The following is a 57,671-nucleotide window of genomic DNA, read 5'->3' on the forward strand; positions in this document are numbered from 1 at the left end:
CACAGCGTCCGCCACCGCCTGAAGCTGGCTCTCGGGAAGCGCGCGAAGAGCAGACGTCTCGTCAAGCCCGTCGAGGATCGAGGTTTCTATCCGTGACAATGGCTCACTCACTTCTTTGAATCTGATATCGGATCGACAGGGCGCCCCACCTGCCGCTATCGGCTTCGGGCAGGGGCCGACGATCCTGGTGATGACAACGTTCCGCGCCGCGAGGTCGTCGCGCACTATAACGCCACTATCGGTCAATACCACGCCGACGTTGCAGAGCCGCTGACCGCTTCCCAAGCTTTTGAGCGTTCGAACGGCCACGGGAGTTAAGGATTTGCGGCCGATCGATCAATGTCGAAGAATGGCTTTTCCGCCATCGACGACTTCGCTGCGAGCCGAGATGAACTGCTTTCGCCGCCTGTCCGCACTACTGTCGATGCAGCTCCTGGCCTGTGTGACGCTTTGTCCTGAACCCTTAGTGGCCTCACCGCTCTCGATCCCGGCGCCCGTCCTCGAATTGAGGCTGCCCTGCGACAGGCTCGACGGCTGCCGGAATCCCGGCTCGTCGCAGCAACCCGACCGCCGGGTCGAGCCGTTCGGCGGCACACTCGGCCGGCCCTGCGCCTATCGCTGGCGGCCGACGCCCTCGGGCACGCGCAAGGTGCGGATCTGCCGTTGAGCATTCCGGTTCGGCGGAACGGGCGGCGCTCGGCTGCGGCATGCCTCCTCCTCGTCGGGCTGGCGTGGCCGGCGAGCGAGGGCGAGGCGGGGTTTGCCTGCGCCTCGATCTTCGCGAACGGACAGGAGCCGGTCCTCGTCAACCGTAAGCTCGCCCGCGAGACGACGAGCCTTTGCTACGAAGCCTTCGCGGTGCTGCATTCGGGCGTGTCGCGCACCCCCGTCTACGCTTCCGAACTCCTGACGCGGGCGAGCGTCGCCAAAGCGCGGACCGTCGACCGGACGGATTCCTTCCACGAGGAGGACCGCCTTCCGAAATCCGTCCGCGCCCGGCTCGACGACTACGTCCGGAGCGGTTTCGACCGAGGTCATATGGCGCCGGCCGGAGACATGCCGAGCGCGGCGGCGCAGGCCGAGTCGTTCAGCCTTGCCAACGTCGTCCCCCAGGATCGCACGCTGAATCGGGGCCTGTGGGCGGCGATCGAGGAGAGCGTCCGCCGTCTCGCGGTCGCGCGGGGGCGCCTCTTCGTGGTCACCGGGACGATCTATGCGGGCAGCACCATCGATTCCCTCGACGGTCGCGTCCTCGTGCCCTCGTCCCTGTTCAAGGCGATCTACGATCCCGGGCGGGGGGAGGCGGGAGCCTATCTCGTGGCGAACCGGGCCGATGCGGAATGGCGGTCGGTCCCCCTCGACGAGTTGGCCACCCTGTCGGGCATCGACGTCTTTCCCGGCCTCGTCGCGACGGCGATGGACCTGCCCGAGCCGCGCACCTATTCCAGAGGCGACACGGCGGGCGAGCGTCCGAAGGGGCGCATGCGCGAGGAACCGGGATTCGGCGAATGGGCGCTCGCAGCGCTTCACCGCATCGCGCGTCGCCTCCTCCGCGAGGTGCTGAGGTCGATCTTCTGACGATGCGGGGAAGACGGACATGAAGAACACGGCCGGGACCAAGGCGACTCCCCCGACCTTCACCCCCTTCGCGGACGACGCCACCGTGGAGACCATCGGGGGGCTTTCCGTGGAGAACGGGTCAGGGTCGATTGCCGTTCACGGCAGCCTCGACCTGCCGCGCGACAGGATGGGACTGGATCGCGCGCGCAAGCTCAAGGCGGTCGCCGACGCGATCGTGGCCGCACTCGAAGCCAGCGACCTGCCGGACGAGGCGCTGCGCGCCGCATCGAACTCCCGGACGGTCGAGAACCCGTTCGCGTGACCCGACGACGGGGCGGGCTCGGAAAGTCAGTCCGTCGCCCGCTCCCGCACCATACCTGTTCTTGCCGCTGACCCGCCGCCCTGATACGTCCAGCCATCGTCCGATGCGATGCGGTTTCGAGGACGGCTCGCTGCCGTCCGACGCCGCCGCACGCGGGACGGCCCGGGCAGGCCGGAGCAACGCGCGCCGCTTTTCATGGCGCGCGACCTCCGCGGCAAGGTCCACCCACGCCATTTCCGGCGGCCGATCCAGCGCCCCCGCGCCGAGCCGCCCCGCAACAGTCAAGGATACCGGACGCTCATGGCGCGCGAATTCATCTACCACATGAAGGGTCTCACCAAGACCTATACCGGCGGCAAGAAGATCCTCGATAACGTCAACCTGTCGTTCTATCCGGACGCCAAGATCGGCGTGCTCGGCATCAACGGCTCGGGCAAGTCGACCCTGCTGAAGATCATGGCCGGCATCGACACGGAATGGACCGGCGAGGGCTTCGTCGCGCAGGGCGCCCGCGTCGGCTACCTGCCGCAGGAGCCGCAGCTCGATCCGAACAAGACGGTGCGCGAGAACGTGATGGAGGGCGTCGCCGAGAAGCAGGCGCTCCTCGACCGCTACAACGAACTCGCGATGAACTATTCCGAGGAGACGGCGGACGAGATGACCGCCCTCCAGGACCAGATCGAAGCCAAGGACCTGTGGGAGCTCGACTCGAAGGTCGATCAGGCCATGGAGGCCCTGGGCTGCCCCAGCGACGAGCAGCCGGTCGCCACCCTGTCGGGCGGCGAGCGCCGCCGCGTGGCGCTGTGCAAGCTGCTACTCTGGGAGCCGGAACTGCTCCTCCTCGACGAGCCTACCAACCACCTCGACGCCGAGACAGTGAACTGGCTCGAAGGCCACCTGAAGCAATATCCGGGCGCGATCCTGATCGTGACCCACGATCGCTACTTCCTCGACAACGTCACCGGCTGGATCCTCGAACTCGACCGTACCCGGGGCTACCCCTACGAGGGCAACTACTCGGCCTGGCTGATCCAGAAGCAGAAGCGCCTCGCCCAGGAAGGCCGTGAGGACATGGCGCGCCAGCGCGCCATCAACCGCGAGCAGGAATGGATCTCGGCCTCGCCCAAGGCCCGCCAGTCGAAGTCGAAGGCCCGCATCACCCGCTACGAAGAACTCGTGGCGAAGTCGCAGGACAAGATCGACGCCTCGGCCCAGATCGTCATCCCGATCGACGAGCGCCTCGGCAACAACGTCATCGAGTTCGAGCACCTTAACAAGGCGTTCGGCGACCGCCTGCTGATCGAGGACCTGTCGTTCAAGCTGCCGCCTGGCGGCATCGTCGGCGTCATCGGGCCGAACGGCGCCGGCAAGACCACATTGTTCAAGATGATCACCGGCCAGGAGAAGCCCGACGGCGGCACCATCTCCGTCGGCGAGACCGTGCATCTCGGCTATGTCGACCAGTCGCGCGACGCCCTCGATCCCGGCGCCACGGTCTGGCAGGAAGTCTCGGGCGGCAACGACATCATCTATTTCAACAAGCGCGAGATCAATTCCCGCGCCTATTGCGCGGCCTTTGCCTTCAAGGGCTCCGACCAGCAGAAGAAGGTCGGGACGCTGTCGGGCGGTGAGCGCAACCGCGTGCATCTGGCCCGCACGCTCAAGGGCGGCGCCAACGTGCTGCTGCTCGACGAGCCCACCAACGATCTCGATATGGAAACCCTGCGGGCTCTCGAAGAGGCGCTGGAGGATTACGCCGGCTGCGCCGTCATCATCAGCCACGACCGCTGGTTCCTGAACCGCATCGCCACCCACATCCTCGCCTTCGAGGGCGAAAGCCATGTGGAATGGTTCGAGGGCAACTTCTCGGATTACGAGGAAGACAAGAAGCGCCGCCTCGGCGCCGATTCCCTGATGCCGAAGAAGATCAAGTACAAGAAGTTCTCGCGCTGACGACGCGGCCCGGTCCAGGACCGGGCCGTTTTCGTATGTCCGGCCCATGGCCGGGCGGGAGACCGAGGCGACGATGCCGCACCTTGTCGCGCAGGTAGCGGCATTGTTCTTGCTGGGCCCTACCAGAACTCGCGCCGACCTTCGCATTGACCGGCACGATTTCGGCAGGAGGCCCAGCGTTGAAGCAAAGATGATCGAAACGTTACCGATCTCGATGTCTTCGGCTTTTCGCCCCGCCGGACGAGATTTTTAAGGGGCGCCGCCGCCATATCGATGGAGATCGGCCCACCACACTCGTTTCTACGTTAGGGTGTGGCTCGCGGGTCATAGGCGAGCCGTGAGGGAGGGGCTAATTTGCCCTCAAGGTCAGCCCCCACGGACATCCTCATCATGATCGCGAAGCTTCTTCTCGCCGGCACCGCCGCCGTTCTTCTGGCCGGCGCCGCTTCCGCCGCGGATCTTCCGCGCCACGTCGCCCCCCCGGCTGTGTTCTCCCCAGTCCCGGTCTTCACCTGGACCGGCTTCTACCTCGGCACCCATAGCTCCTACGCCTGGAGCGACGATCAGACGATCCGCACCACCGGCAACAACGGCCCCGGCAGCGGGTTCACCAACACCCAGCTGAACGTCGCCCAGAACCGTCGTCCCGGGACCTTCCGCTCCGAGCAGGACGGCATCGGCAATGTCGGCGGCGGCATCGGCTACAATTACCAGCTCACCCCCGGCTCGGGCTTCGTCATCGGCGTCAATGCCGACGTGACCTGGACCGACATCAGCAAGAGCTACGCTTATTTCGGCCCGGCCCTGGCCGCCAATGCCGGCATTCCCGATCCGAGCAACCTGCGCCAGCGCCTCGACTATCTCGGCACCGTCCAGGGCCGCATCGGCTACGCTTTCGACACGGTCCTCGTCTACGGCACCGGCGGCTTCGCCTACGGCAACGTCAATTACGGCGCCAACTTCTTCAACGGTGCCGGCACCCTGGCCTATGCCGGCCGCTACAACGACATGGAGACCGGCTACGCCTATGGCGGCGGCATCGAGTGGGCGATCCCCACCGACAGCTTCCTCAACCGGTTCAACTTCATCGGCAGCTTCATCGGTGCCAGCGCCATCACCCTGAAGGCCGAGTACCTCCATTACGACCTCGGCAGCCGCAGCGTCCTCGTGAACGCCACTGGCCTCACCGCCGCAACCGGTTCCTACACCTCGCGCTTCAGCACCGAGGGCAACCTGATCAAGGCCGGCTTCAACTACAAGTTCGGCGGCCTCTGAAGTCACCGACCGCCGGAGCGCATCGCGCCGCCCGGCACGCCAGTTCGACGGTCAACGACATGGCTCGATCCTCCGGATCGGGCCATGTTCGTTTGGAAACAAGGCCGCGATGCCGCCGTGCCGGCCCGGGTGTAGCGCGATGGCGATGGCGGCCGTTCGAGACCGCTTCTCCAGCCGTTCGGTGGGTCGCGCAGCCTATCGGCCGACCTGTCCCGCGAAGCCGCCCGCGCGATCTGTTTGCGACACGTGCTCAGGCCTTCGCATTCACGCCCAGCGCGGCCCGCAAGTCGGCGCTGTCGATGAGCTTTCGCCCTTGGCTGGCCAGGCGCGCCAGCAGGGCGCGGTCCGGGAAGTGGCAATAGGGCAGGGGCTCCGGCACGGTCCCCTCGTTCAGAGTGTCGGATGCGATCTCGCCCAGCACCCGGTCGAGGAGGATGCGCCCTCGCTCATGCAGCAGGATCGTGGCACGGGTGGCGGTGGTGCCGGACGGCAGGTCCGATGCTTCCTGCGCGAGGATCGCCCCCGCGTCGATGGCGGGCGTCAGGCGATGGATCGTGACTCCGAAGGCGGGATTCTCTTCCGCCAGAGCGTGGATCGTCGGAACCGGCCCGCGATGGCGCGGCAGCAGGCCGGGATGGAGGTTGAGTCCCCCAAGCGGCGCCAGCGACAGGGTCGCGGCCGAAAAGATCTGGTCGAAATGAAACGCGACGATGAGATCCGGAGCATGGGCCTCGAAGGCCCGGGCCGCGTCCGGTCCGTTGGCGTCGTCGATCCGCAGGGTCGGAATACCGAGCGTTCGGCACAACGCCTTGAGCGGCGTCGCCGTGGTCGCGTCTCCGGCCCCGGTCAACCGCCTCAGCAGCCCCGATGCCGGAGCCAGCAGATCGGGCAGGCCGAAATTCACCGCGAGATAGGGCAGGAAAGCCGGGCCGGAGCGGGCGAGGTGTCGCCGGACCTGACCACTTAAGCCGCCGGAACTCGGACGCTCGGCATTCGACAGGCCGACGAAAGCGATATCCTCGGCGTGATCCCGCACGAACCGGCGTACGGCACGGGCATTCGGCAGGGCCTCCAGCACGAACAGGGCGATGCGCGGGCGGGTCATCGCTTGTTGCGTCCGACCTTGAACCGGAAGCCGCGCATGGAGCGGCGGCGCAGGCCCTCCGGCAGCAGGACCGATCCGCGCGCCAGGGAGGCGAGGGGTTCGGGAAAGGCGATGATGTCGCGATCGCGCTTCAGCCCGCGCGCGATGCGGGCGGCCGCCTCCTCGGCGCTCATCTCCATCGGGCGCCAGCCCTCGTAATCCCCGCCCATGGTGGTCTTCACATAGCCGGGGGTCACCACGTTCATCTTGACGCCGCGGGGGGCGAGCTTGGCGCGCAAGGCCAGGCCATGCGCGAGCAGCGCCGCTTTGGTACCGCTATAGGCCGGCGCGTCGGGCAAAGGCGCGAAGGCGGCGAGCGACGAGACCAGGGCGATCTGGCCGCTGCCGCGCGCCAGCATCAGGGTGACGCAGGGCAGGGCGACGTTCAGCGCGCCATTGAGATTCACGTCGACGGTCTCGAACGCCATCGCCTCGGTCTCGATCTCTCCGCCGGGATGGCCGCCATTGATGCCGGCATTGACGATGACGAGATCGAGGGGCGAGGCCGCGTGGGTTTCGCGCAGCCATTCGGCCACGGCCGGCCGGTCGCGCACATCGAGAGAACGGGTCGACACGGTTGCGCCGAGATCGCGGCACGCGGCGGCGACGGCATTCAGCCTGTCGATGCCGCGCGCATTGAGAACGAGGTGTGTGCCGGGCGCGGCGTAATGCCGGGCAAGGGCCGCGCCGATACCGCTCGAGGCACCGGTGATGAGGATGACGGGCATGGGCCTGTTCTAGAGCATCATTCCGGCAAACGGGAACCCGCTCTGGGAGGAGATCATACCGTGCCGATAACGGGGACGCAGCGGCCTGCCCGGAATGAACCGAGGCGCGGCGATCGCTCAGTAAACGGGAGCGAGTTCCGGGGTTCTCATCGAGCGTTCGCGGATCGCCTGTGCCGCCACCAGGGCCGGGGCCGGAAGCCTGGATTCCAGCCGCAGGACGCTGCCGGCCACAGCCCGGTCGATGGACGGGCGGGAGAAGAAGCCGCCATTCACCTGGGTCCGGTGAAGGACGACACGGCGGAAATCCGCCATCAGCGCCATGTCCGGTGCTTCGGGCTTCGTCCAGAACGTGTCGAGGCCGCCCTGATGGGTCAGGCCGGGCAGGTTGTAGATCGCCTCGCCCGCAGCGACGGTCGGACGTCCGAGTTCGAGGGACAGCATCCCGACGGTGCTGTTCACGAGCACCACGCCCCGGCTGCCGGCGATGAGCTTGGGCAGGTCGCCGCCATCGATGAAATCGAGCCGCTCGTCCACACCGTGGCGCCGGGCGGAGTTACGGGCGTGCTTGCGCCAGTTCACCAATCCGCTGTCGAGCGGGTGGAGCTTGATCAGCAGTCTCGACCGATCGGACGCATGGGCGGCAAAGGAGGCGATGACGCGATCCATGAACCCTTCCACCCCGAGGAAGGGCGAGTGGACACGGATCTGATAGTCGCTGTCGAGTTGCAGCGGCAGCAGGAAGTACTCCTCCTTGCGCGCCGCATAGATCTCGCTGAGCTCCCGTGCCTGGCGCCGCGTGCGGCTCCGGCCGGCGAACTTCTTGATCCAGCCCACATATTCGGCCGCGACATGAATCGGCCGATGGCTGCGGAAATGCGGGAAGAAGTAGGGAAACCCGATATTGGCGATGTTGTAGGCCACGTCCCACAGGCTGCGGCGGGCCATGTCGCCACTCGCCGGCATCGCGCGACCGGGCCGCGGCAGGCGGCGGGCGATGGCGCGGATCTCGTCCGCGCAGCGGGGCAGCGAAGAATGGCCGTTGACGCCGCCGAGCTCACACGTCACCCAGTTCGGCCGCAGGTAGCCCTCTTCGAACACATGGATGCGGATGCCGAGGGGCTCGGCGGCTTCGCGCGCGGCGACATGATAAGGACGGCAATCGCCGAACAGGACGATATCCGTCACGCCGTGCTGGACGATGTAGTCGGCGATGTAGGCGTCCCAGCCCTCGCGGGGGCCGCGATAATTGTCCGAGCCGAGGCGCCAGAACAACCAGTCGCCCGAGGAGAAGTTGATACGTCGTACCTGATGGCCGCGTTTGAGCAGCGCCTGGCCCAGATCGGCGAAGAACGGCGAGGCGATCCCCTGCAGAAACAGGAAGGTCGCAGGCCCCTCGCGTGTGGTGTCTACGCGTGTCGGCAACATGCGGAAGTGCTTGCTCCTGCGCCCGGGAAGGGCGTGTCGAATGGGCACGTACACCGCCCTGATCGCACGAATGGTGCAACGCGGCAATTGCGTAGCACGGCCTTGTTAACGGAATTCCTGGGGGCGTGATGTGTCGGCAACAAGGCGCCTTGTAGACCCCGTCGAAACCCGACACCGATGGTCCGTCGCGAGGCGAGATCGGATCGCATGAGGGCGCGGATCGTCGTATGGGTGCCCCCTCCCGAACCGGATCAGCGATCGCCATTGCCCCATCTTTCGACGCCCCCTGCCTCGGCCGCATCGATAGCGACAGGATCGCTGCTCGCCGCGAGCCGGCCCGTCCGGGTCCTGCGGGCGGAGATCGAATCCGTGATGGGCCTCCGTTTCGGTCGGGTCTGGGGGCCGGGGACGATCGGCGTGGTCTGGGGCCGGGGCGGCCTTGCGGCGGCGAGCCTGCGTCTTGCCGGTCGCGCGATTCTCACCGTCGAACCGGGGCCCCTGCTTAGCCCCTACGATTCGCCCGCGACGGGACTGTCGACCCTGCGTCTGACGCTCGACGGCGTTCCGTTCGGGGGAGAGGCCGGGATCTACGCATTCGACCCGTGGACGCGGCGACCGATTCCGCTCGGGGAATGCCGGGACAAGGTAGCATGGCTGGAAGGCCGGTTCCGGGACAATTCCCGCCCCACCGTCCTCGTCGGCATCTCGCGTTGGAAGCGGCCGGCCATCGATGTCTTCGTCGGCGGCCCGTCCGGCAAGCCCGTCCACGCCATGAACGCCGAGGATGCTGTGGCGAAGGCCAGGGCCGGTCGTGCCCGCATCCTCGCCTGGGCGACGCGGATGCCTGAACGACTGCCGGCGCTCTGCGCGGAACAGGGCATTCCCCTCGCACGGATAGAGGATGGATTCCTGCGCTCGGTCGGCCTCGGCGCGAGCCTGCAGCCGGGCGCCTCCATCGTGGTGGACGACAGCGGCATCTATTACGACCCGCGTACCGAGAGCCGCCTCGCCCGCATCCTCAAGACCGAGGATTTTCTGCCCGAACTCGTGGCCCGAGCATCGGCTCTGCGCCAGCTCGTCGTGGAACGGCGCCTGACCAAGTACAATGTTGGCCTTTCCGGCGACGCATCAGGTTGGCCCAAGGACCGGCGCATCGTGCTGGTGCCGGGCCAAGTCGAGGACGATGCCTCGGTGCGGCACGGCTCGCCGCATGTCCGCTCGAATCTCGAACTCCTGCGCGCTGCCCGCGCCCGCAATCCGACGGACTTCCTCCTTTACAAGCCGCACCCCGACGTGGAGGCCGGGTTCCGGCCCGGCGCGATCCCGGAGGCCGAAGCGCTGGCCCTGGCCGACCGGATCGTGGCCGGCCTCTCCATCGTCGATCTCCTCGACCGAGCGCACCATGTGGAGACGATGACCTCGCTGGCAGGGTTCGAAGCCCTGATCCGGGGCTTGAGCGTGGCGGTCCATGGCCGCCCCTTTTACGCCGGCTGGGGGCTGACCGAGGACCTCGCGCCCGGTGCCGACAGGGGGCGGCGGCTCGCTCTCGACGAACTCGTGGCAGGCGCGCTCCTCGTCTACCCGCTCTATCTCGACCCCGTGGCGATGAAGCCGTGTACGCCCGAACAGCTCCTCGACCGGCTGAGCGAGAGCCGCGAAGCGGCGGCGCCATCGAAGCTCGCCCTCAGCCGCCGGGCACAGATCGTCATGCGCCTGCGCTACGCCGTGCTGAACCCTATCGTCCGCCTGATCCGGGCACGGCGGGGGATCGGCAAAGGTGGCGACAAAGCATGACCATCCCCGCCGCTCTCGCCTTGGCACTGACCGGCTCCCTCGCCATCGAGGCGTGGGACGGTGCGGGTCGTCGGCCCATCGGCCGTCGCCCCGGCGAACTGGCCCTGCGTCTTGCCGGCTACGCGCTGCTCACGGTGTTCTGGTTCTGCTTCTCGTGGCGCCCCTGGCTTGCAGCCTTCTCCTGCCTTCTCACGGTCGCGATCCTCGTCACTGTCAGCCGGTTGAAACAGGCGGTGATCGGCGAGCCGCTGGTCTTCAGCGATTTCGCCCTGCTGCGACAGGTGCCACGCCATCCGGACCTCTACTATACGCGGCCGCTCACGGACCCGCGCATGGCCATCCCCCTGGGGGCGAGCCTCGCCTTCGTCGCCCTCTGGTACTGGATCGAGCCCACCGCGCTGCCCGAAGAGCCGAGCGTCGCCGTCCTCGCCCTCATCGGCTTGCCATGCCTCCTCGTCGGGCTGGCCTCCGCCATCGGCACCGGACGACCGGCGCAGTGGCTCGCGGCCCGGTTCCCCCGGCCCGATCTCGACGCGGATTGCGCGCGCTACGGGCTGCCGGCCACGATCATCGCCTATGCCCTGCGCTGGAGACGCGAGCCGCCGCCGCCGCCGGAGGCGGGCGACGACGGCTCGCTCCGGCAATCCGGCGCGGCGCCAGTGGTCGTCGTCGTCCAGCTCGAATCCTTCATCGACCCGACCCGGCTCGGCGGGCCGGACATTCCCTTGATGGAGATGATCCGGACCCGCGCCTCGCGCCACGGCCGGCTGACGGTCCCGGCCCACGGCGCCTATACGATGCGGACGGAACATGCGGTACTGACCGGAAGTGAGCCCGACAACCTCGGGTTCGGACGCTACGATCCCTATCTCAGCAATGGCGGCGACGAGCCGGCGAGCCTCGCCCGGCGGGCGATGGCCGCGGGATACGCCACGGTGTTCGTGCATCCCTTCCATCGCGACTTCTTCCATCGCGCCGAGGTGATGCGGCGGTTCGGCTTCGCGCGCCTGGTAATGGAGGAGGATTTCGCAGGTGCCCCGCGCATCGGCCCCTATATCGGCGACGAGGCCCTGGCAGCGCGCATCCTCGCGGAGGTGGGGGCGGCAACGACACCCGTCTTCGTCTTCGCCGTGACCATGGAGAACCATGGCCCGTGGAAGCCCGGCCGGCTCGACGGCATCGACGATCCGCTGGCGCAGTATCTCCACCACGTCGTCCATACCGGCCGGGCCGTGGAGACCCTGATCGCCGGCCTCGAGGGGCGCGATGCGATCCTCTGCGTCTACGGCGATCACGCCCCGTCCCTGCCCACCTGCCGGCCGGGCTTCGGCGACACGACCACGGACTATGCCGTTTTCGGGTTCGGGACCTTCCATGACGGTCCGCACCGGATCGATACCACCGCCCCCGAGCTCGGCCGTTTCCTCCGGTCCGTCATCGGGGGGCATCGGCGGAGCGACCGAGATCGGCTATCGCCTCACCATCGTGCTGACACGAACGTGACCGAGGCGGACCCGCGCATCGTTTCGACAATGCGATAGTGGAACGATCGTTAAACGATCGAAGAGATTTGGCGCTATCAAGGCTGGACCGTTCGTGACGACCGGCCTCTCACCGGCCGGCACGGCTGGCGACCGAGACCGGCGCTGACGGACGGTTCGTATCCGCCGACCGACACGTGATCCGACAAGACACTCGTCGTGGGGGCGGGTCTGAGGAGAGTTCGATGTTACCCAAAGCCACGCTGGCCATCGCCATCGCCGTCACGGTGTCCGGCTGCAACGCCTTCCTGCCCGCCGCCGGTCCGTCGACCTCGGCCGTGGTGGAAGGAAGCGATCAGGCGACGAGCGAGGGGACCTTCGCCCGTTATGAGTTCATCGAGGTGAACTCCGCCGTGGTGGAGGCCTTGCGCGGACGCCCCCTCGATAGCCTGCTTTCCTCTTTCGGTGACGGACGCATGCCATCGGAACCGGTGATCGGGATCGGTGACGCGGTCGCCGTTTCGGTGTTCGAAGCTGGCTCGGGGGGCCTCTATTCCGGTCCGCTCACCGTCAACTCGATGTCCGCCGGCTCGAAGGCGGCGCAGCTGCCCGAGCAGACCGTCTCGCGGGACGGGGCGATCTCGGTGCCCTATGCCGGCCGGATCAAAGTCGCGGGGCGCCGTGCCCAGGACGTCCAGGCGCTGATCGAGACCGAACTCGCCGGCAAGGCGATCCAGCCGCAGGTCATCGTCACCGTGAGCCGGCCGGTCTCGCAATCCGTCACCGTGGGGGGTGAGGCGGTGGGCGGCGCCCGCGTCCCGCTCGGCACCCAGGGCGATCGCATCCTCGATGTCATCGCCACGGCCGGCGGCGTGAAAGCCCCCGTCAGTGAGACCTTCGTGCGCCTGTCGCGCAATGGCAGAACGGCGACGGTGCCGCTGACCACAGTGGTGTCGAACCCCAAAGAGAACATCTACCTGCGTCCCAACGACAACCTCACCCTGGTGCGCGATCCCCAGACCTTCCTGGCCATCGGAGCACTGGGCACCTCCAACGAGATTCCGTTCCAGGCCGAAGGCATCACCCTGGCGCAGGCGCTAGCCAAGGCGCGCGGCCAGAGCGACGCCGATGCCGACCCCACCGGCACCTTCCTGTTCCGCTTCGAGCCTGCCCCGGTGGTACGCCGCCTGAAGCCCGGAAGCCCGCTCCTCGGCACGCCGCTCGTGCCGGTGGTCTACCGTTTCGACATGCGCGACCCGAACAGCCTGTTCCTCACCCAGGCCTTCCGCATGCGCAACCGCGACATGATCTACGTCTCGAACGCTCCGTTCACCGAGGTCAAGAAGGTCCTCTCGGTCTTCGCCGCCGCGTCCCAGCCGATCACCACCGGCGTCCGCGTGGGCGGCGCTTTCTGAAGGGGAAGCCCTGTAACCACGGGTCGGCGGATCGCTCGACCGTTACGGGCGGCCCGCGCGATGCGGCGGCGCCGGTTTAGGCCTCGCGCCATCCCGCCGATGGTGCCGGCCTCAGGATCACACCCATCGCGGGCGATGCCGCGCCGCCTGCCCGGCCGAGCCGGGCAGGATGCTCTCAGGGCTTGCCGCGCTTGGCCATGAGCTGCTCGATCAGCGAGCCGCCCTTCTCGATCTCGGCGAGTTCCTCGGCCACGGCCGCCACGGTCTCGCGGATCTGCTCGGGCGTATGCTCGGAGGTGATGAAGAAGCGCAGTCGTGACGAGCGCTCGGGCACCGCCGGGTGGATGATCGGCTGCACGTTGATGCCGCGCTTGTAGAGTCGGTCGGACAGGGTCACCGATTTCAGAGAATCGCCGACGATGACGGGAATGACGGCGAGGCCTAGACTCGTGCCGGTATCGAGCCCGTGCTTCCTGGCGCAGGACAGGAACAGGTGGCCGTTCTGGCGCAGGCGCTCGACCCGGTGCGGCTCCGCATGCATCAGGGCCAGTGAGGCTTCGGCGGCGGCGGCCAGCGGCGGGGACAAGCCGACGCTGTAGATGAAGCCGCCGGCGGTGCATTTGAGATACTCGATCAGCGCGGCCGGCCCGGCGATGTAGCCGCCGCAGGAGGACAGCGTCTTCGACAGCGTGCCCATCCAAATGTCGACGAGGCGCGGATCCACGTCGCAATGCTCGGCGAGGCCGATCCCGCTCCGGCCGAGGACGCCGAGTCCATGGGCGTCGTCCACCATCAACCAGGCGTCGTAGCGCTGCTTCAGGGCGATGAGGCCGGCGAGATCCGGCGCATCGCCGTCCATGCTGTAGAGACCCTCCACCACGATCAGCGCGCGGCGGTGCTCGTGGCGGGTGGCACCGAGCAGGGTCTCCAGGGCGTCGAGATCGTTATGAGCGAAGGAGCGGCGCTGGGCGCCCGAGAGCTGAGCCCCGGTGACGATGCTGTTGTGGCTCAAGGCGTCGTGGAAGATTACGTCGCCGGGTTCGAGCAGGGCGCCGATGGTCGTGACGTTGGTGGCGTGCCCGCTCACCATCACCACGCAGGCTTCCGTCTCGTAATGCTCAGCCAGCGCCTGTTCGAGGCTGAGATGTCCGGGCCGCTCGCCCGCGACGATCCGGCTCGCCGAGGCCGACGTGCCGTACTCGTCGATGGCGCGGCGCGCCGCCTCGCTCACATCCGGGTGCCCGTTGAGCCCGAGGTAATCGTAGGACGAGAAATTGATGAAGCCCTTGCCGGCGATACGCGTGGTGGCCCCGGCCCTGGTCTCGTGGACCCGGAAGAAGGGATTGCCGAGGCCGATCAGATCGGCGGCCGAACGCTGCAGCCGCAACTCCCGGTAGCCGGGCAGGGACTCGAACTTCTGCACCGAGGCGTCCGTCGTCTTCGCCTCCGGTCGCGGGGCGGCCTGACGGCTGGCATTGCGGCCGAGACGATTGGTGACGAAGCCCGCGAGTGCCGCGCGGCCACCGTCGGGGCGGGGTGGGTTGGACATACGGATAGGGTCTTCCGGTTGCGGATCACGGGGGCTGGCTCGGGCCAGCCCCCGCTTTACGGCAGGATTTCTTTGATCTGGAGGCTGTTCTGCTCGACGAGTTCGTGGAACGGCTCAAGGGTGCGCACGTCGACGCCCTCGCTGGCATGTCGCTGGGCCAGGCTCATCACCGCCGCCGACGCGTCGTCCACGGGGGCGGCCACGGACTGGATCAGGGTCTCCGCCAGTTCGACCACGGTCAATCCCGAGGAGATGCCCGAAGGCGGCGCGTCGAGGGCGAAGCGCTCCTGCAGGCTGGCACCCAGTTCCACGCCCATCAGCGAATCGAGGCCGATCTCGGAGAGATGGCGCACGCGGCTGATATCGTCCTTGGGCAGGCGTAGGATGCGGGCGATGTCCTCGACGATGGCGTCGGAGACGGTCTTGCGCACGGCATCGAGATCCTGGCTCTTGAGCAGGCCGCCGATATCGATGGTGGCCACCGTGCCGGCTTCCGCCTGCTGGTCCGAGCCGAGATCGCCGTAGCTCGGGGAGCGCATGGTGGCGAGGCGCTCGCGCGCCTTGCCCCAGTGCATCGACGCAATGGCGAGGACGGCGTCGTCGGGTGACGAGCCCTGTCCTTCCAGGGCCTCGGCCATGAGGTCGAGGGAGCGGCGGGCATCCATCGGCGTCACACCGACACGGCCCGCCAGGGTTTCCATCACCGCGCGGTTACGGGCGAGCACGCCGACATCGCCGATGGCGCCCCAGGCGACCGCGAGGGCGGGCAGTCCCAGCGCGCGGCGACGACGGGCGAGGCCCTCCATGAAGCCGTTGGCGGCGACATAGGCCCCTTGGCCGGGATTGCCGATGAAGGTCGTGGCCGACGAGAACAGGACAAAATAATCGAGCGACCGGCCCCGCGTCGCGGCGTCGAGATGCTCGGCCCCAACGACCTTCGGGCGGATCACCGCGTCGAGGGAAGCGGCGTCGAGATTGGCGATGAGGCCGTCCTGCAACACCATCGCCCCGTGGATCACGCCGGCGAGCTTGCGGCCGCCGCTTTCGACCTCCTTGATGAGGTCGTCCACCGCCCGGCGGCTGGTAATGTCGCAGGCCATCGCGGCGACGCTGACGCCGCGGACCGCGAGATCGGCCACCACCTGCTTGGCTTCCGGACTCGATGCACCCTTTCGCCCGACGAGCACGAGGTGACGGGCTCCCCGGTCGGCGAGCCACCGGGCCGCTTCGATGCCGAAGCCGCCGAGGCCGCCGGTGATGACGTGCACGCCCTCCGCCGAGACCCGGAAATCGGACTTGCGCTCGACCACGATGCTGCCCGGCTTCGGCGGGGCGATGACGATCTTCCCCACATGCCCGGATTGCTGCATCAGCCGGAACGCGTCCGAGACCTCGTCGGCGGTGAAGGGCTGGAACGGCAAGGGCTTGAGACCGCCTTCCGTGAACAGGGCCATCACTTCGCGGAACAGACGCGCCCCGTCCTCACCCTGGTGCTGGAGCACCTGATCGAGGTCGACGCCGAAATACGACAGGTTCCGGCGGAACGGTCGCAGGCCGATATGGGTGTTGGCGACGTAGTCGCGCTTACCCAGTTCGATGAAGCGGCCGAACGGCTTCAGGCAGTTCAGGCTGCGCTCCATCGCCTCGCCGAACAGGCTGTTCAGCACCACGCCGACGCCGTCGCCGGTGATGCGGCGGACCTCGTCGACGAAGGCCAGCGAGCGGGAATCGAGGACGTGTTCCGCACCCAGCGCCTTCACCAGGGCGCGCTTCTCGCGCGAGCCGGCGGTGGCGATGACGCGCGCGCCCTTCAACTTGGCGATCTGCAGGGCCGCGAGCCCGACGCCGCCGGCGCCGCCATGGACCAGCACCCACTCGCCGCGCCGCAAGCGAGCGCAGCTGACGAGGCTGTAATAGGCGGTGAGGAAGGCCACCGGCACCGTGGCCGCGGCCTGGGGATCGAGCCCGGGGGGGCTCGGCGCCACCACGAGTTCGGGCACGACGATATGTGTCGAGAAGCCCGACTGGGCGAAGGCGACGACAGGATCACCGACCTTGAAAGCCGCAACGCCCTTGCCGACGGAGACGACGCGGCCGGCGACTTCGAGGCCGAGGCGCGGACCGGCGAAGCCGTCCTCCAGAATCTCTTCCGGCAGCATCGACAATGCCCAGAGCACGTCGCGGAAGTTGAGGCCGGTGGCCTCCACCGCGATCTCCACTTCTCCGCGACCTGGCACACGACGCTCGGCCGGCCCCCAACGCATGTCGTTAAGGCCTCCCGTGGCGCTGCGCTCCAGCTGTGCGGCCGGCGCGGGCACCGCATCGACGGCCGGGCGGCGCGAGAGCTGCCCCGGCGAGAACCGGATCACGCGGGTGGCATCAACGTCGAGGACGATCTCCGTCTCGGGGGTGCCCGACAGGATCACGTCGCGCAGGCGCTCGGAGGCGATCTTGGTCGGCATCGCCTCGGTGAGGTCGATGCGGCGGATGTCGAGATTGGCGACCTCGTTGGCGAGGGTGCGGGTGAAGGCCCAGAGACCGGCTTCCACCGCGCCCGCCCCGTCATGGCGCGTCGCGCCGGGACAGACGACCCAGAGACGGGTCTGGCGCGTCCCGAGATGCTCGACGCAGCGTTTGAGGCCGAGGCAGCGCTCGCGCAGCCGGTCTGCGGCCTCGCCGCCGGTACCGAAGGCCCCGGCGAAGAACACCACCGTGTCGGGGGTCTCCCGTTCGAGTTCGAGCAGGGATTGCTCGGAATCGAGAATGATCGAGACGTGGACGCCGGCGGCGACGAGAAGCGTCGCCAGCGAGGAAGCGGTTTCGGCTGCGAAGGAATCCCGCGATCCGATGATGAAGGTGAAGGTCTGGCCGGTGGCGGCCTTGGCCCGCACCGGCGCCTCGGCGAGGAAGAGGAGATCGTCGCCATTGGCCGAGGCCGCCCGGTCGACGGCGATGCGCACGAGGCCGGTATCGCTGAGCGAACGCTGCCAGCCGGTGATGTCGTCGAGGCGACCCAGCGGCATGCCGTCCACGCTCTCGAACCAATCCGGCATCAGGCCGAAGACGAGGTCGCGGAACAGCGAAGCACCCGGTTCCACCGCCAGGAGGAACCCGCCGGTGGCGAGGGCATCGGCGACCTTGCCGAGGAGACCGCGCTCGGATCGGTGCAAGACGTTGCTCGCCAGGATCGCGTCGAAGCCGCCCTCCGTCAGGTCGGTCTCGTCCTCGATCACGGTGACGCCGCGGGGCAGGGCGAGGCGGGCGCGCTCGGCGAGGCGCCGATCGGTCTCGAACACGGTGAGCTGGGCGGCGATGCCGTCGGCGATGGCCGCGGCCTGCGCGGAGAGCGGGCCGAACCCGACCTGGAGAAGGCGCAGCGAGCGGTCCTTCGGCAGGTCAGCTCGTGCTCCCTCGCAGATCGCCGCGATGACGTCGGACGAGGCGCGGGCGGTGGCGCTGCGCAGGACAAAGGCGTCGAGGGCGTTCTGCGACAGGGTCGGCGGACTGGCGAGTTCACCGGCCACGAGGCGGGCGACCACGGCGCCGAGATCCGCGGTGAGCACCAGCTCGGCGGAGAGTTCGGGATGGTCGGCCGCGATCCAGCGCATGATCTCGTCGGGCGCGGGCAAGGTGACATCCTTGCGCAGGGTCCAGCGCGCTCCGTCGAGGGTGGCGAGCCCGCTGCTCTCGAGGGCGTATAGGGCGTTCAACAGCCAGGGTTGCATCGCCTCCGGAACACGCTCGTCCATGGCGACGGTGCCCGAGCGCTGCAGCCCCTCGGCCATGCGGTAGGCCAGCGAGGTGGCCCAGCCTTCGAGGAGGAGATGGCCCGGCGAGAGGGCCGCATCCGCCGGGGCGAGGGCCGCCTTGATGCCAGGCCGGACGGCATCGGCGATGCGGGCACGCCGGTCGAGGGGGATCGCGGTGGGCTCGGTGGCGAGTTCGGACCGCTGCGCGATAGCATAGGCGGCGAGATCCTGACCGGACTTGGTGCGCAGGGCCTGGAAGCGGCCTTCGCGCAGGGTGGCGATCACCTCGCCCGCCTCGTCCACCAGGGTGAAGTCGGCCAGGATGCTGCGCTCGTTGCAGCGCCGGGTGCGGATCATCGCCCGCGCGATGACGGCGCCCGGCCGGATCAGCCTGATCTCGCCGAAGCGCACCGGAACGTAGGCCTTGGTCGAGCCCTCGCCCATCAGGTCGGCGAAGAGCAGGATCAGGCCGTGGAAACAGGCATCCAACCGCGCCGGAACGAGGCCGAACCGGAGGTCGGCCTCTGCCGGCTTCAATTGGGAGACGATAGTCGTCTCGTCCACGCGTGCACTGAGGGCGACCTGCCGGAAGCTCGGCCCGAAATCGAGGCCGGAGGCGGCGGCGAGGCGATAGAGCCCGGCACCCTCGACGGCGTTCTCGGCCGGGATGTCGATGTCCTGTCGCGGCCGGGCGGCGAAGGTGCCGTCCACGACCTTTGCGGAGGCGTGCAACTGCCAGCCCGCCTGGGTCAGGCGCGGCCGGCTCAGGATCTGGATCTGGTTGCCGCTGCCGGAGAGCCGAACGGCGACCTCGCGAAGGGTCTCCTCGGCGAAGACCATCGGCGACAGGATCTCGAACTCGGCCAGCACGACGTCGTCGCTGCGCATGGCTTCGCGGGCGACGCCCAACGCCATCTCGATGAAGGCCGCACCCGGCAGGATCGCCTGGCCGTCGATGCGGTGATCGTCGAGGTCGGGCACCGTGGCGATGTCCACATGGCCGAGCCATTCGAGCCCGTCCGGCGACAATCGCGAACCGTAGAGCGGGTGATAGGCACGGGCGGTCGCCGCACCGACGCCTTCCGATGTCTCGGACAGGCGGAAGGGCCGGCGCTGCCACGGATACGAAGGCAGGGCGACGTCGCCCTTCGGGTTCTCGCCGAAGACCACCGCCTCGTCGACGGCGGCACCGTGGACGAGGGCCGAGGCCAGGGCGCGGGCGAAGGGGTCGCTGCCGACGGGCTTGTTGGTGAGAACACCCACCGTGGCGTTCTCGATGCCGAGGGGCTCGATGCAGTCGCCGATATGCGGCAGCAGGGTCGCACGCGGACCGACCTCGACGAAGATCCGGGCACCCTTGCGGGTCGCCTCCTGGACCGCATCGGAGAAGCGCACCGGCTCGCGGATGTTGCGCCACCAATAGCCGGCGTCGAACTCTCCCCCGGGGAGCACGGTGCCGGTCACGGTGGACACCATGGCGATAGCGCCGGGATGAGGCTTGAGCCCGGCGAGATCGCGAAGCAGCGGCTTCTCGGTCGGGTTCATCAGCCGTCCGTGGAAGGGATAGGCGAGGTCGAGCTTGCGGCCACGGCGGCGCTTGCGCGCCAGCGCCTTCATGGCCGCGTCGATATCGGCGACGGGGCCCGCCACAGTGACGGCTTTCGGGCTGTTGTAGGCCGCGATGTCGAGGCTCGGATAATCCTTGAGGAAGATCTCGATCTCCTCGACGGGCGCCAGCAGCACCGCCATGGTGCCCAGACCCCGCGTCGTCTCCTGATGCTGGCTGCGGTAGAAGATGACCTTCACCGCCTGTTCCAGGCTCAGGATACCGGCACCCTCGGCGGCCGCGATCTCGCCGACGCTGTGGCCGAGGACGAAGGAGGGGACGAGGCCGGCGGCCTTCAGCGCCGTGGTCGAGGCGCTGGAGATCGCGAAGATCAGGGGCTGCGAGACCCGGGTGAGGACCATGCGCTCGGCGAGGTCCTCGGCGAACAGGGCTTCTTTCAGCGACCAGCCCGAAATCTCGGCGAACAGGACGTCGATCCGGTCGAAAGCGGCTTGGAAGGCGGCGCTCCGCTCATACGCCTCGCGGCCCATCCCGACCCATTGGCTGCCGTTGCCGGAATAGACGAAGGCGACCTCCGCATTGCGGTCCACGGCAGTGCCGACGCGGGCAATGTCGGTCTCCTCTGCATCGGCCACCGCGCGCAAGGTGGCGGGCAGGTCGGCGTCGAGGGGCATGGCGAGGCGGGTGGACAGGCGCTCGCGCCGATGGGCGGCGGCGGCGGCGATGCGCACAGTCTGGGCGTCATCGGCCTGCTCGAACCGCTCGGCGTAGTCGAGGGCGAGTTCGTTGAGGGCCGCGCGGCTCTGGGCCGAAAGAAGCAATAATTCGGGCGGGCGCTCGGCATCGCTCGCAGCGGGGGCCGGCACGCCGTCGGTGAGGACGATATGGGCGTTGGTGCCGCCGAAGCCGAACGAGTTGACGCCGGCGAAACGCTCGCCGCGACCGCGTGGAAGCGTCAGCGGCGCGGTGACCACCGAGAGATTGAGCTTGGTGAAGGGGATGTCGGGATTGAGCTCGGCCGCGTGCAGCGAGGGCGGCAGCAGATCGTGCTCCAGGGCGAGGCTCGCCTTGAGCAGGCCGGCGAGGCCCGAGACCGGCTCGGTATGGCCGATATTGCTCTTGATCGAGCCGATCGGCAGGGGCTCCTTGCGAGGACGTCCGATCTTGCCGCCGATGGCGCCGGCCTCGATCGGATCGCCCACCGCCGTGCCGGTTCCGTGCGCCTCCACGAAGGCCACCGCGTCGAAATCGATCTCCGCTTCGCGATAGACCTGTTCGAGCAGGGCACCCTGTGCGTAGCCGGAGGGCAGGGAGATGCCGGTGGTCCGGCCGTCGGAATTCACGCCACTCGCCGCGATGACGCCGCGAACGGTATCGCCGTCGCGAGCCGCCTGACGCGCCGATTTCAGCACGAGAACGACACCGCCCTCGGAGCGAACATAGCCGTCGGCATTGGCCGAGAAAGCCTGGCAAAGCCCGGTGCGCGACAGCATCTGCGCGTTGGAGAAACAGATGAAGTTGAACGGGCTCGCGAGCAGGTTCACGCCTGCCACCACCGCGGTGTCGATCCGGCCGCTGGCGATCGCCGCGACGGCGGCATCGAGCGCCACCAGCGAGGAGGAACAGGCCGTATCGACGGTGAAGCTCGGCCCCTTCAGGTCATAAATATAGGAGATCCGGTTGGACAGGATCGAGAGCGTGTTGCCCGTCGCCGCATAGGCATCGCCCGACGACGTATCGAGAACGCGCAGGTTGCCATAATCGAGGGACGAGGCGCCCACGAACACGCCGATCTGCGACCCGGCCACGGCGGAGGGACGCAAACCCGCATCCTCCAGGGCCTCCCAGGTCAGTTCGAGGAGAAGCCGCTGCTGCGGGTCCATCTGCTCGGCCTCGCGCGGCGAGATGCCGAACACGCCGGGGTCGAACGACCAGATGTCGTCGAGAACGCCCGCCGACCAAGTATAGCTCTTGCCGCGCTCCTGAGCGCGCGGGTGACCGAACCGCTCCAGTGACCAGCGATCCTCAGGGATGCGGCCAACGGCGCATCGTCCTTCGCTCAGAAGCTGCCAGAGGCCGTCGACACTGGCAGCGCCGGGCAACCGGCACGAACGGCCGACGATCGCTATGTCTGTACGTTTGATCACGTTCGATTCGCACACGCTCTTGATCGAGGAAACCACCGTCTCGCACTCGCAACGGACCGGCGACCCTGTGATGCATAATATGCAGCCGGAACCGTGTCCAACCCATGGCAGCTTTGCTGCAGCACGGAGGCTAGGCAGATATCAAGATACGGACAGTCTCGAGGGCTGATATAAATCACACACTCTGCGTCAGACACGTTGACGATAGAAAATTCCAATCATCGATCCGGCTGCGAGCATACAGGCCAAACCTATTTTCGGCAAAAAACTGAGACATTACATTGATTGAAACAATCATATTCTAAAATTTGGATGGACCGATCATTTTATGAAAACAATGATAGTATCTTACAAAAATAAATCAATTTTTTCCTTTTAAACATGCACCTAAAAGAATTCAATCTATTGTATAAAAATATTGCTATGAGTATATATTGGAATTTAACAATAAAAATGGCCGCGATTGTCGTTGAATTTGCTGCAAAAATCATAATCTATCAAATATCCAGTGAATCTTGGGCCGGCCGTGAAAATCAGACTCGTGCCGAGCCTGCCGTCTACTCCACCCCTTGTCGCTGCAGCGCAACATAACAACCGCCTTCCAGGCCTCGTGGGAGGAGGCGGCGCCATCGGAGAAAGCGGGCTTGCGCTACCGGAACACGCTCTTTCCGGACGAAAGGCCCTTGACGCCCGTTCCGACCCAAAGCTATACGCCGCTCCTCGCTGCAGCGGAAACGCTTCAGCCGGGGCGCGTAGCTCAGCGGGAGAGCACTACCTTGACATGGTAGGGGTCACAGGTTCGATCCCTGTCGCGCCCACCATTCCTCTTTCAGTGGAATGGTAGAGAGAACAAAGGCCCCGGAAACGGGGCCTTTTCTCGTTCGGGCCTGGTCCCAGACCGGTTTTCACGCACTCGGCACAACCTTCACAGCATCCTGTCGAAGAGTTTGGTCCGATGCAGTCATGGCTCGATCGGCGAATGCCCACGACCGTCACGCTTGCGTGAGCCGAAGGCCCGGTCACAGAACCGCCTCAGACAGATCGTGTAAGGAGGTCGCTTTCATTCGGTGCCGGGCATCTCGGCCAGCGGTCCCGGATGCCGGAGATGACGATGAGCCGAAACTTGGCATTCTCGAATGCGGTCGGACGGTTCGGTCTCGGATGCGGCGCCATTGATCTGCCCGCCGTCGACGATCCGCGCGGCTACGTCCGTGCCCAACTCGACATGCCGTTGACGGCGCCCGACGCCAAGCTGATGTCGAGCAGCGACCAGTTGCAGGCGATGATGCATCGTCGTCAGGTTGCGCGGAAGCGCCGCGAGGCGATGGCGGATGCGGGATCCGGCAATGCCATGGTCAAGCAGGGCGGCGCCATGCAGGATGGCTCCATGGCCATGGAGCCCCGCGCCGAGCCGTCGATGGGCGGCGGCATGATGGAGAACGAGCCCGAGGCCAAGGTCACCCAGGGTCCGCTCACGAAGGGTTCCGACGAACTGATCGCCTGGCTGAGACTGGCGGCGGTGACGAAGGCGCCCTTGCACGAGCGGCTGTTCCTGCACTGGAGCAACCACTTCACCGTCGGCGTGGGGAAGGGAAAATCCAGCCTGACGGCAGGCTCGTACCAGCGCGAAGCCATTCGGCCATTCATTCTCGGCCGCTTTCACGACATGGCCAAGGCGGCGATCCTGCACGCCTCCATGCTCTATTATCTGGACAACGCATCGTCGGTCGGCCCGGATTCGAAGGTCGGGCGCATCAAGAAATCCGGCCTCAACGAGAATCTCGGGCGCGAGGTGCTCGAACTCCACACCCTCGGCGTCGACGGCGGCTACAGTCAGGCCGACGTCACGGCGCTGGCCTCCGTCCTCACGGGCTGGACCGTGGATCTCAAGCCGCAATCCGAGACTTTTGGCGAAGTGGTGTTCCGCGAGCGCCAGCATCAGCCGGGGCCGAAGACCATCCTCGGCAAGCGCTATGCGGAGGCGGGAGCCGATGAATTCCTCACCGTCCTGACCGACCTCGCCCGCCACCCCTCCACGGCGCGCTACGTGACGCGGCGGATGGCGCGCGCCTTCGTCTCGGAAAAGGTGTCGGACTTGCTGCAAAACAGCCTCGCCAAGGTCTTCAGGGAGAGCGACGGCGATTTGAAGGCCGTGACCGCCGCCCTGGTCCAGAGCGACGAGGCCTGGACCGCCGCCCCCGTGAAGCTGCGCCCGCCGATCGAATTCCTCGCCGCGACCGCGCGGATGATCGGCAGGGTGCCGCTCAGACCGTCCCCGGTGGCCTCGCTCCTGGCCATGGGCCAGCCGTTCCTGGCCGCCCCGTCGCCGAAGGGGTGGGCCGAGGAGGACGATGCCTGGGTGACGTCGGACGGCATCAAGAGCCGGATAGACTGGGCGCAGCAATGCGCGACGCTCAACGCCGATCACGTCGACATCCGCAAAGTCGTGGACGACCGGATCGGCGGCTATTTTTCGGACGAGACGCGGCGCGTGATCAGGCAGGGCGAGAGCCCCGAACAGGCTTTGGCCCTACTGATGCTCAGCCCGGAATTCCAGCGGCGCTGAGCGGGTTCGCATTGGCGAGCCAACGCTTCACCTCGCTCACGTCTTTGGAGGGCCGCAGGTTTCAAGGCGCGGAACCGGTGGCCACTGTTGCGAAACCCGCTTAGCCGGTCGAGAGGCGATGACCCCATGAACCCTCAGGAACACGCCCACCTGCCGACGCGCCGCAACTTGCTGCTCGGCGCCGGTGCGCTTTTCGCCTGGCCCTATGTGCCCAAGGTCTGGGCCGCCTCGGGCCGCGACCCGCGCTTCCTCGTGGTGGTTCTGCGCGGCGGCCTCGACGGCCTCTCGGCAGTGATGCCAGTGGGCGATCCGCAATTCGCGGCGATCCGCTCCGACTTCAAGATGTCCCCGACGCATACGCCGTTCCGGCTCGACCCGCTGTTCTCCCTCAACCCGGCAATGCCGAACCTGGCGGACCTCTATGCCAAGCGCGAGGCCACCCTGTTCCACGCGGTCGCCACCCCCTATCGCGCCCGCTCGCATTTCGACGCGCAGCAGGTCCTCGAGAACGGAATGACGAGTGCTAGTTCCAGCATCGATACCGGCTGGCTCAATCGGGCGCTCTCCCTTATTCCCAAGGCCAAGGGCATCGAGTTGCGGCCGACCAAAGCCCTCTCCGTGAGCGCGACGACGCCACTGATCCTGCGTGGCCCGGCCCAGGTGGAGACCTGGCAACCGCAGACGCTGCCCTACGCGGCGGCGGACACGCTGATGCGCCTCCAGGCGCTCTACGACGACAAGGACCAGGCCCTGGCCAATGCCCTGCGGGAGGGCGTGCAGGTCGACGACTTCATCGCCTCGGATCCGAGCATGGCGGCGATGGGCAAGCAGCCGCTGAAGGGCCCCAATAGCTTCGCCTCTGCGGCGCGCGCCGCCGCTTCGCTCATGGCCCCGGTGACCGGCCCGCGCATCGCCGTGATGAATTTCGACGGCTGGGACACCCACTCGTCTCAGGGCCCCTATGAAGGGCGCCTCGCCAAGAACCTCGCCTCCCTCGATGCCGGCATGGCGGCGATCAAGGAGGGGCTCGGCGCCTCCTGGGCCCAGACATCGGTGCTGATCATCACCGAATTCGGCCGCACGGTGCATGTGAACGGCTCCTCCGGCACGGATCACGGCACGGCCACGGTCGCCTTCCTCGTCGGTGGAGCGGTGGCGGGAGGACGGGTGATCGCCGACTGGCCGAGCCTCAAGGAGAGCGCCCTGTTCGAAGGCCGCGATCTCGCGCCGACGATGGATCTGCGCGCCGTGATGAAGGGCCTGCTGATCGACCAGTTCGGCTTCGAGGAGAAGGTTCTTTCCGAGAAGGTCTTCCCCGGCAGCGAGAAAGCGCCCGGCATGAGGGACCTGATCCGGGCCTGACGCGGTCATGGAGACCACTTCGATCCCGCGTCAGAAGGGCGATGGTTTCCGTCTGCGCGAAGGAATACCGACGCCGCCCGGTTCGTCGATCGCCTGCGGTTTGTCCAAGGAGGTCGCCACCGGCTGAGGCGGCTCGTCCCGGACGCGCGGTGGCGCCACCTTGCCGACGCGCTCGATCCTCACGCCGACATAGTCGCCGCGCCTCCAGGCGAGCTTGACCATGCAGACGAAGTCCCGGCCGATGATGCGGAGCAGGAACGAATCGGGCAGCGCGTGGTAGGCTGGAATACCAAGCTTGGCGCCGGATTTCGAAACGTCCTTCACGGTGCATGGGATTTCTCGGCCATCGGGAAGCCGGACGTTGGCTATCCAGTTCGTCGAGTTACGGTCCTCGCGCCGTGATACCGGCTCTGGAGACGTTTCCGTTTCTTTGTCCGACCGCACGTAAGACGCTCCGGCGCTTCATCGTTTCTCGCACCGCCATAGGCCAAGAACGTTTACGGACCATGCTTGCTCAAAGTTTCTTCACGGGCTCAGTAGCCGAAACGCGCAAGCAAGTCGTCGACCACTCACCTGTGCCGACTGCATCGTTTCCTCTTCCGAATACGAACGCCCTGTCTCGGGCGGATAAAACGGTTCATCCCCCCGAGGCCGCGAAAGCCGTGGGCATACCTCGCGAGAGATAGGCCCTCCGGACACAGACGGCCATAATCCAACCGCAGCAGCATGTTTTCGAGTTCTCGACTTCACGCTTTTCTTATAAAGGAGGCGGGTGTCGGGCCGCCGTTCCCAAACGGTATCGCAGACTACCATTCGAACTAAACTTGATAATCGAACGCGACGGCGGGGGCGGCAGTGGCTAAGGGGCGGGAATCGGCCGAGATCATTTCGGCATTGGCAAGTTGCCGAACGGCGTTCATCGGCGTCGCGGTGATGAGCGGTTTGGTGAACATTCTGTATCTGACCGGTTCATTCTTCATGCTCGAAGTCTATGACCGCGTCATTCCGAGCCGGAGCGTTCCGACACTGGTCGGCCTCGTGATCCTCGCTCTCGTCCTCTACGGATTTCAGGGCGTCCTGGAGACGATCCGCTCGCGTATCCTCGCGCGCGTCGGCGCCTCGCTGGACGAAGCCCTCTCTGCGCGGGTGTTCGACATCGTTGTGCGTGCTCCCCTGAAGGGCGCGACCCCGGGCGACGGGCTGCTACCCCTGCGCGACCTCGATCAGTTGCGCGCCTTCCTTGGCGGCACGGGACCCTCGGCCTTCTTCGATCTTCCGTGGATGCCGATCTATGTCTTCATCTGCTTCCTGTTCCACCCGCTCATCGGTATCGCGGCCCTCGTCGGCGCGGCGGTCCTGGCGCTCCTGGCCCTGACCACGGATCGGTCGACCCGCGCCCCGACCCAAACCGCAACCGCCCACGGCATGCGTCGTAACGGCCTCGCGGAAGCCGGACGCCGCAACGCCGAGGTGCTGGCCGCCATGGGGATGCAGGGACGCTTCGCCGATCGCTGGGGCGGCGCCAACCGCGATTACATGCAGTCTCAGATGGCCGTCTCGGACGTCGCGGGCGGTTTCGGAGCGGGCTCGAAAGTGTTCCGCATGGCGCTGCAATCAGGCGTGCTCGCCCTCGGCGCCTGGCTCGTCATCAACAACTTGGCTTCGGCCGGCGTCATCATCGCCTCGTCGATCCTCGTCGCCCGGGCGCTGGCTCCGGCGGAACTCGCCATCGCCAACTGGAAGGGATTCGTTCAGGCGCGCCAGAGCTGGGCACGGCTCTCGGAGTTGTTCGCGCGCCTGCCCGCCGTCGAACAGCCCCATGCTCTGCCCGCTCCGTCGCAGAGCCTCGTCGCCGAAAACGTCACCCTCGCACCGCCGGGAACCCAGCGCATCGTCGTACAGGACGTCAGCCTGTCTCTGCAGCGGGGGCAGGGGCTCGGGATCATCGGCCCGAGCGCCTCGGGCAAATCGAGCCTCGTCCGCGCCATCGTCGGCGTCTGGCCGCCCGTGCGCGGCAAGGTCCGGATCGACGGCGCGGCCATCGACCAATGGTCGAGCGCTGATCTTGGGCCGCATATCGGCTTCCTGCCGCAGGAGGTGGAGCTGTTTGCCGGCACCATCGCCGAGAATATCGCCCGGTTCGATCCCAATGCCCAGTCGGATGCGGTCATTGCGGCCGCCAAGGCAGCGGGTATCCATGAGATGATCCTGCGCCTGGCGGAAGGCTACGACACCCGGATCGGCGAGGGCGGGGCGGGCCTGTCGGCAGGGCAGCGCCAACGGGTCGGACTGGCGAGGGCGCTTTACGGCGACCCCTTCCTCGTGGTGCTCGACGAACCCAATTCGAATCTCGATGGGGAGGGTGAGAACGCCCTGACCCAGGCCATCGTCGGGGTACGGCAGCGCGGCGGCATCTGCATCGTCGTGGCGCACCGCCCCAGCGCTCTGGCGGCCGTCGACATGATCCTGATGATGGCCGACGGGCGCGCCCAGGCCTTCGGCCCCAAGGACGAGGTGCTCAAGCGTGTCCTCCGGTCGACGCCGGCTCCCAATACCGAGCCCGTCGCCGCACAACGAACCGGCGCGAACGTCGCCACCCTGCAGGAGAGCGCGTGATGGCCATCGCACTGTCGCCCACCGGACTCCCCACCGCTCAGATCCGGCCCACCGCCAACGGGTCGATCCGACGTCACCTCGCCGCGGCGATCGGGGTCGGCGCCGTCCTCGTCATCGGGGTCGGCGGCTGGGCCACCTTCACGATGATTTCGGGGGCCGTGATCGCGCCGGGCCAGCTCATGGTTGAATCGGACGTGAAGAAGGTCCAGCACCCGACCGGCGGTGTCGTCGGCGAATTGCGGGTGAAGGAAGGCGCGCGGGTGAAAGCCGGCGACATCCTGATTCGCCTGGACGAGACACAGACCCGCGCCAATCTCGATATCATCCTGAAGGCGCTCGATGAGTTCGCCGCCCGTCGGGCACGTGACGAGGCCGAGCGCGACGGCGCGTCCGAGATCACCTTCCCGCCGGACCTTCTAGCCCGCAAGGCCCAGGATCCGTCCGTCGCCCATCTGGTCGATAGCGAAACGCGCCTGTTCCAAGCCCGCGTCGCCGGCCGTGAAGGCCAGAAGGCGCAGCTGCGCGAGCGCGTCTCCCAGCTCGGCGAGGAGATCAAGGGTCTTACCGAACAGGCCGCCGCCAAGGAGCGGGAAACGGCCTTGATCGGAACGGAGCTGAAGGGCGTGCGCGAGCTCTACGGCAAGAACCTCGTGCCGCTCTCCCGCGTCACCGCCCTGGAACGGGACGGCGCCCGCCTACAGGGCGAGCGCGGACAGCTCATCGCTTCCACCGCATCGGCCAAGGGCAAGATCACCGAGATCGAGCTGCAGATATTCCAGATCGACCAGGACATGCGCACCGAGACCGGCAAGGAACTCGCCGAGATCCGCGGTCGCTGGTCGGAATATGTGGAGAAGCGCATCGCCGCCGAGGATCAGCTCAAGCGCATCGATATGCGCTCGCCCCAGAACGGCACGGTCCACCAGCTGACGGTGCATACGATCGGCGGTCTGGTGGTTCCCAGCGAGCCGGCGATGCTCATCGTGCCCGACGCCGACAAGCTCATCGTCGAGGTCAGGATCCAGCCGCAGGACATCGACAACGTGCGCGTGGACCAGCGCGCCGTCCTGCGCTTCCCGGCCTTCAACCAACGGGTGACGCCCGAGATCGACGGGATCGTCAGCCGAGTTTCTGCCGACGTCTCCCAGGATCCGAAGAGCGGCATGACCTACTACACCGCACGCATCCGCATGACGGAGGATCAGCTGGAGCGCCTCGGCAAGGTCCAGCTCGTACCCGGCATGCCCGTGGAGGCGTTCATGCAGCTCGGGGACCGCTCGGTCATCTCCTACCTGACGAAGCCCCTGACGGACCAGATCGCCAAGGCCTGGCGCGAGCGCTGAGGGCGTCCAGCGGCGGACGACAAGGCCCCGGCCATGCGCCGGGGCGAGAGTTTGAAGAATCCGCATCCCCGGCAGGTCGGTTGCACCTTGCCTTCAGGCGCTCAAGCCTGATATGGCAACCGCCTTTCCGCGATGCGTGAACTACCATCGCCGAGGACGCCTTACCGAGGTGCCTCGTTCCCGAGACCCTATGGACAGGCGGCGGGCTCAAACCCGGCCGACGTGAGACCGATGAAGATTCGCAACTCCCTCAAGTCCCTCCGTGGCCGTCACCGCGACAACCAGCTCGTGCGCCGCAAGGGCCGCGTTTACGTCATCAACAAGACGCAGAAGCGCTTCAAGGCCCGCCAGGGCTGAGACGGCGGGCTGCCCGGCGATTCGGGGCAGCCGCGTCAAGCCAGCCTGTTGACGGCGGGGTGAAGGGCGAGGAAGCTCGCTCTCATGACGCTGTCCCGGCACCTTGGCATTCTAATCAACGCTGCGCTCCTGGGCGCGGCGGTTTTTTCGTTTGGGGTGTCGTCGGCCGACGCTCTGCCGCCACAGAGCCAGGGCAGGGAAAACGGCAAGGACGCACCCAAGAAAGTGCAGGCGCCGAGCCTCGAGGATCTCTATGCGAGGCTGAAGGGGTCCGAGGACGATGCCGAGGCCAAAGGCATCTCCCGCCTGATCGAGCAGCGCCTCGGGCGCTCCGGCAGCGCCACCGCCGACCTTCTCACGGAACGTGCCCGTCAGGCCATGTCGGGCCGCGACTATGCCCTCGCCGTCGAGCTGATGGACCGCGCTACCACCCTCGAGCCGCAATGGGCGGAGGGCTGGAACCGGCGGGCAACGGTGTTCTGGCTGCTCACCGACCAGACCAACGCCGTGGCCGACCTGCAACGGACGCTGGTGCTGGAACCACGGCATTACGAGGCCTGGGCCGCGCTGGGGCGGATCTATCTGTCCATGGATGACAAGCGTCGCGCCCTGGACGCTTTCCGCCGCGCCGCCGCCATCTATCCGCGCATGGAGAAGCTCCAGAGCGCCATCGACCGGCTTGTCCCTGAGATCGACGGACGGGACCTGTAACCGGACATGGTTCTCCTCCACTGGCTCGGCCTGATCGCGGGCGCGATGCTCGGGTTGGTCGTCAGCGTGCTCGCGGCCGGAGCCCTCGTCACCCTGATCGTCACCTTACGGGTCGGCGCCCGGTTTCCGCCGCAAGGGCCTTTCATCGCGGTGGATGGCGGGCGGCTCGCCACCATCCAGGCCGGCCCGACGACGTCGTCGAAGGGGACCGTCGTGCTTCTTCACGGAGCCTCCGCCAACGCGGCCGACCCGATGGAAGGTGTCGGTCGCAAGCTCGCCGAAAACGGCTTTCGCGTCATTGCCTTCGACAGGCCCGGATACGGCTGGAGCGACCGCCTTGGCGGCCGTGATGGGGGAAGCCCGGCGGCGCAGGGCCATGCGATCGCACAGGCGATCGAGCGCATGGGAACCGGCCCGGTGATCCTGCTCGGCCATTCCTGGTCCGGCGCCCTGGCCAGCGCCATCGCCCTCGACCATCCCGAAGTCGTCTCAGGTCTCGTGCTCGTGGCGCCGGTGGCGATGCCGTTCCCCGCGATGGCGCCCCTGCCATGGTATTATCGCGTCGCGCTGAAGCCCCCGGTCGCGTGGCTGCTCAGCCGCACCGTCGCGACACCGCTCGGCCTCTACTATCTGGAGCGCGGGGGCCGTGCGGCCTTCCGGCCGCAGGAGCTTCCCGGCGACTATCTCGAGCGGAGCCGCTCAGCCCTGGTGCTGCGCCCCGCGACGATGCTCGCGAATCTCGAAGACCTGATCGGCCTGCCCGCCGCCTTGGCGTCCCAGGCTCCACGCTACGGTGAGATCGCCGTTCCGACGGTGATCGTCTCCGGCGATGCGGATGCCGCGGTTCCGGCGGCGCGCCATGCCGAACCCCTCGCCAGACTCATCCCCGGCGCCCGGCTTGTTCTCCTGCCGGGCATCGGCCACATGGTGCCCTACATGGCAACGGACGCCCTCGTGGATGCGGTCGAAGGGCTCGCCACCCGGATCGGCGCGACGGGACATGAGCCCGTCGCGCCCTGAACCGATCAGGCTCTCGCGGCGTGATCGCGGGTGACGAAGGCGATCCGCACGAGGTTGGTGGCGCCCGGTGTCCCGAACGGCACGCCGGCCACCACGATGACCCGGTCGCCGATCTCGGCGAAGCGCTCGCGCACAGCGAATTTCGCCGCGCGGAAGGCCATGTCGTCCACGTCGCTGGCATCGTTGGTGACGATCGGGTGCGTGCCCCAGCACATGGCCAGGCGCCGGGCGGTTTCGCGCTTCGGCGTCAGGGCGATGATCGTGGCGTTGGGCCGCGAGCGGGCGAGCCGCAGGGCCGTCGATCCCGAATGCGTCCAGGCCATGATGGCGGTGAGGTTAAGGGCGTCGACCATCTGATGGGCGGCCGCCGCGATGGCGTCCGATGCGGTGGCGTCGGGCTCGGAGCGCTGGGCCGTGAGGATCGTCCAGTAGAGGGCGTCACGCTCCACCTGCTCGGCGATGCGGCTCATCATCGAGATTGCCTCAATGGGGAAGGCGCCGGACGCGCTCTCGGCGGACAGCATCACCGCATCGGCGCCCTCGTAGACGGCAGTCGCCACGTCCGAGACCTCGGCGCGCGTCGGCACCGGGGCCGTGATCATCGACTCGAGCATCTGAGTCGCGACGACGACGGGCTTGCCGAGGCGCCGCGCACCGCGTGTGATCCGCTTCTGTACACCCGGCACTTGCTCCAGCGGCATCTCCACGCCGAGATCGCCCCGCGCCACCATGATCCCGTCGGAGATCTCGATGATCTCGTCGAGGCGGGTGAGGGCCTGTGGCTTCTCGATCTTGGCCATGACCAGGGCGCGGCCGGCGGCGACCTTCTTCACCTCGGCCACGTCCTCGGGACGCTGAACGAAGGAGACCGCGATCCAGTCCGCCCCGGCATTGAGCCCGGCTTCGAGGTCGCCGCGATCCTTCTCGGTCATCGCCGCCACCGGGATCACGGTGTCGGGCAGGGACACGCCTTTGCGGTTGGAAATCCTGCCGCCGATGACGACCTCGGTCACCGCGCGTCCCTCGGAGACCTCGGTCACGACCAGGCGCAACTTTCCGTCATCGATGATGACGACGTGGCCCGGTTCCAGCGCGGAGAGAATCTCGGGATGCGGCAGGTAGACCCGATGGATGTCGCCCGGCGCCGGATCCGAATCGAGCACGAACGAAGCGCCGTTCTCGAGGATGGCGCCGCCCTCGGCAAAGGCGGCGACCCGCAGCTTCGGACCCTGGAGATCCACCAGGACCGCGATGGGCCGGCGCAATTCGCGCTCGATGGTGCGGATCACCTCGATCTTCTCGGGCAATTTCTCGCGCGGAAGGTGGCTCATATTGAGCCGGAACACGTCCGCACCGGCGCGGAACAACTTCTCGATCATCTCCGGCGTGTCGGAAGCCGGACCGAGGGTGGCGATGATCTTCGTGCGGCGCGAGCGTTTCACTCCGGTCTCCAAGTTTTTTTTGAGGATACCCGTCGGATTCGAACGGCCGATTGGGGGCGAGGGGTCACAAGCACCGAGGCGGGCCGCGCGTCAAGGTTCCGCGCTCATATCAATTGGCAAGAGACATGCCTGCGCGCTCGGTACAGGGCAGGCGTCGTGTCCGTTCGGAAGCGGCGGGGCGTGAGCCATAAGGCAGTTCGCCTTGCGCCCCGTGATACGAAAACGGCCGACCCGACAGGAGGGAAAATTCAGTAGCAGGGGCTGGTACTTCACTTTGACATCACGGCGCGCCTTGAGGTAGGCCCGCGTGGCAGGACCGGAGTTGTACCCAGTCTGGTTTCCCATCAAAGCAGGAGAAATCGATGGCCGAGCAAGCAACTTCCCAGCGCTCTGAAGCGGCTGAAAAGCGGCGCCAGGACCGTATCGTCGCTCGCAAAGCGGCGCGCCGCAAAGCGCGTGTCGAAGCCCGTCCTGTCAAGGCATCGGATTCGACCAGCGAGAGCTGAGCGATCGAACGGACGGGGAATATGCTCTCCCCAAATTGCACGCCGGCTCCCGCTTATTGAGACGGGTCATCGCGGGTTCGCAGCCTTGGGCCGAAACGACGGAGTTGGACGAGAGTGAGCGTTGGGAAGACCGAAGCATCGCCCAGCGATGCGAATGCAGCGCTCCGTGCCTGTCGCCGCCATGCCGTGGCAAACGAATGGACCGCTGTGATCGACAAGACGGAGGATCGCTCCCTCCAAATCTTGCAGCCTCAGTTGATCATGCAACGGCTTTATGCGGCGCTGATGTTGAATGACGAGGTGCTGGTCACTCAGGTGACCGAGCGCGTCCTCGAACCTGACATCTCTGTGGGCGTGAAGCTCGCGGCGGTGAAGGAACTGGCCTTACGCGAGCACCCCGAAAAAGGCGCCCGTATCCTGATCGCCGATTCTGAGGCCCAGGCCTCGCCGCGCTTCGGCAAAGCCGCCAGACACGTCTTCAAGCATTTGCAGGATCCTATCCTCAAGAAGCAACTCAAGGACTGCGTGAGTAACTTCCGCGGTGGCGGCGACCTGATCAAGAGCGACAAAACGACCTTTACTTTCAGGAACCAGCCAAAGAACGAGGTCTGGGGCACGGTTGCCCTGACGACATCACCAAGAACTTCCTCTCATCATGCCGAGATGCTCGCCAGCGATGCGGTGAAATTTCGTGAATCGGCAGAAGCGGGGAAACAACCGAGAGTTATTGAATACCGAGATGTCTTCACGGAGCCCTCGGGCCAGATCTGGACCGAGAAGGGTGAAATCATTCTCTCCCGTGCAATGCCCATCGCGACCTTGGACAGATCATCCGTCGAGACAGTCTCCATCGGATTTGCTGGAAATCGCGGAAGCCGTGGCATCTACCATTGGATCGCAGATTATCTCCCCCGCCTCGCCTGGATTCCCGATAGCGATATTCTCGATGACGAAGGCTTCAAAATCCTACTGAATGGGGGCAACCCCGGCTTTGAGCAGGTGACACTGGATATTCTCGGCTTCGGCGCAGCGGCGAAGAAACTGACCGGACCGGTCTTCGTCGAACGGCTGCTTCTAGCGCCCGTCACCTTCAAGGGCATGGTAGGCTGGAAACACCTCGATCCGATCTACGAGACGCTGGGGAAGGAGGCCAGCCGGTTGGCGGCCGAGCACGGTGTCACGCTTCCGGATCGGCTCTACATTACGCGGCGCGATGCAAAACGTCGCGTACTGACCAACGAAGCTGAGATCGAGACCCTCGCCCGTGAACGTGGCTTCGAGATCCAGGAATTTTCGAACATTCCGCTCTGGCACCAGATTGCCCTCGCCCGGCATGCCTCGGTGATCATGGCGCCCCATGGTGCGGGCCTGTCCCATATTGTGTTCTCGCGACCAGGAACGATGATCCTAGAATTGCTGCCGATCAAAGACGGCTCATATGCGCTTCGCTTCAACTACGCGCGCCTGTCGATTGCCAAGGGGCACGATTACCGCGCTTGGCTGGAAGAGCAGCAGATCGTCGTCAATGAATGGACGATCGACCTCGATGCGTTCGTACCTTTCCTCGATTCGGCGCTACACAAGGCCGCATAACGCAACAAGATAGCTGAAGCCTGTCATTTTGCTGCAATCCGGCCCTGTCCCTTAGAGCAGCCATGCTCGTCGGGTGAGGGCCTCGTCCGCTCAAGGCGCCGCAGGCTGGCTCGGGTCGGTGAGTTGGATCGTCCAGCTCTTCTGCTCGCCGGTATCGACCTCGTAGAAGCCGTTGCGGTCGTAGCCGCGCGCAAGACAATCCTCGACGCCGCGAATCGTGAATTCGGTGTCGCGGGTGCACATAAGCGACCGGCCGTTCCACTCGCCACCGCGGGTATAGTCCACCGCGTAGACGTAATAGAACCGCGCGGCCAGGGCGCCGCGCAACAGGGTTTCGCACCCTTTGGGCGCCACGTCCCACCATCCTTCCGTCACCCAGCCCTGCGTATCGCGATATCCCAGCGAGATACCGACCTTGCTTGCGGTCTGGTTGCACATCCGCAGATCGGCGCGGGCGGGCGAGGCGGTGAGGAAGAGGGCGGCCAGCGGAGAGGCGAGCCAGAAAACCTTCCCCCTCCCCACGCGCGGCGGGGAGGGGATCGTACGGCGACGGCTCACGCCGTTAACCGACGAGGATGATGCGGCAATCGTTGACATTGGTGCGCGTGGGACCTGGCTGGACGAGATCGCCGATCGTGGCGAAGAACTTCGTCGAATCATTGTCCGCGAGCATCGCAGCCGGATCGAGGCCGGCGGCGCGGGCGCGCTCCAGCGTCGTCGGGTCGACGAGACCGCCGGCCGGATCGGTGGCCTCGCCGCGTCCACCGTCGGTGCCGTCGGTATCGGCGGCAATGCCGAGGATGCCGGATTCGCCATCAAGGCCGATCGCGAGGGCGAGGGCGTATTCCTGGTTCGGGCCGCCATGGCCCTCGCCGACGATGGTCACGGTGAGTTCACCGCCGGAGATGATCGCCACCTTGCGGCCGGCCGCCTTCATTTCCTTGGCGAGGGCGGCGTGTTCCGCCGCGACCTCGCGGGCCTCGCCCTCCACGTCGGGGCCGAGCATCACGACCTCGTAGCCGGCGCGCTTGGCCGCGTCGGACGCCGCGTTCAGGGCATCAATGGGACGGGCGATGATGCGGTATTCGGCTCGGGCGAAGGAGGGGTCGCCCGCCTTCGGGGTCTCGTTGGCCGGGTCGTTGAGGAGAGCCTTGGCGGTCTCGGGCAGGGGGATGTTGCGGCGCTCGCAGATCTCGCGGGCATCGGCGAGCGTCGAGGGATCGGGCACGGTCGGACCCGATGCAATCACCGCCGGGTCGTCGTGCGGCACGTCGGAGATGGCGAGCGTCAGGATCGAACGAGCGTTGCGGGCCATCATGGCCAGACGTCCGCCCTTGATCCGGGAGAGATGCTTGCGCACCGCGTTGATCTCGTTGATCGGCGCACCCGAGCGCAGCAGCGCCTTGGTCACCGCCTGTTTCTCGGTGAGGGTGAGGTCGCCGGCGGGCGCGATCCAGTTGGCCGAACCGCCGCCCGAGAGCAGCACCAGCACGTCGTCCTCCGGACCGGCATCGGCCGCGATCTTCAGGGCGTCGATGGTGGCATCAATGCCGGCCTGGTCCGGCACCGGGTGCCCGGCCTCGACCATGCGGATCATCGGGGCATCCTCGCCGTAGCCGTGGCGGGCCACCGCCAAGCCGACGATGCGGCTCTCGTCGACGCCGTGCTGCTCCCGATAGAACCGGCTCGCCACGGCGGCCATGCTGCCGCCGGCCTTGCCGGCACCGAGGATGATCAGCCGGCCGGGCCCCGGCGCGGGCAGGTGCGGCACCAGGCAGCGGGAGGGATGCGCGGCGGCGATCGCCTCGTCGAGGAAACCGAGAAGCAGGCCGCGAGCGGCATCGTGGGACGAAGGGGAGGAAGCGGGCGAGGCGTGTGAAGGCGCGGTCATGGCGTGTCCGTGTCTCATCAAGGTCCGATCGCGCGGGCCGGATTGCTTGTCCGCCGGATTATTGCCGTGGCGGCGCGATCGCCTATACGTGCTGTGCCCGAGCCCTGCCGCCTCGGCAAGCGCGCGATGACGCGACCGGCGGCTCGTTTCCTGCCTGCCCAGGGGGATTTTCCCCCAATCGGCTCTGAAGGACCGTGCCCACCTCATGTTTCCGCCGCATCCCGTCGAGACGATCCCAGGCGATCCCGCATCCGGCCTCCTTCTCATCTGCGAGCACGCTTCGAATCACGTACCGGAGGATCTGGCGCAGCTCGGCGTTCCGGAACGGGAATTCGCGCGCCACATCGCCTACGATATCGGCGCGGCAGAAGTGACGCGGCGGCTCGCGGCGCATCTCGGCGTGCCGGCCATCCTCACGCGGTTCTCGCGCCTCGTCATCGACCCCAACCGGGGGCGCGAGGACCCGACGCTGGTCATGCGCCTGTCGGATGGTGCGGTGGTGCCGGGCAACGCCCGCATCGACGAAGCCGGCAAGGACGAGCGCATCAGGCGCTTCTACGTGCCCTTCGACGAGGCGGTGGATGCGGTGGTCGCGCAGGCCACGGAGGCGGGCGTGCCGCCCTCGATCGTCACGATGCACAGTTTCACGGCCTCGTGGCGCGGCTATATGCGGCCCTGGCATGTGGGCATCCTGTGGGACGGGGACGACCGGATGAGTGCGCCCCTCATCGCCGGCTTGCGCGCCGATCCCGCCGGACTGACGGTGGGCGACAACGAGCCTTATGGCGGCGGCCTGCCGGGGGACACGATCGATCGCCACGCCATCGCGCGCGGTCTTCCCAACGCCCTTGTGGAGATCCGGCAGGATCTCATTGCCCTGGAGCCGGGCCAGATCGAATGGGCGGCGCGTTTCGCCAAGCTCCTCCGACCGCTGATGCCGACCGCCAGCTGAATTTCTTCCTGCGGCGTAGCGACGAGTGCGCGCACGAAAAACGGCGGAGCTCACGCCCCGCCGTCTTCGTCATTGCCGTGGTGCCGGGTTTAGCGGGGGCCGCCGGACGTGCGACCGTACTGCCAGACCGGGAAGCTGTTCTGCTCGGCATTGCCTTCCCGAGCGGAGTCGCTGTCGCGCCGGGCGACGATGGAGCCCGTGGTCAGATCGTCATCGACGACGGTCTGCCGACCGGCATAGCCGGGAGCCGCATGGGCCGAGATACCGGCAGGAGCCGTATAGCTCTGGGCAAGAGCGGGAGAAGCAACGGTGGCCACACTCAAAACGACGGCGGCAACGGCGGAAGCAAGACGAGTGTTCATGACTGAGTCCTATTAGGTTTCGCGGTCTCCGTCATAGGGCGGTGGGCCGTGAGTTCTTGTGTAGGCCTGATGTAGGCCGACCACCGTCGCAATGTCGTGCGGTTTGGCACCCCATGCACGAGGCGACTGGCCAACACCTATGAAAGGCATTGCCCTGCACGGGATGCACACAACGCGGACCAGGGACGGCCCTGGCCGTCGATAGCACGCGCTTCACGTAGGTGATGACGCCATGGTGCCGGATCGAGGGCCAGGATCGCCGTCCCTCACGGACACGGGACCGCAGGAGAGCGATGGTGTATTCGGCAGCGGCCGACCGCAAACCCCTTCAGAGGATTTCACGATGACCGAGATCGACCCCGCCACCCGGACCGAGCTCGAAGCCGCAGTGTTCCGCCGCCTGGTGGCGCATCTTCAGAAGCGCGCCGACGTCCAGAACATCGACCTCATGAACATGGCCGGCTTCTGCCGGAACTGTCTGTCGAACTGGATGAAGGACGCAGCAGACGAGCGCGGCCTCGGACTCACCAAGGACGAGACCCGTGAGCGCGTCTACGGAATGCCCTACGAGGAATGGAAGCGGCTGAACCAGGCCGAGGCTACGCCCGAGCAACAGGCGGCCTTCTCGAAGGCCCAAGCCGAGCCGCACTAAGCTTCCGGTAAGCGTGATCGCTTAACCAGCCTCCTCCGGCGCATCCCACCCGATGCGCGTCAGATCAGGAATTGAGACGCTCATGGCCGCTTCCGCCGCACCCGCCGTCGATGCCTCCTCGGTTGCCGCCGACCAGCTCAAGAGCTTCATCGAGCGCATCGAGCGCCTGGAGGAGGAGAAGGCCGGCCTCGCCGGCGACATCAAGGACGTCTATGCCGAGGCCAAGGGCACCGGCTTCGACGTGAAGGCCCTGCGCAAGATCATCTCCCTGCGCAAGAAGGACCATGCCGAGCGCCAGGAGGAGGAGGCGATCCTGGAGCTCTACATGCAGGCCCTCGGCATGGTGTAGGCCGACATCACGGCGTGTCGGCCCATCCATTCGAGCATCGGGCAGGGCGATAGCGACGATGCCTCAGCTCCTCGACACGCCCTCGCTTGCCGGCTCGGCACACATCCTCCTCGTGGAGGATGACGACGGCATGCGGATGCTCGTCACCCGCCTGCTGCGGGAGAACGGCTACCGCGTCACCGGTTGCCGCCACGGCGGGGAGATGTGGCGGCTCCTGCCGGAGGGTGGCATCGATCTCGTCCTCCTCGACGTGATGCTGCCCGGCGCCTCCGGCATCGATCTTCTGCGGAGCCTGCGCGCAAAGAGCACGGTTCCGGTCATCATGGTCAGCGCCCGCAACGAGGAGGCGGATCGCGTGCTCGGCCTCGAATTCGGGGCGGACGATTATGTGGCCAAGCCGTTCGGACGGCCGGAACTGCTCGCCCGGATCCGCGCAGTTCTCCGGCGCTCCGCCATCGCCGCGACCGCGCCGGATACGTCCCGGAGCGAGAGCGTGGCCTTCGACGGCTGGCGTCTCGACCTGCGCAGCCGCTCGCTCCGCGACCCCGAGGGCGCGGGCGTCGACCTGTCCGGGGCGGAATACGACCTGCTCTTGGTGTTCCTCGACCATCCGAACCGCGTCCTCGGCCGCGAGCAGATCCTGGAACTGTCCCGCGCCCGCCTCGGCTCGCCCTCGGACCGCAGCGTCGATACCCTGGTCAGCCGACTTCGGCGAAAGCTGGAGCCGCCGGAGGGCCACACCGCGATCATCAAGACGGTCCGCGGCTCCGGCTACATCTTCAGTGCGACGGTCGAGCGGAGGTGAGGCGGCTGCTTGCCCTCGCGCGCAGCCTCGAGGCGCGCACCATGGCCGTGCTGCTCGTGGCCATCGTCGTCGTCCATGCCGGGGCATTGCTGCTCTATCGCCAATCGGCGGTGGGTGCCGCCGACGAGGCCTTCGCGCAGCAGCTCGCCACTCAGCTCGCTCTGGCGCGGGAAGGCCTGATCCGGCGGCCGGTGATGGAGCGCGACACGGAGGCGAGGGCATTGTCCTCGCCGCATTTCGAGATTGGGTGGTCGAAGGCCCCTCCGATCCGCCCGCAAGAGCGTGACGATCCCGTGCTCTGGTCGCTCAGGTCCCGCATCCTCGCCCTCCAGCCGAGCCTCGGCCCCGGGCTCGTCCTCGCCATGGGGGAGGGGGAGGATGCGCTGCACGCGCAGGATCTGAGCGGGGCGCTCTCGCTGCCGGACGGCGGCACGCTGACCTTCCGTTCCGCCCATGCTCCGAACCTCGCCCGCCTGGGAGCCTGGGCTTTCGTCTCGACGGCGGTGGCGATCCTCGTCGGCCTCGCCGCCGTACTGCTCGTGCATCGGATCGCCAAGCCCTTGCGCAGCCTCACCCGAGCCACGGAAGCGATCGGCAACGGCCCCGTGGTCGCCGTGCCCGAGGCCGGCCCGGACGAAACGCGCGGAATCGCCCGCGCGCTCAATGCCATGCAGCACCGCATTCACGGACTGGTCTCCGAGCGGACTCAGGCACTCGCGGCCGTCTCCCACGATCTGCGCACGCCCATCGCCCGGCTGCGCCTGCGCATCGAACGCCTGGCCGATGCCGAGGAGGGGCAGGCCATGTCCGGCGACCTCGACGAGATGCAGGCCATGATCGACTCCACGCTGGCTTATCTGCGCGGCGATACGGACCCGGAGCCACGCCGGATCACCAACGTGGCGAGTCTCGCGATGAGTGTCGCCAATGCCGCCGCCGATGCAGGCCGGCCCGTGACGTATGACAGCCCCGCCAGGGCGCTGGCGGAGGTTCGACCCGTCGCCCTGCGGCGGGCGCTGGAGAACCTCGTCGACAACGCCGTGCGCTACGGCGAACGAGCCGCCATGATCCTGGAAGTCGGCGAGGACGCGGTCGTCCTGAGGATCGAGGATGACGGCCCCGGTATCGCCCCCGAGGAGGTGGAGAGCGCGTTCGCGCCGTTCACGCGCCTGGAGGCCTCGCGCAATCGCCATACCGGCGGCACCGGTCTGGGCCTCACCATCGCCCGGCGGGCGATCCAGGCCGAGGGCGGCAGTCTCACCCTGACCAATCGGGCCGAGGGCGGGTTGCGGGCCGAGCTGATCCTGCCGCGCGTGTAGGCCCGCGACACGCCTGACACACTTCGTCACGAGGGCGGCGCGCGGGCGTCAAACGGCATTTCCATCTCCTGGATCGACGCGGCGGAGCAGCCGCGCAACCACGGAGACACCGACCATGACACGCTTCACGCGCAGCCTCGCCGCCACCGGGATCCTCTTCGGCCTCGCGGTTCCGGCCCTGGCCATCGACGGGCACGGCAACGCCAGCAACCCCTCCGTCTCGGTCCCGAACACCGGGACCGTGTCGGGCGGCCCGGCCCATCGCGACGACCCGCGCGTTCAGGAATCCAAGGAGGTCGGACGTGACGGGAAGCCGCTGCATTCCGACAAGGATGGCCACGCCCACGGCCACAGCCACGACAAGAAGTGACGATCGGGTGGGAGGTGCGAGGCCGCCTCCCGCCGCTTCAACGCCGGGTGCGCGCCTCGCGCAGGGTGGAGCCGGGCTCGACGGCGCCGCCCTTCGAGACGGCGATGCGCTGCGACAGGTAGATGCCGTGATGGCCCGAACAGGCATAGGCGGCAAAGCACGCGACCGCCATGGCGACGCCGTGCGTCGCCCCGAACAGCTCGATCCCCATCAGCGTGCAGGCGAGCGGCGTGTTGGCGGCGCCCGCGAAAACCGCCACGAAGCCCAGCGCCGCCATCAGGTCGAGGGGCGCCCCCATCACTCCGCTAAGGGCATTGCCGAGGGCGGCGCCGATGAAGAACAGCGGCGTCACCTCGCCGCCCTTGAAGCCCGAAGCCAGGGTGACGACGGTGAAGAGGATCTTCCAGGCCCAGGACCAGGGATGGACCTCCGGGCCGAAGAAGCTCGCGATGCTCAAGCCTCCCGCATCCGGCGCGGTGACGCCGAGGCCGAGATAGTCACGGGTGCCGACCGCGTAGACGAGGCCGATCACCGCCAGGCCGCCGAGGACCGGGCGCAGGGGTGCGTAGGGAATCAGGCGCTTCAACCACCCGCCGAGGATGTGGTTGGCCTCGGCGAAGACGAGGGCCACGAGCCCGAAGGCGACACCCGCGACGGCGACTTTCGCCAGTAGAATCGGATCCAGGGCGATGGGGCCGGTCGCATCCGCCAGATAGGCGATGCGGAACAGCGAATGGTGGATGCCCCAGGCCTGGCAGGCCCAGTCGCCGATGACGGCCGCGAGCAGGCAGGGGATCAGAGCGGCATATTCCACCCGGCCGACGGCCAGGACTTCGAGGGCGAAGACGGCCCCGGCGATGGGGGTGCCGAACACCGCCCCGAACCCTGCCGCCACGCCCGCCATCAGCACGATGCGCGTGCCCGCCGGATCGAGCCTGGCCAGGCGCCCGATGGCGCTGGCGAGGCTGGCGCCGAGTTGCACCGCCGTGCCTTCCCGACCGGCGGACCCGCCGAAGAGATGGGTCACGACGGTCCCGAGGACGATCAGCGGCGCCATGCGCAGGGGAACGCCGCCACCGGGCTCGTGGATCTGATCGACCACGAGGTTGTTGCCGCCCTCCACGCCGCGCCCGACGCGGTGGTAGAGCAGGCCGATGGCAAAGCCCCCCACAGGCAGCAGGAACAGCAGCCAGGGATGCGTGAACCGGGCATTCGTGGCGACGTCCAGGCACCAGAGAAAGGCCGCGCAGAGGGAGCCCACCACGGCCGCCATCGGCACGAGGATCACCGCCCAGCGGGCGAACGCGATCGCCCAGGCCACGCGGACCATCGTGGCGCGCTTCAGGTCGGCGATCCGGTTCTTGAAGGAGACAGGCATGGTTCCACCGTCTTGCTGCGTGGCAAAAGGTTAGGAATCATCAGCCCTTATGGCGGTTCGGCTTTGCGCCCGGCAGAATCCATTGCCGCAGCCTTCGTGTCGCGTGGCGGGCAACGCGTCAAGCCTGTGGCAAGAGTTCGGGTCCGACGATACCCACCCCATTGCCGCCGCCGGGGCGTCGGCCTCGACGCATGTCGGAGACCATCACATGAGCGAGGCTCAGCGCCCGGCAGCCACCGCACGGGTGGACGAGCCGGTGAAGCGCGCGGCGGTGAGGTCGTCGCCGGGGCTACGTCCGGAGAAACGGCTGCGCACGCCGCTCTCCGGCTGGGCGACGAAGCCGGCCGGCGCGGCATCGGCGCGGGCGCGGGCCGGGGCGACGTGAACGGGAGAGGCGCGGCTTGCCGGCGCGGTCTCCGCGGCGGCCACCTCGAACAGGGCGCGCAGCTGCGTGCGTGCATCGGCATCGGCGGCCACGGGCCGGGCGAAGCGGGTGGGCGTCGCGGTGACGGTCGGCGTCGCGGCCATCCCCGTAGGAGCGAGGCTCGCCACCTGAATGGCGGGACGCGGCGGCGGCAGGGGCATGGTGAGGGCGGCGGAGACGGCGGCGAATTCCGATGGCCGGCGCGGCGGAAGCGGCACGTCGATCGAACTCGATTCCGCTTCGGCGGGGATCGCCGGCTTGGAGATGTCCGGGGTCTTGGAGACGTCCTGGGTCAGGAGGCTCTGGGCATCGCGTCCGTCACGACGCAGGAGAGCGCCCTTGAGGGCATCGGAGGCGGCCGGGGCGGCATAGGCAAGCGCCTCGCGGGTGCCGGACTGGTCGTCCGGATCGGCGCTGGCCACGAGAACGGTGGGCTTTGCCCGGGCGCGGGCCGGAGCTTCGGGCGGCGGCGCAGGGGTCTTGGAGCCGCCACCGAAGAGGCTGGCGAAGAAGCCCTTGATGCTCGGGCCGTCATCTTCCTCCTGCATCGCCACCTGGGTCACGCCGAGCACGGTGCCGCCGCGGGCCAGCACCTCGGCACGGGCCAGCTCGTAGCCGGGAAGGGGCCGATTGTCGGTGGGCAGGTGCACGGTCTTGCCGTCGGGGAACAGGCGGGCGAGCTGATCGTGGCTCATGCGCGGCCAGGAGCGGACGGAACCGACATCGAGATGGACGAAGGGCGAGCCGGCATGGGGATACCAGCCGACACCGCCGCGCTGCATCCGCATGCCGACGGCGCGCAGTTGGTCGATGGAAACATCCGGCAGGTAGAAATCCATCGCCTTGCCGAGCATGTGCTGGCTGTACTCGGCCACCGCGCGCGACCGGCGGCGCAGCATGGCGTTGGTGCCCGGTGACCGATAGGCCGAGACCACTGTTATCGGCTCCTGCGAGCCCACCGACCGGTAGGCCTCCCACACCGTGTCGAACAGGCGCGGGTCCATCTTGGTGGGCTCGTCCAAGCGCCAGTCGCGCAGCATCCAGTTAAGTTGCTCCAGCGCCGCACGGTCGTAACGCCCGTCACGCTTGAACGTGATCGTGGCGCTCTCTTTCGTGTGGGTATGGTATATCGAGAGAGTGCGGGTATCGCCGTTGGCGACCGCATCCTGCGTCCCCCGCGTGCCCGCGCCGAGGGCCAGGGCGATGCCCGACGCCGCGACGATCGAACGGCGCAGACGGGGATGGGAGAAGGCGTCGCGGAGATAGCCCCGAAGGCGAGAGATCGGCTGGGTGGATCGGTCGGCCGGCTGGGCCTCTTCACGCAGCGGAATGCCCACGATCGTCCTCACCTCTGCCAGACCACGCGTTGTCGCGTGGATCATGGTGAACGCAAGGTTACCGAAAACCGTAAACGAAAGGTTCTCGGATCCTCAGCCATTCGCCGGTCGAAACAACGGCTATGTTTGAACCGTGGCGAAATCGTGCCGGCCCGCCGCCTGGATTGGGCATCGGCAAGAGCGGCATCGCACATTCCCCGCCGCGTGGCATTCGCGCAACCACACCGGCTGTGCGTCACCACCAGCCGCGGGAGACCGGGGCAGGGGCCGGTGCCGGTCCCCAGGGATCGACAGGGGCCGCTTCGGCGGATCTGGCCGCCGGTGCCCTGACCGCCCGCACGGGATTGGCGCCGGAAGGAGCGGAATGCGACGCGGCGCGGCGAACCTGCGGCGAAGCCCCGGCCGCGCTCGGCGCCGGTGTGGCCGGCCGCGCCGCGACCTTGGCCGGCGCTTTCACCGGCGCCTTGGCGACGAGCAGGCTGCCCGGCGCGAGACCGAGGGCGATCTTCATGCGCGCATCGTGACCGTAGAGATCCGAAAACGTGCGCAGGGATCCGCGCTCGTCCGCATCGAGGGTGAAATAGGCGAGATGTACCGGCAGCTTCTCGGGCAGGCGGATGGTGCGCTCGCCCTTGCCGATGAGCTTCTTCAACCGCTCGCTCGACCATGCTTCGGGCAGGACCGAATCGGCGAACCGGAAGGGATCGTCCACGCGCACGCAGCCATGGCTCATCGCCCGCTGGGAGGCGGAGAACAGCGAACGGTTGGGTGTGTCGTGCAGGTAGACGGCATGGTTGTTGGGGAACAGGAACTTGATGAATCCGAGCGCATTCCGCTCGCCCGGCGGCTGGCGCACCGAGATGTTGCCGTTGCGATAGACGACCTCGTAGCCGCGACGGGCCGCGTAGTTCGGGTCGCGGGCCAGGGCGGGCAGGAACTCGTTCTTGAGGATCGAGGGCGGCACGTTCCAGGACGGGTTGACGACGGCGTATTCCATCATCCCCGAAAAGACCGGCGTGGGCGTCTCGGCCTTGCCGACGATGACGCGGGTCTCGTCGCGCTGCGTGCCGTTGCGGACCACCCGCAGGCGGAATTCGGGGATGTTGACCAGGACGTAGTCACGACCGAGGTCGCTCGGCAGCCAGCGCCAGCGCTCCATGTTGACGAGGACGGTCGCCTCCTCGTCGCCGACGCGGGAGGATGACTCGGCCCGGCCCAGGGCGGCGACGGTCTGCGGCGTGAGCGTGCCGGTGGCCGGCAGGCCGCGGCCGCGCTGGAACTTCGCCACGGCAGCGGACACGTTCGCATCGAACGCATCCGGCTCACCGGAGGCGGCGTCGAGGGTGCCGGCGGTCCGGGTCGGCAAGCCGAAATGGCGGCGGAGCGCGGGGACGCGGGGGTCGTTCATGCCGACCTTGAGCACCGGCCCGGCGGGAATTGCCACGGGCGATGCCGCCATGGGCGCGCCGTGGAGAGTGCGCAGGCTGGCGAGTCGCGCCTTCAGAGCGAGGTAGCCGGCTTGCGCCGGGTTGTAGCCCTGCAGCACGGTACCGGCTTGCGGCCCGGCACTGGCGACGCGCGTCAGGACGGCATCCGCGCCGGGAATGTCGAGGGTGGGCGTGATCAGGCGGGATATGGCGGACAGGTTGATGCGCGCCCCGCGTGCGTCCTTGGCGTAGAGCACGATGGCGGCCGAGAGTTTCAGCTCGATCTCGGCGGTCTGGGCCTCGGTCAGTCCCTGCGTACCGATGACCGGCACCGGATAGGCCTGGACGTTGAGGCCGTCCTCGGCCGCGAGGGAAAGACGGGACGCGGCAGCCTTGGCGGCGGGGGTGAAGGCGCCATCGACCACCCAGACCGGCTTGAAGTCACCGAGCCCGTAGAAGGCCTGCATCGCCTCCCGGTCCTTGGTGCTCAGGCGTGCGAGGAGAGGGGCCGGATCGGCGAGGCGGGCGGCGAGGGCCGCCCCCATCGGATCGGTCGGCACCGGAGCGGCGGCCACGGCGCCAGCGGGTTCGGAGCCGGCCTCGGCGTTCGTGGTCTCCGCCTTGCCCGTCTCGGGTGGGCCCCCTGGCGTTTGGGCGGCCTCTCCCGCTGCGGCGGGTTTCGCCGGGTCGGGGGAGGGCGATACCGGCGCGGAGATCGCGCCGGTCGCCACCGTGTCGCCTTGCCCCTGCTCGGGCAAGGCCGACGGCGCGGCAGCGCTCTGCACCACGGATGGAGCCGGATCGAGCCGGGGTTCGGCCTTTACCGCGTAGCCGACACAACCCGCCATCAGGGCAGCCAGTGCGACGGAGGCGGAGCGCGAAGCGCCCATGATGAAACTCCCGGAACCGGCCGTAACGGCCGTGTTTGAGCTCAAAACAATCGCTGCTTGCGCCACCGCTTGCAACGGCGCGCGGGCAACAGTGGAAGCCCGGCATGCGCCGGAGGCCGGAAACGCAGTGCCGTGACGCACATCCCAATCCGAAGGATGCGAAGGGATCGCTCCCGCGTCTCAGGCAGCGGCTTCGTCGCCCTTCTCGTCGCCGTCGAGACCGAGATCCTTCAGCTTGCGGTAGAGCGTCGAGCGACCGATGCCGAGGCGCCTCGACACTTCCGACATGCGGCCCCGGTAATATTGCAGGGCGAAGCGGATGATCTCCGCCTCCAGCTCGTCCATCGGTTTCATCTCGCCGGACTCCTCGGTGACGAGGGTCATGGCATGGGGGTCGCGGACCTCCACGCGGACGATCTCGCGCACCGGCTCCGGGGTCCCGGCATGGACCATGGGCTGGACCGGGGCGGCCGGAATGCGCACGTCGAACCCTTCGACCTGGGCGGCGATCTGAGGGAACTCGGCCACGGTGAGCTCGTCGCTATCGGCGAGCACCACCGCGCGGAACAGGGCGTTTTCGAGCTGGCGGACATTGCCGGGCCAGCCGTAGCGGCTGAGCAGCGACATCGCCTCCGGCGTGATCGCACGGACACGCTTGCCCTCCTCCGCCGCGAAGCGCGCGCAGAACGAGCGCACCAGATCCGGGATATCCTCGCGGCGCGCCCGGAGGGGGGGCAGGGTCATCGGGAAGACGTTCAGGCGGTAGTACAGGTCTTCACGGAAGCGGCCCTGCTTCACGAGGTCGAGGAGCGAGCGGTTCGTGGCCGAGATGAGGCGGATGTCGATTCGGACACTGCGCTTGGCGCCCACCGGATCGACCTCCCCCTCTTGCAGGGCGCGCAGGAGCTTCACCTGGGCATCGAGGGGGAGTTCGCCGATCTCGTCGAGGAACAGCGTACCGCCCGACGCCTCGACGAACTTGCCCACATGGCGCTCGGTGGCGCCGGTGAAGGCGCCCTTCTCATGCCCGAACAGGGTCGATTCGACGAGGTTGTCGGGAATCGCCCCGCAATTGACCGTGACGAAGGCCTTGCCGCGCCGGTCGCCCGACCCTTGGATCGCGCGCGCCAGCACCTCCTTGCCGACACCGGATTCACCCTCGATCAACACCGGAATGTTGGACTTGGCCGAACGCTCGGCCAGCCGGATCACGCGCTCCATGTCGGGGCTGCGCGAGGACAGGTCCTTGAAGGTGAGCGAGCCGGAGGCGCGCCGCCGCATGCGCCGGACCTCCTCCTCGAGCTGGTCGACCTTGAGGGCGTTCTTGATCGAGACCTGGAGCCGTTCGGCACCGGCGGGCTTCACCACGAAATCGGTGGCACCGGCCCGCATGGCGTTGACCACCGCATCGATGGAGCCGTTGGACGTCTGGACGATGACGGGGATGTCGAGACCCGACTGGCGCATCTGCGCCATGACGCCGAGACCGTCGAGGCCACCGGGCATCACGAGATCAAGGAGCACGACGTCGATCGGTTCGCCCGAACGCAGCACGGACAGCCCATCCTCGCCACTCTCGGCGACCTTCACCTCGAAGCCGAGGCGACGCACCATCGCTTCGGCGAGCCGGCGCTGGACGGGATCGTCGTCGACGATGAGGACCGTTGTCGACATGCGGAGAGCCTCGACCGTGTGCTGAGAAAGGCGATCGTCCCAGGGATATCGCCCTGCGGGTCGGCCACCGGTGTTTCGTTTCGATCCGTAGGGTGAGCGAAGAGCGTAAAGCTGCTCTTAACGACGATCCCACTTTCTTCCCTGATGGTCCACTCCCCGGCCGAGGCGGGGCGAACGAGGGCCATGCCGGAGATTCGTTGCGGCCGAATGGGCCGAATCGGTTGATCGCGGAGCCTCACCGCTCGATATCAGCGGAAACGGCGGGGAAACGCCGCTTCAGGATCAAAGACATCATGTCGAGTCGTGCCGTCGTCCATGCCAGCCTCTCTAGCGCCGCCCGGATGCCGGCCGGGCAACGATCGGAAGGAACGAACGTCGCGCGGGCGGCCGCTCTCGCCCTCGACCTCGGCTCGCTTCCCGAATGGGATTTGAGCGACCTCTATTCCGGGATCGATTCGCCGGATTTCCGCGCCGACCTGATCCGGGCGGAAGGCGACTGCAGCGCCTTCTCGGAGCGTTACGGCGGCGCCATCGCCGAGATCGCCGGCGGACCCGACGCGTCCGCTCGCCTCGCCGAGGCGGTGGCGGCCTATGAGGCGATCGAAGACCGGCTCGGCCGTCTGATGTCCTTCGCCGGCCTCGTATACTCCGGCGACACCACGGACGAGCGGCGCCAGAAGTTCTACGGCGACACCCAGGAACGGCTGACCACGGCCTCTGGCCACCTGCTCTTCTTCGCCCTGGAGATCAACCGGGTCGATGACGGCGTTATGGACGCCGCCATGGCGGATGGTCCTCTCGCGCATTACCGCCCCTGGATCGAGGATCTGCGCCGCGAGAAGCCGTATCAGCTCGACGACCGCACCGAGAAGCTGTTCCTCGAGAAGTCGGTCACCGGGCGCTCCGCCTGGAACCGGCTGTTCGACGGCACGATCGCATCCCTGCGCTTCCCGCTGCAGGGCGAGATGCTCACCCTCGAGCCGACGCTCAACAAGCTGCAGGACCCGGACGGGGCGGTCCGCAAGGAAGCGGCGGGGGCCCTGGGCGACGTGTTCCGCGCCAATCTGCGGACCTTCACCCTCATCACCAACACCCTGGCCAAGGACAAAGAGATTTCCGACCGCTGGCGCGGCTTCAAGGACGTCGCCGACGACCGGCACCTCTCCAACCGGGTCGAGCCCGAGGTGGTGGCGGCCCTAGTGGACGCCGTCCAGGCCGCCTATCCGCGCCTGTCGCACCGCTACTACAGGCTGAAGGCCAAGTGGTTCGGGGTGGACGTCCTGCCCTATTGGGACCGCAACGCGCCGCTGCCACGGGTCGAGCAGCGCACCATTCCCTGGGCGGAGGCGCGCGACATGGTGCTCGACGCTTACGGCGCGTTCTCGCCGCGCATGGCCGACATCGCCAAGACCTTCTTCGACCGCCGCTGGATCGATGCGCCGACGCGGCCGGGCAAGGCGCCGGGCGCGTTCGCCCATCCCACCGTGCCCTCGGCGCATCCCTATGTGCTGGTGAACTACCAGGGCAAGCCGCGGGACGTGATGACCCTGGCGCACGAACTCGGCCACGGGGTGCATCAGGTACTCGCCTCACATAACGGTGCGCTGATGGCGCCGACGCCCCTGACGCTGGCCGAGACCGCGAGCGTGTTCGGCGAGATGCTCACGTTCCGGCGCCTGCTCGCCGCCACCACCGATACGGTTCAGCGCCGGGCGATGCTGGCCGCCAAGGTCGAGGACATGATCAATACGGTGGTGCGCCAGATCGCGTTCTACCTGTTCGAGCGGAAGGTCCACCTCGCCCGCGCCGAGGGCGAGCTCACCGCCGAGCAGATCAACGGGCTCTGGATGTCGGTGCAGGCCGAGAGCTTCGGCCCGGCGATCTCCCTCGATGCCGGCTACGAGCCGTTCTGGGCCTATATTCCGCACTTCATCCACTCGCCGTTCTACGTCTACGCCTATGCGTTCGGCGACTGCCTCGTGAACTCGCTTTACGGCGTCTATGCCAATGCCGAAGAAGGTTTCGTGGACCGCTACTTCGCATTGCTCTCGGCCGGCGGAGCAAAGCCCTACGGCGAACTGCTCGCTCCCTTCGGCCTCGATGCCAGCGACCCCGCCTTCTGGCAGATCGGCCTCAACATGATCGAGGGGATGATCGTCGAACTGGAGGCGATGGAGGGATAAAGCTCCTTTGCGCCAACGGCCTTTCGTTGTACATGACGTACAACGAAAGGCTCGCCCGTCATGAAGCTCGAAGTCAAGAAGATCGGCAATTCCACCGGGCTCATCCTGCCGCGGGAACTGCTGGGTAAACTCAACCTTTCGCAGGGCGACTGGCTTTCGGTGACGGAGAACGCGGATGGCTCGGTGCGGCTTTCGCCTCTCGACCCGACTTTCGAGAGGGGAATGGAAATCGCCGAGAAGGCGATGAAGAGCTACCGCAACGCGCTCTCCGAGCTTGCGAAATGACGACGGTCGTCTGGCTGACGAGCGATCTCGTCCAGGCCATTCACGCCCGTCAGCTCAAGTTGTTCGGCGGCCCGCCAGGGTTGCGGGACGAAGGGGCGCTCGAATCGGCTCTCGGCCGGCCAGTGAATCGGGCAGCCTATGGTGAGGCGGATTTGGCCGAATTGGCCGCTGCCTACGCCTTCGGCATCGCCAAGAACCATCCTTTCATCGACGGAAACAAGCGGGCGGCACTGCTGGCGCTCGTGACGTTTCTGGGCCTCAACGGGATCGATTTCCTCGCGAACGAGGCAGAGGCCGTCGTCATGATACGGAACCTCGCCGCGAGCGAGATCGACGAGAACGGCCTCACTCGCTGGATCCGCGACAACTGGCCGGCGGCGTAACCCCTACAGCGACCCAAGTTCCGCGACCCATGGGCCCATGGCCCTGGTACCCTTGAGGAAGGGGCCTATCTCGTGGTGACACCCCTTCGTCGCGCAGAATGGACCCGATGGCCGATCACGACAACGAAGCCAACCGCTTCTCGGCGCGCGCCAGCCGCTATGCCCGTGTCGGCGCCAATGTCGGGGGTGTCGCCGCGCGGATGGCCGGCGCCAAGCTGTTCGGAAAGGGAGAGACCCCCACCAACGCGGCCGCTCTGGCGCAGGCGCTCGGGGGACTGAAAGGCCCGATCATGAAGGTGGCGCAACTCCTCGCCACCGTGCCGGACCTGCTGCCGCCGGAATACGCGACCGAACTCCAGAAGCTCCAAGCCGACGCGCCGCCGATGGGTGCGGCCTTCGTCAAGCGCCGGATGATGGCCGAACTCGGCCCCGACTGGCAGAAGCGGTTCGGCTCCTTCGACCTCAAGCCCGCCGCTGCCGCCTCCCTCGGCCAGGTTCATCGGGCGACCGGCCTCGACGGGACGCCCTTCGCCTGCAAGCTCCAGTATCCCGACATGCAATCGGCCGTGGAGGCCGACCTGAAGCAGCTCGAAATTGCCTTCGCCCTGCACCGTCGCCTCAGTTCCTGGCTCGACACCCGCGAGATCGCCAAGGAGATCGGCGCCCGCGTGCGCGAGGAGCTCGACTACGAGCGTGAGGCCAAGCACGCGGCCCTCTACGGGGCCGTCCTGCAGGACATCGCCGAGGTGAGGGTGCCCGCCATCCACACCGATCTCTCCACCAAGCGTCTCCTCACCCTCGGCTGGCTCGAAGGCGACCGGATCCTCGACTTCTCCGATCAGCCCCTCGACATCCGCAACCGTCTTGCCCGGGCGATGTTCAAGGCCTGGTGGCACCCGTTCAGTCGAGCGGCCGTAATTCACGGCGATCCGCATCTCGGCAACTACACGGTCTTCTCCGAGGACGGTGAGGCACGCGGGATCAACCTGCTCGATTACGGCTGCGTCCGCATCTTCCACCCCCGCTTCGTCGGCGGCGTCGTCGATCTCTATCGCGGCCTCCTGGAGAACGATCACGCCCGGATCGTCCACGCCTACGAGGTGTGGGGGTTCAAGAACCTCAACAAGGAGCTGATCGAGATCCTCAACATCTGGGCCCGGTTCATCTACGGCCCGATCCTCGAGGATCGCACGAGGACGGTGGCGGATGGCGTCAAGCCCGGCGAATATGGCCGGCGCCAAGCCTTCGAGGTGCATCAGGCCCTCAAGCAGCGCGGACCCGTGACCGTGCCGCAGGAATTCGTCTTCATGGACCGCGCCGCCGTGGGGCTCGGCGCGGTGTTCCTACACTTGCGCTCGGAGCTGAACTACCACCGCCTGTTCGAGGCCGAAATCGAGAGATTCTCCCTAGAGACCCTGACCGAACGGCAGGGCACGGCGCTGGCCGCGGCGGGACTTCCATCCCCCGAGTAATCGGCAGGATTAGCCGCCTGTTCATGACAAGCGGGGATCGACTGTCATTCTCCGGGATAAAACCGGCTTTCCATATTTTCGCGAGCCGGTATCTCGATTGCGGGTGACAGAGGCATGCGCTAAATCCGCTTGGAACCAATCAAGATGATACCCAAGGGGACGACGACAAGATGGCCGATGCGAAGACCGTGACCGGCGTACGTTACAGCCCGGCGATGGATGAGAAGACCCACGAACAGACCTACCGTGGGTTTGTCCGGTTCGTGGAAATCGGCACCTTCGTGGTGATCTGCTGGGTGCTCGCGTTGGCCGTGGGTGGCATTCGCGAGGCTTGGCTCACGGCGATCTTCGGCGTGCTGCTGTCGGGCGTGGCGGGCACGGTGGGCGCGCTGTCGCCTGTCGTCGGTTGGAAGGCTCCCGCTGCGGTCGCTGTTCTTCTGCTTCTGTACCTCTTCTTCGCGTGACGTAGCCACGGACCGCTGGTATACCAGAGGTCCGGGCTCTATATTCCTGCTAAGCTACGGCGATCGCGAACGATCGCCGAGGGGGACCTCCTGAATGCGCATCGCTGTTTTGACAGAGTCGGACCCCGCCGAGCCGCGGGTCGCGGCGGTGCCCGAGACGATCAAGAAATTCAAAGGCCTCGGGGCCGACGTGACGGTCCAGTCCGGGGCAGGCCTCAAGGCCGGCGTTCCCGATGCGGATTACGAGGCGGCGGGCGCCACCATCGCGGCTACGGCGGCGGAGGCCGCAACGGATGCCGACCTCGTCCTCAAGGTTCGCCGTCCCAACGAGGACGAACTCAAGCTCCTGAAGACCGGCGCCACCGTCGTCGCCATCATGGATCCCTACGGCAACGAGACCGCGCTGAAGGCCATGGCCGATGCGGGGATCAGCGCCTTCTCCATGGAGCTGATGCCGCGCATCACCCGCGCGCAGGTGATGGACGTTCTCTCCTCCCAGGCTAACCTCGCCGGCTATCGCGCCGTGGTCGATGGCGCCGCAGAGTATGGCCGCGCCATGCCGATGATGATGACGGCCGCCGGCACCGTGCCCGCCGCCCGCGTCTTCGTGATGGGCGTCGGCGTCGCCGGCCTTCAGGCCATCGCCACCGCCCGCCGCATGGGCGCCGTGGTGACCGCCACCGACGTGCGGCCCGCCACCAAGGAACAGGTCGAATCCCTGGGCGCCAAGTTCGTGGCAGTGGAGGACGACGAGTTCAAGCAGGCCGAGACGTCCGGCGGCTATGCCAAGGAAATGTCGGCGGAATACCAGAAGAAACAGGCCGATCTGGTGGCGACGCACATCGCCAAGCAGGACATCGTCATCACCACGGCGCTCATCCCCGGGCGCCCCGCTCCGAAGCTCGTCTCGGAGGCGATGGTCGCCTCGATGAAGCCCGGCTCGGTGCTCATCGATCTCGCCGTCGAGCGCGGCGGCAACGTCGCCGGCGCCAAGGCCGGCGAGATCGTCACCACCGATAACGGGGTCAAGATCGTCGGCCACGTCAATGTCGCCGGCCGCCTCGCAGCAACCGCGTCGAGCCTCTACGCCCGCAACCTGTTCGCCTTCGTCGAGACCCTGATCGACAAGGAGTCCAAGGCCCTCGCCGTCAAGTGGGACGACGAGTTGGTGAAGGCGACGAACCTCACGCGGGACGGACAGGTGGTCCACCCGTCCTTCCAGTCCACAGCAGCCTGATCGCGACGGAGAGACAGATGGCAACCCTTCCTCCCGAACAGGCCGCCGAACAGGCGCGCGCAGCGGCCGCGACCGCGCGTACCGCCGCCGATCAGGCACAGAGCCTCGCCGACAGCCTCGGTCAGGGCATCAGCCACGGAATCGCCGCCGCCACCCATGGCGCGGTCGATCCCACCGTCTTCCAGCTCGCGATCTTCGTGCTCGCGATCTTCGTCGGGTACTACGTGGTGTGGTCGGTGACCCCGGCGCTCCACACCCCCCTGATGTCCGTCACCAACGCGATCTCCTCCGTCATCATCGTCGGCGCGCTCCTCGCCGCCGGCGTTCCGCTGATCGAGAAGGGCACCGGCTGGGCGCGCTTCTTCGGCTTCGTCGGCATCGTCCTCGCCAGCGTCAACATCTTCGGCGGCTTCCTCGTTACCCAGCGCATGCTCGGCATGTACAAGAAGAAGGCCTGAGACGATGTCCCAGAACGTCTCCGCCCTCCTCTATATCGTCTCCGGCGTCCTGTTCATCATGGCGCTGCGGGGGCTCTCGCACCCGACCACGTCGCGGCAGGGTAACCTGTACGGCATGGTCGGCATGGGCCTCGCGGTCCTGACCACCCTGGTCGGCCATCCGCCAGCCGGCTTCGGCGCCTGGATCATCGTCCTCCTCGGCCTCGCCATCGGCGGCGGCGCGGGCGCGGTGATCGCCAAGCGGGTGCCGATGACGGCCATGCCCCAGCTCGTGGCCGCGTTCCACTCCCTCGTCGGTCTCGCCGCCGTGGCGGGTGCAGCCGGCACGCTCTATGCCCCGCAGGCGGTCGGCATCCTCGAGAACGGCCATATCCATAAGGAATCGCTGTTCGAGATGGCGCTCGGCGTCGCCATCGGCGCGATCACCTTCACCGGTTCGGTCATCGCCTTCGCCAAGCTCGACGGACGCATGTCCGGCAAGCCGATCATGCTGCCGCAGCGGCACGCGATCAACATCGCCCTGGGCATCGCTCTAATCGGCCTGATCGCGGTGTTCATCGGCACCGAGAGCAAGGCGATCTTCTGGCTGATCGTGGTGCTGTCCTTCGTGCTCGGCGGCCTCCTGATCATCCCGATCGGCGGCGCGGACATGCCCGTCGTCGTGTCGATGCTCAACTCCTATTCGGGTTGGGCGGCGGCCGGCATCGGCTTTACCCTGGGCAACCTCGCGCTCATCATCACCGGCGCCCTCGTCGGCTCGTCGGGTGCGATTCTGTCCTACATCATGTGCAAGGCGATGAACCGCTCGTTCATCTCCGTGATCCTCGGCGGCTTCGGCGGCGACGCCGCTGCGGCCGGTGCAGGTGGCGCTGTCGAGACGCGCCCCGTCAAGCAGGGATCGGCCGACGATGCGGCCTACATCATGAAGAACGCCGAGCGCGTCATCATCGTCCCCGGCTACGGCATGGCGGTGGCGCAGGCCCAGCACTCGCTGCGCGAGATGGTGGACATGCTCAAGAAGGAGGGCGTGGAGGTGAAGTACGCCATCCACCCCGTCGCCGGCCGCATGCCCGGGCACATGAACGTGCTGCTGGCGGAAGCCAACGTGCCCTATGACGAGGTCCACGAGCTCGAGGACATCAACGGCGACTTCCCGCAGGCGGACGTAGCCTTCGTCATCGGCGCCAACGACGTCACCAACCCGGCCGCCAAGACCGACAAGACCTCGCCGATCTACGGCATGCCGATCCTCGACGTGGAGAAGGCCAAGACGGTCCTCTTCATCAAGCGCGGCATGGGCTCCGGCTATGCCGGCGTCGAGAACGAGGTGTTCTTCCGCGACAACACGATGATGCTGTTCGGCGACGCCAAGAAGGTCGTGGACTCCATCGTCAAGAACCTCTGAGCCGCCGGGCCTTCGATCCCGGACGACTCTGATGAAGAAGGGGCCGGCGCATCACGCGCCGGCCCCTTCTTCATTCGCCCCCACCGACCACGATGCCAGCCCGGTTCGGCCGCCACGGCGTGCGTCCGAGACGGCACGGCGGGGACATGTCGTCAGTCCCGCCCCGGCAGATTCGCGGGCCTCTCGGGACCCAGCCAAGCCGGGGATCACGCTCGCGAAGCCTGCGGGGGCGAGTGGCGCTCCCGGCGTCATAAAGCGGCGAGGCATCTTCGATAGGGAGTGTTCGTGCCGAGCGACACGTTCCCGGAGAGGGAGAGGGCAATGACCGA

48 protein-coding genes, 1 tRNA gene and 1 riboswitch (1 of these 50 running past the window's edge) are annotated in these 57,671 nt (G+C 67.3%); of the genes, 33 read left to right on the forward strand and 16 right to left on the reverse strand.

Features of this window, described 5'->3' with window-relative positions:
• The coding region (locus ASF26_RS23240; RefSeq protein ID WP_210168143.1) for a hypothetical protein at positions 1-225 on the reverse strand (225 nt) is incomplete at its 3' end.
• 241 nt (positions 226-466) lie between these two features.
• Between ASF26_RS23240 and ASF26_RS07545 the strand changes: the two genes are divergently transcribed.
• The 5 genes from ASF26_RS07545 (at position 467) to ASF26_RS07570 (ending at position 5,110) form a co-directional block, all read left to right on the forward strand.
• Positions 467-667 (forward strand): hypothetical protein, encoded by a 201-nt coding sequence (locus tag ASF26_RS07545; protein WP_056251685.1) that lies wholly within the window; start codon positions 467-469, stop codon positions 665-667.
• Positions 664-1,578: a DNA/RNA non-specific endonuclease gene (locus ASF26_RS07550; RefSeq protein ID WP_056251688.1), complete on the forward strand. Its 915-nt coding sequence runs from the start codon at positions 664-666 to the stop codon at positions 1,576-1,578. The genes ASF26_RS07545 and ASF26_RS07550 overlap by 4 nt, the downstream gene beginning before the upstream one ends.
• A gap of 19 nt (positions 1,579-1,597) precedes the next feature.
• On the forward strand, positions 1,598-1,882 hold the full coding sequence (locus ASF26_RS07555) for a hypothetical protein (RefSeq protein WP_056251690.1): 285 nt from the start codon (positions 1,598-1,600) through the stop codon (positions 1,880-1,882).
• A 300-nt stretch (positions 1,883-2,182) separates the two neighbouring features.
• Positions 2,183-3,835 carry an energy-dependent translational throttle protein EttA gene (gene ettA, locus ASF26_RS07560; RefSeq protein WP_056251834.1) on the forward strand — a complete coding sequence of 551 codons (1,653 nt, stop codon included), beginning with the start codon at positions 2,183-2,185 and terminating at the stop codon, positions 3,833-3,835.
• Positions 3,836-4,225: 390 nt separating this feature from the next.
• Positions 4,226-5,110: a porin family protein gene (locus tag ASF26_RS07570; protein WP_056251701.1), complete on the forward strand. Its 885-nt coding sequence runs from the start codon at positions 4,226-4,228 to the stop codon at positions 5,108-5,110.
• 250 nt (positions 5,111-5,360) lie between these two features.
• On the opposite strand, the gene ASF26_RS07575 is transcribed toward ASF26_RS07570, so the two are convergent.
• The 3 genes from ASF26_RS07575 to ASF26_RS07585 all read right to left on the reverse strand — a co-directional run bounded on the left by ASF26_RS07575 (position 5,361) and on the right by ASF26_RS07585 (position 8,407).
• A complete protein-coding gene (locus ASF26_RS07575) occupies positions 5,361-6,215 on the reverse strand; it encodes a formyltransferase family protein (protein WP_056251704.1) in 855 nt (284 codons plus the stop codon).
• Positions 6,212-6,982: an SDR family NAD(P)-dependent oxidoreductase gene (locus tag ASF26_RS07580; protein WP_056251707.1), complete on the reverse strand. Its 771-nt coding sequence runs from the start codon at positions 6,980-6,982 to the stop codon at positions 6,212-6,214. Before ASF26_RS07580 ends, ASF26_RS07575 begins: the two co-directional genes overlap by 4 nt.
• Positions 6,983-7,099: 117 nt before the next feature.
• Positions 7,100-8,407 carry a capsular biosynthesis protein gene (locus ASF26_RS07585; RefSeq protein ID WP_056251711.1) on the reverse strand — a complete coding sequence of 436 codons (1,308 nt, stop codon included), beginning with the start codon at positions 8,405-8,407 and terminating at the stop codon, positions 7,100-7,102.
• A gap of 372 nt (positions 8,408-8,779) precedes the next feature.
• On the opposite strand from ASF26_RS07585, the gene ASF26_RS07590 reads away from it, so the two are divergent.
• From ASF26_RS07590 to ASF26_RS07600, 3 genes are all read left to right on the forward strand, one after another.
• Complete coding sequence (locus ASF26_RS07590) at positions 8,780-10,201, forward strand: capsular biosynthesis protein (protein ID WP_156462912.1); 1,422 nt, start codon at positions 8,780-8,782, stop codon at positions 10,199-10,201.
• On the forward strand, positions 10,198-11,742 hold the full coding sequence (locus ASF26_RS07595) for an LTA synthase family protein (protein WP_244475866.1): 1,545 nt from the start codon (positions 10,198-10,200) through the stop codon (positions 11,740-11,742). The genes ASF26_RS07590 and ASF26_RS07595 overlap by 4 nt, the downstream gene beginning before the upstream one ends.
• A 185-nt stretch (positions 11,743-11,927) precedes the next feature.
• On the forward strand, positions 11,928-13,097 hold the full coding sequence (locus ASF26_RS07600; RefSeq protein WP_056251713.1) for a polysaccharide biosynthesis/export family protein: 1,170 nt from the start codon (positions 11,928-11,930) through the stop codon (positions 13,095-13,097).
• A gap of 175 nt (positions 13,098-13,272) precedes the next feature.
• Here the strand turns inward: ASF26_RS07600 and ASF26_RS07605 are convergent, their stop codons facing one another.
• Together ASF26_RS07605 and ASF26_RS07610 are read right to left on the reverse strand one after the other, a co-directional pair.
• Complete coding sequence (locus tag ASF26_RS07605; protein ID WP_056251718.1) at positions 13,273-14,646, reverse strand: aminotransferase class I/II-fold pyridoxal phosphate-dependent enzyme; 1,374 nt, start codon at positions 14,644-14,646, stop codon at positions 13,273-13,275.
• Positions 14,647-14,702: 56 nt separating this feature from the next.
• The gene (locus ASF26_RS07610) at positions 14,703-22,109 is read right to left on the reverse strand and encodes a type I polyketide synthase (protein ID WP_156462907.1); all 7,407 of its coding nucleotides are present in this window, start codon (positions 22,107-22,109) and stop codon (positions 14,703-14,705) included.
• 746 nt (positions 22,110-22,855) lie between these two features.
• Here ASF26_RS07610 and ASF26_RS07615 point away from each other — a divergent pair.
• The 3 genes from ASF26_RS07615 (at position 22,856) to ASF26_RS07625 (ending at position 26,037) form a co-directional block, all read left to right on the forward strand.
• Positions 22,856-22,930: transfer RNA gene (locus ASF26_RS07615), tRNA-Val, on the forward strand.
• Positions 22,931-23,220: 290 nt separating this feature from the next.
• A complete protein-coding gene (locus ASF26_RS07620) occupies positions 23,221-24,675 on the forward strand; it encodes a DUF1800 domain-containing protein (RefSeq protein ID WP_244475867.1) in 1,455 nt (484 codons plus the stop codon).
• Between the two features lie 126 nt (positions 24,676-24,801).
• A complete protein-coding gene (locus tag ASF26_RS07625; RefSeq protein ID WP_056251724.1) occupies positions 24,802-26,037 on the forward strand; it encodes a DUF1501 domain-containing protein in 1,236 nt (411 codons plus the stop codon).
• A 30-nt stretch (positions 26,038-26,067) separates the two neighbouring features.
• Here ASF26_RS07625 and ASF26_RS07630 read toward each other — a convergent pair whose 3' ends face one another.
• Together ASF26_RS07630 and ASF26_RS23635 are read right to left on the reverse strand one after the other, a co-directional pair.
• Entirely contained in the window at positions 26,068-26,481 is a 414-nt protein-coding gene (locus ASF26_RS07630; protein WP_156462908.1) for a PilZ domain-containing protein, read from the reverse strand.
• A 374-nt stretch (positions 26,482-26,855) separates the two neighbouring features.
• Positions 26,856-26,990, reverse strand: coding sequence for a hypothetical protein (locus ASF26_RS23635; protein WP_280136346.1), 135 nt, complete (start codon positions 26,988-26,990; stop codon positions 26,856-26,858).
• Here ASF26_RS23635 and ASF26_RS07635 point away from each other — a divergent pair.
• The 5 genes from ASF26_RS07635 to ASF26_RS07655 all read left to right on the forward strand — a co-directional run bounded on the left by ASF26_RS07635 (position 26,971) and on the right by ASF26_RS07655 (position 32,084).
• Positions 26,971-28,653 carry a type I secretion system permease/ATPase gene (locus ASF26_RS07635; protein ID WP_244475868.1) on the forward strand — a complete coding sequence of 561 codons (1,683 nt, stop codon included), beginning with the start codon at positions 26,971-26,973 and terminating at the stop codon, positions 28,651-28,653. The genes ASF26_RS23635 and ASF26_RS07635 overlap by 20 nt on opposite strands.
• Positions 28,653-29,996, forward strand: a complete 1,344-nt coding sequence (locus ASF26_RS07640; protein WP_056251735.1) for an HlyD family type I secretion periplasmic adaptor subunit — start codon at positions 28,653-28,655, stop codon at positions 29,994-29,996. Before ASF26_RS07635 ends, ASF26_RS07640 begins: the two co-directional genes overlap by 1 nt.
• Before the next feature lie 231 nt (positions 29,997-30,227).
• On the forward strand, positions 30,228-30,353 hold the full coding sequence (ykgO, locus tag ASF26_RS07645; protein ID WP_003601867.1) for a type B 50S ribosomal protein L36: 126 nt from the start codon (positions 30,228-30,230) through the stop codon (positions 30,351-30,353).
• 84 nt (positions 30,354-30,437) lie between these two features.
• Entirely contained in the window at positions 30,438-31,064 is a 627-nt protein-coding gene (locus ASF26_RS07650; RefSeq protein ID WP_056251739.1) for a tetratricopeptide repeat protein, read from the forward strand.
• Positions 31,065-31,070: 6 nt separating this feature from the next.
• Positions 31,071-32,084: an alpha/beta hydrolase gene (locus tag ASF26_RS07655; RefSeq protein ID WP_056251742.1), complete on the forward strand. Its 1,014-nt coding sequence runs from the start codon at positions 31,071-31,073 to the stop codon at positions 32,082-32,084.
• Between the two features lie 5 nt (positions 32,085-32,089).
• Here the strand turns inward: ASF26_RS07655 and pyk are convergent, their stop codons facing one another.
• On the reverse strand, positions 32,090-33,526 hold the full coding sequence (pyk, locus tag ASF26_RS07660) for a pyruvate kinase (protein WP_056251743.1): 1,437 nt from the start codon (positions 33,524-33,526) through the stop codon (positions 32,090-32,092).
• 362 nt (positions 33,527-33,888) lie between these two features.
• On the opposite strand from pyk, the gene ASF26_RS22600 reads away from it, so the two are divergent.
• Positions 33,889-34,032: a hypothetical protein gene (locus ASF26_RS22600; RefSeq protein ID WP_156462909.1), complete on the forward strand. Its 144-nt coding sequence runs from the start codon at positions 33,889-33,891 to the stop codon at positions 34,030-34,032.
• 114 nt (positions 34,033-34,146) lie between these two features.
• The gene (locus tag ASF26_RS07665) at positions 34,147-35,625 is read left to right on the forward strand and encodes a glycosyltransferase family 61 protein (RefSeq protein WP_156462910.1); all 1,479 of its coding nucleotides are present in this window, start codon (positions 34,147-34,149) and stop codon (positions 35,623-35,625) included.
• 90 nt (positions 35,626-35,715) lie between these two features.
• Here the strand turns inward: ASF26_RS07665 and ASF26_RS07670 are convergent, their stop codons facing one another.
• Positions 35,716-36,147 (reverse strand): DUF1036 domain-containing protein, encoded by a 432-nt coding sequence (locus ASF26_RS07670; RefSeq protein WP_280136345.1) that lies wholly within the window; start codon positions 36,145-36,147, stop codon positions 35,716-35,718.
• A 40-nt stretch (positions 36,148-36,187) separates the two neighbouring features.
• Positions 36,188-37,516, reverse strand: a complete 1,329-nt coding sequence (locus ASF26_RS07675) for a glycerate kinase (RefSeq protein ID WP_056251750.1) — start codon at positions 37,514-37,516, stop codon at positions 36,188-36,190.
• A gap of 205 nt (positions 37,517-37,721) precedes the next feature.
• Between ASF26_RS07675 and ASF26_RS07680 the strand changes: the two genes are divergently transcribed.
• Positions 37,722-38,468: an N-formylglutamate amidohydrolase gene (locus tag ASF26_RS07680; RefSeq protein WP_056251753.1), complete on the forward strand. Its 747-nt coding sequence runs from the start codon at positions 37,722-37,724 to the stop codon at positions 38,466-38,468.
• 89 nt (positions 38,469-38,557) lie between these two features.
• Here ASF26_RS07680 and ASF26_RS07685 read toward each other — a convergent pair whose 3' ends face one another.
• Complete coding sequence (locus ASF26_RS07685) at positions 38,558-38,830, reverse strand: hypothetical protein (RefSeq protein ID WP_056251754.1); 273 nt, start codon at positions 38,828-38,830, stop codon at positions 38,558-38,560.
• A gap of 343 nt (positions 38,831-39,173) precedes the next feature.
• Between ASF26_RS07685 and ASF26_RS07690 the strand changes: the two genes are divergently transcribed.
• From ASF26_RS07690 to ASF26_RS07710, 5 genes are all read left to right on the forward strand, one after another.
• Positions 39,174-39,482, forward strand: coding sequence for a DUF1244 domain-containing protein (locus ASF26_RS07690; RefSeq protein ID WP_056251757.1), 309 nt, complete (start codon positions 39,174-39,176; stop codon positions 39,480-39,482).
• Positions 39,483-39,564: 82 nt separating this feature from the next.
• Positions 39,565-39,831: a DUF2312 domain-containing protein gene (locus ASF26_RS07695; RefSeq protein WP_018044356.1), complete on the forward strand. Its 267-nt coding sequence runs from the start codon at positions 39,565-39,567 to the stop codon at positions 39,829-39,831.
• A gap of 58 nt (positions 39,832-39,889) precedes the next feature.
• A complete protein-coding gene (locus tag ASF26_RS07700; RefSeq protein ID WP_056251762.1) occupies positions 39,890-40,636 on the forward strand; it encodes a response regulator transcription factor in 747 nt (248 codons plus the stop codon).
• Positions 40,633-41,955, forward strand: a complete 1,323-nt coding sequence (locus tag ASF26_RS07705; protein WP_056251766.1) for an ATP-binding protein — start codon at positions 40,633-40,635, stop codon at positions 41,953-41,955. The genes ASF26_RS07700 and ASF26_RS07705 overlap by 4 nt, the downstream gene beginning before the upstream one ends.
• A gap of 115 nt (positions 41,956-42,070) precedes the next feature.
• Positions 42,071-42,325 (forward strand): hypothetical protein, encoded by a 255-nt coding sequence (locus ASF26_RS07710; RefSeq protein ID WP_056251770.1) that lies wholly within the window; start codon positions 42,071-42,073, stop codon positions 42,323-42,325.
• Positions 42,326-42,362: 37 nt separating this feature from the next.
• On the opposite strand, the gene ASF26_RS07715 is transcribed toward ASF26_RS07710, so the two are convergent.
• The 4 genes from ASF26_RS07715 to ASF26_RS07730 form a co-directional block, all read right to left on the reverse strand.
• The gene (locus tag ASF26_RS07715; RefSeq protein WP_056251775.1) at positions 42,363-43,703 is read right to left on the reverse strand and encodes a voltage-gated chloride channel family protein; all 1,341 of its coding nucleotides are present in this window, start codon (positions 43,701-43,703) and stop codon (positions 42,363-42,365) included.
• A 24-nt stretch (positions 43,704-43,727) separates the two neighbouring features.
• A riboswitch (Fluoride riboswitch) is annotated at positions 43,728-43,799 on the reverse strand.
• A 123-nt stretch (positions 43,800-43,922) separates the two neighbouring features.
• On the reverse strand, positions 43,923-45,476 hold the full coding sequence (locus ASF26_RS07720) for a DUF882 domain-containing protein (RefSeq protein ID WP_082477554.1): 1,554 nt from the start codon (positions 45,474-45,476) through the stop codon (positions 43,923-43,925).
• 223 nt (positions 45,477-45,699) lie between these two features.
• The gene (locus tag ASF26_RS07725) at positions 45,700-47,781 is read right to left on the reverse strand and encodes a L,D-transpeptidase family protein (RefSeq protein WP_056251778.1); all 2,082 of its coding nucleotides are present in this window, start codon (positions 47,779-47,781) and stop codon (positions 45,700-45,702) included.
• 180 nt (positions 47,782-47,961) lie between these two features.
• Complete coding sequence (locus ASF26_RS07730; RefSeq protein WP_056251781.1) at positions 47,962-49,455, reverse strand: sigma-54 dependent transcriptional regulator; 1,494 nt, start codon at positions 49,453-49,455, stop codon at positions 47,962-47,964.
• Between the two features lie 293 nt (positions 49,456-49,748).
• On the opposite strand from ASF26_RS07730, the gene ASF26_RS07735 reads away from it, so the two are divergent.
• The 9 genes from ASF26_RS07735 to ASF26_RS07775 all read left to right on the forward strand — a co-directional run.
• Positions 49,749-51,638, forward strand: coding sequence for a M3 family oligoendopeptidase (locus tag ASF26_RS07735; protein ID WP_082477555.1), 1,890 nt, complete (start codon positions 49,749-49,751; stop codon positions 51,636-51,638).
• A gap of 60 nt (positions 51,639-51,698) precedes the next feature.
• Positions 51,699-51,923, forward strand: a complete 225-nt coding sequence (locus ASF26_RS07740) for an AbrB family transcriptional regulator (RefSeq protein WP_056251784.1) — start codon at positions 51,699-51,701, stop codon at positions 51,921-51,923.
• Positions 51,920-52,306: a type II toxin-antitoxin system death-on-curing family toxin gene (locus tag ASF26_RS07745; RefSeq protein WP_056251788.1), complete on the forward strand. Its 387-nt coding sequence runs from the start codon at positions 51,920-51,922 to the stop codon at positions 52,304-52,306. The genes ASF26_RS07740 and ASF26_RS07745 overlap by 4 nt, the downstream gene beginning before the upstream one ends.
• Positions 52,307-52,413: 107 nt before the next feature.
• Positions 52,414-53,778 (forward strand): AarF/ABC1/UbiB kinase family protein, encoded by a 1,365-nt coding sequence (locus ASF26_RS07750; protein ID WP_056251850.1) that lies wholly within the window; start codon positions 52,414-52,416, stop codon positions 53,776-53,778.
• A 170-nt stretch (positions 53,779-53,948) separates the two neighbouring features.
• Positions 53,949-54,242 (forward strand): aa3-type cytochrome c oxidase subunit IV, encoded by a 294-nt coding sequence (locus ASF26_RS07755; RefSeq protein ID WP_018044344.1) that lies wholly within the window; start codon positions 53,949-53,951, stop codon positions 54,240-54,242.
• A 94-nt stretch (positions 54,243-54,336) separates the two neighbouring features.
• Complete coding sequence (locus tag ASF26_RS07760) at positions 54,337-55,479, forward strand: Re/Si-specific NAD(P)(+) transhydrogenase subunit alpha (RefSeq protein ID WP_056251792.1); 1,143 nt, start codon at positions 54,337-54,339, stop codon at positions 55,477-55,479.
• 17 nt (positions 55,480-55,496) lie between these two features.
• On the forward strand, positions 55,497-55,937 hold the full coding sequence (locus tag ASF26_RS07765; protein ID WP_056145165.1) for a proton-translocating transhydrogenase family protein: 441 nt from the start codon (positions 55,497-55,499) through the stop codon (positions 55,935-55,937).
• A gap of 4 nt (positions 55,938-55,941) precedes the next feature.
• Positions 55,942-57,342 carry an NAD(P)(+) transhydrogenase (Re/Si-specific) subunit beta gene (locus ASF26_RS07770; protein WP_056251795.1) on the forward strand — a complete coding sequence of 467 codons (1,401 nt, stop codon included), beginning with the start codon at positions 55,942-55,944 and terminating at the stop codon, positions 57,340-57,342.
• A gap of 321 nt (positions 57,343-57,663) precedes the next feature.
• Positions 57,664-57,671, forward strand: the 5' portion of a protein-coding gene (locus ASF26_RS07775; RefSeq protein ID WP_056251799.1) for a VOC family protein. The gene runs 784 nt beyond the window's last position; the window shows 8 of its 792 coding nt (coding positions 1-8); the start codon lies at positions 57,664-57,666; the stop codon falls past the right edge of the window.

The sequence above is a fragment of the Methylobacterium sp. Leaf93 genome, assembly GCF_001422345.1.
GTDB lineage: Bacteria > Pseudomonadota > Alphaproteobacteria > Rhizobiales > Beijerinckiaceae > Methylobacterium > Methylobacterium bullatum.

Coding starts and splice junctions, on each gene's coding strand:
- ASF26_RS07710 (WP_056251770.1), top strand. CDS start 42,071: ATGACACGCTTCACGCGCAGCCTCGCCGCCACCGGGATCCTCTTCGGC.
- ASF26_RS07745 (WP_056251788.1), top strand. CDS start 51,920: ATGACGACGGTCGTCTGGCTGACGAGCGATCTCGTCCAGGCCATTCAC.
- ASF26_RS07725 (WP_056251778.1), bottom strand. CDS start 47,781: ATGGGCGCTTCGCGCTCCGCCTCCGTCGCACTGGCTGCCCTGATGGCG.
- ASF26_RS07770 (WP_056251795.1), top strand. CDS start 55,942: ATGTCCCAGAACGTCTCCGCCCTCCTCTATATCGTCTCCGGCGTCCTG.
- ASF26_RS07740 (WP_056251784.1), top strand. CDS start 51,699: ATGAAGCTCGAAGTCAAGAAGATCGGCAATTCCACCGGGCTCATCCTG.
- ASF26_RS07570 (WP_056251701.1), top strand. CDS start 4,226: ATGATCGCGAAGCTTCTTCTCGCCGGCACCGCCGCCGTTCTTCTGGCC.
- ASF26_RS07585 (WP_056251711.1), bottom strand. CDS start 8,407: ATGTTGCCGACACGCGTAGACACCACACGCGAGGGGCCTGCGACCTTC.
- ASF26_RS07600 (WP_056251713.1), top strand. CDS start 11,928: ATGTTACCCAAAGCCACGCTGGCCATCGCCATCGCCGTCACGGTGTCC.
- ASF26_RS07730 (WP_056251781.1), bottom strand. CDS start 49,455: ATGTCGACAACGGTCCTCATCGTCGACGACGATCCCGTCCAGCGCCGG.
- ASF26_RS23635 (WP_280136346.1), bottom strand. CDS start 26,990: ATGTTCACCAAACCGCTCATCACCGCGACGCCGATGAACGCCGTTCGG.
- ASF26_RS07650 (WP_056251739.1), top strand. CDS start 30,438: ATGACGCTGTCCCGGCACCTTGGCATTCTAATCAACGCTGCGCTCCTG.
- ASF26_RS07640 (WP_056251735.1), top strand. CDS start 28,653: ATGGCCATCGCACTGTCGCCCACCGGACTCCCCACCGCTCAGATCCGG.
- ykgO (WP_003601867.1), top strand. CDS start 30,228: ATGAAGATTCGCAACTCCCTCAAGTCCCTCCGTGGCCGTCACCGCGAC.
- ettA (WP_056251834.1), top strand. CDS start 2,183: ATGGCGCGCGAATTCATCTACCACATGAAGGGTCTCACCAAGACCTAT.
- ASF26_RS07635 (WP_244475868.1), top strand. CDS start 26,971: ATGAGCGGTTTGGTGAACATTCTGTATCTGACCGGTTCATTCTTCATG.
- ASF26_RS07765 (WP_056145165.1), top strand. CDS start 55,497: ATGGCAACCCTTCCTCCCGAACAGGCCGCCGAACAGGCGCGCGCAGCG.
- ASF26_RS07695 (WP_018044356.1), top strand. CDS start 39,565: ATGGCCGCTTCCGCCGCACCCGCCGTCGATGCCTCCTCGGTTGCCGCC.
- ASF26_RS07690 (WP_056251757.1), top strand. CDS start 39,174: ATGACCGAGATCGACCCCGCCACCCGGACCGAGCTCGAAGCCGCAGTG.
- ASF26_RS07750 (WP_056251850.1), top strand. CDS start 52,414: ATGGCCGATCACGACAACGAAGCCAACCGCTTCTCGGCGCGCGCCAGC.
- ASF26_RS07715 (WP_056251775.1), bottom strand. CDS start 43,703: ATGCCTGTCTCCTTCAAGAACCGGATCGCCGACCTGAAGCGCGCCACG.
- ASF26_RS07755 (WP_018044344.1), top strand. CDS start 53,949: ATGGCCGATGCGAAGACCGTGACCGGCGTACGTTACAGCCCGGCGATG.
- ASF26_RS07590 (WP_156462912.1), top strand. CDS start 8,780: ATGGGCCTCCGTTTCGGTCGGGTCTGGGGGCCGGGGACGATCGGCGTG.
- ASF26_RS07605 (WP_056251718.1), bottom strand. CDS start 14,646: ATGTCCAACCCACCCCGCCCCGACGGTGGCCGCGCGGCACTCGCGGGC.
- ASF26_RS07675 (WP_056251750.1), bottom strand. CDS start 37,516: ATGACCGCGCCTTCACACGCCTCGCCCGCTTCCTCCCCTTCGTCCCAC.
- ASF26_RS07575 (WP_056251704.1), bottom strand. CDS start 6,215: ATGACCCGCCCGCGCATCGCCCTGTTCGTGCTGGAGGCCCTGCCGAAT.
- ASF26_RS22600 (WP_156462909.1), top strand. CDS start 33,889: ATGGCCGAGCAAGCAACTTCCCAGCGCTCTGAAGCGGCTGAAAAGCGG.
- ASF26_RS07580 (WP_056251707.1), bottom strand. CDS start 6,982: ATGCCCGTCATCCTCATCACCGGTGCCTCGAGCGGTATCGGCGCGGCC.
- ASF26_RS07685 (WP_056251754.1), bottom strand. CDS start 38,830: ATGAACACTCGTCTTGCTTCCGCCGTTGCCGCCGTCGTTTTGAGTGTG.
- ASF26_RS07625 (WP_056251724.1), top strand. CDS start 24,802: ATGAACCCTCAGGAACACGCCCACCTGCCGACGCGCCGCAACTTGCTG.
- ASF26_RS07735 (WP_082477555.1), top strand. CDS start 49,749: ATGTCGAGTCGTGCCGTCGTCCATGCCAGCCTCTCTAGCGCCGCCCGG.
- ASF26_RS07700 (WP_056251762.1), top strand. CDS start 39,890: ATGCCTCAGCTCCTCGACACGCCCTCGCTTGCCGGCTCGGCACACATC.
- ASF26_RS07655 (WP_056251742.1), top strand. CDS start 31,071: ATGGTTCTCCTCCACTGGCTCGGCCTGATCGCGGGCGCGATGCTCGGG.
- ASF26_RS07555 (WP_056251690.1), top strand. CDS start 1,598: ATGAAGAACACGGCCGGGACCAAGGCGACTCCCCCGACCTTCACCCCC.
- ASF26_RS07620 (WP_244475867.1), top strand. CDS start 23,221: ATGAGCCGAAACTTGGCATTCTCGAATGCGGTCGGACGGTTCGGTCTC.
- ASF26_RS07760 (WP_056251792.1), top strand. CDS start 54,337: ATGCGCATCGCTGTTTTGACAGAGTCGGACCCCGCCGAGCCGCGGGTC.
- ASF26_RS07595 (WP_244475866.1), top strand. CDS start 10,198: ATGACCATCCCCGCCGCTCTCGCCTTGGCACTGACCGGCTCCCTCGCC.
- ASF26_RS07680 (WP_056251753.1), top strand. CDS start 37,722: ATGTTTCCGCCGCATCCCGTCGAGACGATCCCAGGCGATCCCGCATCC.